The 56,517-nt window shown below is 71.6% G+C and carries 48 protein-coding genes, 4 tRNA genes, 1 other RNA gene and 3 pseudogenes (1 of these 56 only partly in view); 16 read left to right on the top strand and 40 right to left on the bottom strand.

Going from position 1 to position 56,517, the window contains the following annotated elements:
* Positions 1-115 carry the final stretch of a TetR/AcrR family transcriptional regulator gene (locus ABT342_RS05905; RefSeq protein ID WP_351567589.1) on the top strand. Its footprint begins 668 nt before the window's first position, so the window shows 115 of its 783 coding nt (coding positions 669-783); its start codon lies off the left edge, out of view; the stop codon is at positions 113-115.
* Between the two features lie 23 nt (positions 116-138).
* Here ABT342_RS05905 and ABT342_RS05900 read toward each other — a convergent pair whose 3' ends face one another.
* The 3 genes from ABT342_RS05900 to ABT342_RS05890 all read right to left on the bottom strand — a co-directional run bounded on the left by ABT342_RS05900 (position 139) and on the right by ABT342_RS05890 (position 3,918).
* Positions 139-948, bottom strand: coding sequence for a YceI family protein (locus ABT342_RS05900; protein ID WP_351567586.1), 810 nt, complete (start codon positions 946-948; stop codon positions 139-141).
* A gap of 101 nt (positions 949-1,049) precedes the next feature.
* On the bottom strand, positions 1,050-3,404 hold the full coding sequence (locus tag ABT342_RS05895) for an MFS transporter (protein WP_502965474.1): 2,355 nt from the start codon (positions 3,402-3,404) through the stop codon (positions 1,050-1,052).
* 28 nt (positions 3,405-3,432) lie between these two features.
* Positions 3,433-3,918 carry a MarR family winged helix-turn-helix transcriptional regulator gene (locus ABT342_RS05890; RefSeq protein ID WP_351567581.1) on the bottom strand — a complete coding sequence of 162 codons (486 nt, stop codon included), beginning with the start codon at positions 3,916-3,918 and terminating at the stop codon, positions 3,433-3,435.
* Between the two features lie 237 nt (positions 3,919-4,155).
* On the opposite strand from ABT342_RS05890, the gene ABT342_RS05885 reads away from it, so the two are divergent.
* Positions 4,156-4,371 (top strand): hypothetical protein, encoded by a 216-nt coding sequence (locus ABT342_RS05885; protein ID WP_351567578.1) that lies wholly within the window; start codon positions 4,156-4,158, stop codon positions 4,369-4,371.
* A gap of 4 nt (positions 4,372-4,375) precedes the next feature.
* Here ABT342_RS05885 and ABT342_RS05880 read toward each other — a convergent pair whose 3' ends face one another.
* The 8 genes from ABT342_RS05880 to ABT342_RS05845 form a co-directional block, all read right to left on the bottom strand.
* On the bottom strand, positions 4,376-5,125 hold the full coding sequence (locus ABT342_RS05880; RefSeq protein ID WP_351567575.1) for a hypothetical protein: 750 nt from the start codon (positions 5,123-5,125) through the stop codon (positions 4,376-4,378).
* Between the two features lie 744 nt (positions 5,126-5,869).
* Positions 5,870-6,829 carry an RNA polymerase sigma factor SigF gene (locus tag ABT342_RS05875; protein ID WP_351567572.1) on the bottom strand — a complete coding sequence of 320 codons (960 nt, stop codon included), beginning with the start codon at positions 6,827-6,829 and terminating at the stop codon, positions 5,870-5,872.
* A 234-nt stretch (positions 6,830-7,063) separates the two neighbouring features.
* A complete protein-coding gene (locus ABT342_RS05870; protein WP_502965470.1) occupies positions 7,064-7,915 on the bottom strand; it encodes an RNA polymerase sigma factor SigF in 852 nt (283 codons plus the stop codon).
* A 233-nt stretch (positions 7,916-8,148) separates the two neighbouring features.
* Entirely contained in the window at positions 8,149-8,313 is a 165-nt protein-coding gene (locus ABT342_RS05865; protein ID WP_351567566.1) for a hypothetical protein, read from the bottom strand.
* 100 nt (positions 8,314-8,413) lie between these two features.
* Positions 8,414-8,498, bottom strand: a tRNA-Ser gene (locus tag ABT342_RS05860).
* Between the two features lie 103 nt (positions 8,499-8,601).
* Entirely contained in the window at positions 8,602-9,030 is a 429-nt protein-coding gene (gene tadA, locus ABT342_RS05855; protein WP_351568124.1) for a tRNA adenosine(34) deaminase TadA, read from the bottom strand.
* A gap of 47 nt (positions 9,031-9,077) precedes the next feature.
* The gene (locus ABT342_RS05850; protein WP_351567563.1) at positions 9,078-9,620 is read right to left on the bottom strand and encodes a tRNA adenosine deaminase-associated protein; all 543 of its coding nucleotides are present in this window, start codon (positions 9,618-9,620) and stop codon (positions 9,078-9,080) included.
* Between the two features lie 134 nt (positions 9,621-9,754).
* Positions 9,755-9,976 (bottom strand): hypothetical protein, encoded by a 222-nt coding sequence (locus ABT342_RS05845; RefSeq protein ID WP_351567560.1) that lies wholly within the window; start codon positions 9,974-9,976, stop codon positions 9,755-9,757.
* A gap of 88 nt (positions 9,977-10,064) precedes the next feature.
* Here ABT342_RS05845 and upp point away from each other — a divergent pair, with 88 nt between their 5' ends.
* The gene (gene upp, locus ABT342_RS05840) at positions 10,065-10,700 is read left to right on the top strand and encodes a uracil phosphoribosyltransferase (protein WP_351567557.1); all 636 of its coding nucleotides are present in this window, start codon (positions 10,065-10,067) and stop codon (positions 10,698-10,700) included.
* Between the two features lie 194 nt (positions 10,701-10,894).
* Here upp and ABT342_RS05835 read toward each other — a convergent pair whose 3' ends face one another.
* Complete coding sequence (locus ABT342_RS05835) at positions 10,895-11,524, bottom strand: LytR C-terminal domain-containing protein (protein ID WP_351567554.1); 630 nt, start codon at positions 11,522-11,524, stop codon at positions 10,895-10,897.
* A gap of 104 nt (positions 11,525-11,628) precedes the next feature.
* Positions 11,629-11,925, bottom strand: coding sequence for a type II toxin-antitoxin system VapB family antitoxin (locus tag ABT342_RS05830; RefSeq protein ID WP_003999914.1), 297 nt, complete (start codon positions 11,923-11,925; stop codon positions 11,629-11,631).
* Between the two features lie 95 nt (positions 11,926-12,020).
* Between ABT342_RS05830 and ABT342_RS05825 the strand changes: the two genes are divergently transcribed.
* Complete coding sequence (locus ABT342_RS05825) at positions 12,021-13,589, top strand: helicase HerA-like domain-containing protein (protein ID WP_351567551.1); 1,569 nt, start codon at positions 12,021-12,023, stop codon at positions 13,587-13,589.
* A 318-nt stretch (positions 13,590-13,907) separates the two neighbouring features.
* Here the strand turns inward: ABT342_RS05825 and ABT342_RS05820 are convergent, their stop codons facing one another.
* Together ABT342_RS05820 and ABT342_RS05815 are read right to left on the bottom strand one after the other, a co-directional pair.
* Positions 13,908-15,443: a M28 family metallopeptidase gene (locus tag ABT342_RS05820; RefSeq protein ID WP_351568121.1), complete on the bottom strand. Its 1,536-nt coding sequence runs from the start codon at positions 15,441-15,443 to the stop codon at positions 13,908-13,910.
* 160 nt (positions 15,444-15,603) lie between these two features.
* Positions 15,604-16,194, bottom strand: a complete 591-nt coding sequence (locus ABT342_RS05815) for an HhH-GPD-type base excision DNA repair protein (protein WP_351567549.1) — start codon at positions 16,192-16,194, stop codon at positions 15,604-15,606.
* 206 nt (positions 16,195-16,400) lie between these two features.
* Here ABT342_RS05815 and ABT342_RS05810 point away from each other — a divergent pair, with 206 nt between their 5' ends.
* Entirely contained in the window at positions 16,401-17,261 is an 861-nt protein-coding gene (locus tag ABT342_RS05810; RefSeq protein ID WP_351567546.1) for an NAD(P)-dependent oxidoreductase, read from the top strand.
* Positions 17,262-17,279: 18 nt separating this feature from the next.
* On the opposite strand, the gene ABT342_RS05805 is transcribed toward ABT342_RS05810, so the two are convergent.
* The 3 genes and pseudogenes from ABT342_RS05805 to ABT342_RS05795 all read right to left on the bottom strand — a co-directional run.
* On the bottom strand, positions 17,280-18,041 hold the full coding sequence (locus tag ABT342_RS05805; RefSeq protein ID WP_351567543.1) for a class I SAM-dependent methyltransferase: 762 nt from the start codon (positions 18,039-18,041) through the stop codon (positions 17,280-17,282).
* Positions 18,042-18,190: 149 nt separating this feature from the next.
* Positions 18,191-19,432 carry a YncE family protein gene (locus ABT342_RS05800; RefSeq protein ID WP_351567540.1) on the bottom strand — a complete coding sequence of 414 codons (1,242 nt, stop codon included), beginning with the start codon at positions 19,430-19,432 and terminating at the stop codon, positions 18,191-18,193.
* Between the two features lie 285 nt (positions 19,433-19,717).
* Positions 19,718-19,861 (bottom strand): annotated as a pseudogene (locus ABT342_RS05795) (IS110 family transposase); the annotation flags it as partial.
* Positions 19,862-19,922: 61 nt separating this feature from the next.
* Here ABT342_RS05795 and ABT342_RS05790 point away from each other — a divergent pair.
* Positions 19,923-20,138 (top strand): annotated as a pseudogene (locus tag ABT342_RS05790) (IS110 family transposase); the annotation flags it as partial.
* Positions 20,139-20,217: 79 nt separating this feature from the next.
* On the opposite strand, the gene ABT342_RS05785 reads toward ABT342_RS05790, so the two are convergent.
* From ABT342_RS05785 to ABT342_RS05750, 8 genes are all read right to left on the bottom strand, one after another.
* On the bottom strand, positions 20,218-21,417 hold the full coding sequence (locus ABT342_RS05785) for an RNA-guided endonuclease InsQ/TnpB family protein (RefSeq protein ID WP_351567537.1): 1,200 nt from the start codon (positions 21,415-21,417) through the stop codon (positions 20,218-20,220).
* 382 nt (positions 21,418-21,799) lie between these two features.
* Positions 21,800-22,609 carry a CAP domain-containing protein gene (locus ABT342_RS05780; protein WP_351567535.1) on the bottom strand — a complete coding sequence of 270 codons (810 nt, stop codon included), beginning with the start codon at positions 22,607-22,609 and terminating at the stop codon, positions 21,800-21,802.
* 362 nt (positions 22,610-22,971) lie between these two features.
* Positions 22,972-23,727: a class I SAM-dependent methyltransferase gene (locus ABT342_RS05775; protein WP_351567532.1), complete on the bottom strand. Its 756-nt coding sequence runs from the start codon at positions 23,725-23,727 to the stop codon at positions 22,972-22,974.
* 63 nt (positions 23,728-23,790) lie between these two features.
* Entirely contained in the window at positions 23,791-24,990 is a 1,200-nt protein-coding gene (locus tag ABT342_RS05770) for an aminotransferase class V-fold PLP-dependent enzyme (RefSeq protein WP_351567529.1), read from the bottom strand.
* A 1-nt stretch (position 24,991) separates the two neighbouring features.
* On the bottom strand, positions 24,992-26,323 hold the full coding sequence (locus ABT342_RS05765; protein WP_351567526.1) for a pyridoxal-phosphate dependent enzyme: 1,332 nt from the start codon (positions 26,321-26,323) through the stop codon (positions 24,992-24,994).
* Positions 26,320-27,804, bottom strand: coding sequence for a type III PLP-dependent enzyme domain-containing protein (locus ABT342_RS05760; protein WP_351567523.1), 1,485 nt, complete (start codon positions 27,802-27,804; stop codon positions 26,320-26,322). The genes ABT342_RS05765 and ABT342_RS05760 overlap by 4 nt, the downstream gene beginning before the upstream one ends.
* Positions 27,805-27,895: 91 nt before the next feature.
* Positions 27,896-28,561, bottom strand: coding sequence for a GNAT family N-acetyltransferase (locus ABT342_RS05755; RefSeq protein ID WP_351567520.1), 666 nt, complete (start codon positions 28,559-28,561; stop codon positions 27,896-27,898).
* 51 nt (positions 28,562-28,612) lie between these two features.
* On the bottom strand, positions 28,613-29,386 hold the full coding sequence (locus ABT342_RS05750) for an SDR family oxidoreductase (RefSeq protein WP_351567518.1): 774 nt from the start codon (positions 29,384-29,386) through the stop codon (positions 28,613-28,615).
* Positions 29,387-29,504: 118 nt separating this feature from the next.
* Here ABT342_RS05750 and ABT342_RS05745 point away from each other — a divergent pair, with 118 nt between their 5' ends.
* Positions 29,505-33,020, top strand: a complete 3,516-nt coding sequence (locus ABT342_RS05745) for an AfsR/SARP family transcriptional regulator (protein ID WP_351567515.1) — start codon at positions 29,505-29,507, stop codon at positions 33,018-33,020.
* Here ABT342_RS05745 and ABT342_RS05740 read toward each other — a convergent pair.
* Positions 33,007-35,160: a serine/threonine-protein kinase gene (locus ABT342_RS05740; protein ID WP_351568118.1), complete on the bottom strand. Its 2,154-nt coding sequence runs from the start codon at positions 35,158-35,160 to the stop codon at positions 33,007-33,009. The two genes, ABT342_RS05745 and ABT342_RS05740, sit on opposite strands and share 14 nt — an antisense overlap.
* 148 nt (positions 35,161-35,308) lie before the next feature.
* Between ABT342_RS05740 and ABT342_RS05735 the strand changes: the two genes are divergently transcribed.
* The gene (locus tag ABT342_RS05735) at positions 35,309-36,001 is read left to right on the top strand and encodes a DUF6083 domain-containing protein (RefSeq protein ID WP_351567513.1); all 693 of its coding nucleotides are present in this window, start codon (positions 35,309-35,311) and stop codon (positions 35,999-36,001) included.
* Between the two features lie 33 nt (positions 36,002-36,034).
* On the opposite strand, the pseudogene ABT342_RS05730 reads toward ABT342_RS05735, so the two are convergent.
* Both ABT342_RS05730 and ABT342_RS05725 read right to left on the bottom strand, forming a co-directional pair.
* Positions 36,035-36,397 (bottom strand): annotated as a pseudogene (locus tag ABT342_RS05730) (LuxR C-terminal-related transcriptional regulator); the annotation flags it as partial.
* A 351-nt stretch (positions 36,398-36,748) separates the two neighbouring features.
* A complete protein-coding gene (locus ABT342_RS05725) occupies positions 36,749-37,993 on the bottom strand; it encodes a hypothetical protein (RefSeq protein ID WP_351567510.1) in 1,245 nt (414 codons plus the stop codon).
* A 637-nt stretch (positions 37,994-38,630) separates the two neighbouring features.
* On the opposite strand from ABT342_RS05725, the gene ABT342_RS05720 reads away from it, so the two are divergent.
* A complete protein-coding gene (locus ABT342_RS05720; RefSeq protein ID WP_351567507.1) occupies positions 38,631-38,825 on the top strand; it encodes a hypothetical protein in 195 nt (64 codons plus the stop codon).
* A 20-nt stretch (positions 38,826-38,845) separates the two neighbouring features.
* On the opposite strand, the gene ABT342_RS05715 is transcribed toward ABT342_RS05720, so the two are convergent.
* The 4 genes from ABT342_RS05715 to ABT342_RS05700 form a co-directional block, all read right to left on the bottom strand.
* Entirely contained in the window at positions 38,846-40,138 is a 1,293-nt protein-coding gene (locus ABT342_RS05715) for an adenosylmethionine--8-amino-7-oxononanoate transaminase (protein ID WP_351567504.1), read from the bottom strand.
* A 57-nt stretch (positions 40,139-40,195) separates the two neighbouring features.
* The gene (locus ABT342_RS05710) at positions 40,196-40,861 is read right to left on the bottom strand and encodes a TetR/AcrR family transcriptional regulator (RefSeq protein ID WP_351567501.1); all 666 of its coding nucleotides are present in this window, start codon (positions 40,859-40,861) and stop codon (positions 40,196-40,198) included.
* A gap of 309 nt (positions 40,862-41,170) precedes the next feature.
* Complete coding sequence (locus ABT342_RS05705; RefSeq protein ID WP_351567498.1) at positions 41,171-41,596, bottom strand: PIN domain-containing protein; 426 nt, start codon at positions 41,594-41,596, stop codon at positions 41,171-41,173.
* Positions 41,593-41,871, bottom strand: a complete 279-nt coding sequence (locus ABT342_RS05700) for a ribbon-helix-helix domain-containing protein (protein ID WP_351567495.1) — start codon at positions 41,869-41,871, stop codon at positions 41,593-41,595. Before ABT342_RS05700 ends, ABT342_RS05705 begins: the two co-directional genes overlap by 4 nt.
* Before the next feature lie 344 nt (positions 41,872-42,215).
* On the opposite strand from ABT342_RS05700, the gene ABT342_RS05695 reads away from it, so the two are divergent.
* On the top strand, positions 42,216-42,719 hold the full coding sequence (locus tag ABT342_RS05695) for a hypothetical protein (protein WP_351567492.1): 504 nt from the start codon (positions 42,216-42,218) through the stop codon (positions 42,717-42,719).
* 800 nt (positions 42,720-43,519) lie between these two features.
* Here the strand turns inward: ABT342_RS05695 and ABT342_RS05685 are convergent.
* Positions 43,520-43,607 (bottom strand) — tRNA-Ser (locus ABT342_RS05685).
* A 72-nt stretch (positions 43,608-43,679) separates the two neighbouring features.
* Between ABT342_RS05685 and ffs the strand changes: the two genes are divergently transcribed.
* From ffs to ABT342_RS05655, 6 genes are all read left to right on the top strand, one after another.
* An RNA gene (gene ffs, locus ABT342_RS05680) (signal recognition particle sRNA small type) lies at positions 43,680-43,778 on the top strand.
* Between the two features lie 159 nt (positions 43,779-43,937).
* Positions 43,938-46,154, top strand: coding sequence for a DNA polymerase III subunit gamma and tau (locus ABT342_RS05675; RefSeq protein WP_351567489.1), 2,217 nt, complete (start codon positions 43,938-43,940; stop codon positions 46,152-46,154).
* Positions 46,155-46,215: 61 nt separating this feature from the next.
* Positions 46,216-47,466, top strand: a complete 1,251-nt coding sequence (gene purD, locus ABT342_RS05670; protein ID WP_351567486.1) for a phosphoribosylamine--glycine ligase — start codon at positions 46,216-46,218, stop codon at positions 47,464-47,466.
* Between the two features lie 223 nt (positions 47,467-47,689).
* Positions 47,690-49,876: a hypothetical protein gene (locus tag ABT342_RS05665; RefSeq protein ID WP_351567484.1), complete on the top strand. Its 2,187-nt coding sequence runs from the start codon at positions 47,690-47,692 to the stop codon at positions 49,874-49,876.
* A 174-nt stretch (positions 49,877-50,050) separates the two neighbouring features.
* The gene (locus ABT342_RS05660; RefSeq protein ID WP_351567481.1) at positions 50,051-51,514 is read left to right on the top strand and encodes a N,N-dimethylformamidase beta subunit family domain-containing protein; all 1,464 of its coding nucleotides are present in this window, start codon (positions 50,051-50,053) and stop codon (positions 51,512-51,514) included.
* Between the two features lie 77 nt (positions 51,515-51,591).
* Complete coding sequence (locus ABT342_RS05655; protein ID WP_351567478.1) at positions 51,592-52,491, top strand: phosphoribosylaminoimidazolesuccinocarboxamide synthase; 900 nt, start codon at positions 51,592-51,594, stop codon at positions 52,489-52,491.
* Between the two features lie 49 nt (positions 52,492-52,540).
* Here ABT342_RS05655 and ABT342_RS05650 read toward each other — a convergent pair.
* From ABT342_RS05650 to ABT342_RS05625, 6 genes are all read right to left on the bottom strand, one after another.
* Positions 52,541-52,613: transfer RNA gene (locus tag ABT342_RS05650), tRNA-Gly, on the bottom strand.
* Between the two features lie 22 nt (positions 52,614-52,635).
* Positions 52,636-53,250, bottom strand: a complete 615-nt coding sequence (locus ABT342_RS05645; protein WP_351567475.1) for a response regulator — start codon at positions 53,248-53,250, stop codon at positions 52,636-52,638.
* The gene (locus ABT342_RS05640; protein ID WP_351567472.1) at positions 53,216-54,520 is read right to left on the bottom strand and encodes a sensor histidine kinase; all 1,305 of its coding nucleotides are present in this window, start codon (positions 54,518-54,520) and stop codon (positions 53,216-53,218) included. Before ABT342_RS05640 ends, ABT342_RS05645 begins: the two co-directional genes overlap by 35 nt.
* 11 nt (positions 54,521-54,531) lie before the next feature.
* Positions 54,532-55,293, bottom strand: a complete 762-nt coding sequence (locus tag ABT342_RS05635) for an ABC transporter permease (RefSeq protein WP_351567469.1) — start codon at positions 55,291-55,293, stop codon at positions 54,532-54,534.
* Entirely contained in the window at positions 55,293-56,204 is a 912-nt protein-coding gene (locus ABT342_RS05630; RefSeq protein ID WP_351567466.1) for an ABC transporter ATP-binding protein, read from the bottom strand. Before ABT342_RS05630 ends, ABT342_RS05635 begins: the two co-directional genes overlap by 1 nt.
* Positions 56,205-56,370: 166 nt before the next feature.
* Positions 56,371-56,443, bottom strand: a tRNA-Gly gene (locus ABT342_RS05625).
* Between the last annotated feature and the right edge of the window lie 74 nt (positions 56,444-56,517).

The following is a 56,517-nucleotide window of genomic DNA, read 5'->3' as shown; positions in this document are numbered from 1 at the left end:
GCTGGAGGCGCGCGGGGACAGCACGATGACGGAGATCTGGGACCACGACTTCAACCGTGCGCTCGATCTGCTGATCGCGGGTATCGAGGCGATGAAGGCGCGCGGGGCGACCTGACGGCCGGGCGCCATCTCCGCACCCTAGGGGATGTCGTCCTGGACGGCCTGGATCGCCAGCTCCACCTTCAGTGTCGTGCCGATGGCGGAGATGCCCGCCTGCACCACCTGGTTGTAGTTCATGGCGAAGTCCTCGCGGCGCAGCTCCGCCGTCGCGCTGAAGGCGGCCCGTACGCCACCCCACGGGTCGGGGCCGGTGCCCAGGTAGGACAGGGCGAGGTCGACCTGCCGCTCGATGCCGTGCAGGCGGAGCGTGCCGTGCACCGTCCAGCGGTCGGGGCCCGCGAGCGTGAGGCCGTGGCCGCGGTAGGCGATCTCGGGGAAGCGCTCGACGTCCAGGAAGTCCGCGGACTTCAGGTGCTTGTCCCGCAGGGCGTTGCCCGTGTCGATGGAGGCCGCGTCGATCACCGCGTCCACCCGGGAGGCGGCCAGGTCCGCGGCGATCTCGATCCGGCCGCCGAACTCCGTGAAGCGGCCGTGCACGCTGGAGATCCCCAGGTGCTGGGCCACCGCGCCCACGGACGAGTGCGCCGGGTCCAGGGACCAGACGCCTGGCGGCGGCATTTCGGTGCCGCCCTGGCGGGGCAGGACCACGGTGCCGATCTCGGCCCGTCCGCTCGCGGTGACCAGCGCGGTCGACGCGTACGGGGCGTAGCCGACGGCCGTGACGATCGCCGTGTACGGGCCGGGCACGAGTGCCTCGTCCGTGCGTACGACGCCGTCCGCGTCCGCCTCCGCCCGCAGCACCTGCGTGCCCGTCGTGTCGGTCAGGGTCACGACCGCGTGCTGGACCGCCCAGCCGTCCCGGGTCCTTACCTGTGCGCGAAGCCCCATGTTCTCTGCTCTCTCCTGTGGATCGCCGGGGGGCGGGCCGTCCCTGCCCGCCCCCCGGCCCCGGGCCGCGCCTCCGCTCGGAACGCCGCCCGGGGGTCTGGTCACTCGCCGGGGTGGGCGAGTTCGATGTCGTGGCCGTCGACGCCGCGGCCGGCCACCGTGAGGGCTCCGGCCACCGGCGGGTAACCGGTCGCGATGACCGTGTACTCGCCCGCGTCCAGGTCGGCGAAGGCGTACGCGCCGTCCTCGCCGGTCATCGCCGTGGCGACCACGTTCCCCGCGCCGTCCACGAGGGTCACCCGGGCGTCGGCCAGCGGGCGGCGGTCCGCCCCCGCCCGTACGACGCCCTGGAGCAGGGCCCCGGCGTACAGGGCGGCCTCGATCCGGGTCACGCCGTGGCCGCTGATCTCCACCGGCAGGGCCAGCGGCCGGTACCCGGCGGCGTTCACCGCGACGGTCACGGCGCCCGGCACCAGCTCGGCGAAGGCGAAGCCGCCGTCCTCGCCGGACTTCCCGGTGGCCAGCACGTCGCCCCGTACGTCGGTCACGATCACCATGGCGTCCGCCACCGGAGCCCCGCGGTCGGCGGCGACCACGACACCCGCGAGCCCGCTCGTGCCGGCGAGGAGGATGTCGTAGTCCAGCGGCTCGTCCCCGACGACCACCGTGCACGCCTGCGGCTGGAAGCCGTCGGCGGAGGCGATCAGGACGTACGATCCGGCGCCCGGGGCGTCCAGCGCGTACGAGCCGTCGACGTGGGCCATCGCACGGCCCAGCTGGCGCCCGCTCAGCGAGATCAGCGTGACGGCGGCCTGCCCGACCGGGGCGCCTTCGGAGCCGCGCACGACACCGCGCACGACGGTCCCGGTCGTGGCGGCGGCCGTCACGGGCTCAGCGGCCTCGACGGTCCCGACAGGCTCAGCGGCCTCAACGGGCTCGACGGTCTCAGCGGGAGCGGCGGAGCCCTTCAGGGCGACCTCCTTGATGAACAGCGTCACCAGGAACGCCAGCAGCGCGAACGGCGCCGACCACAGGAAGACGTCCGCGACGCCGTGTCCGTACGCGCTCTCCATGACCGTACGGACCGGAGCCGGCAACGCGTCCAGATCCGGGATGCCGCCGCCGCCCGTGCCGCCATGGCCCATCGCCGCGCCCTGCGGGCCGAGCTCGGCGAGCCCGTCCTTGACGTAGTGGGTGACCCGGTTGGCGAGCACGGCACCCAGCGCCGAGACGCCGATCGCACCGCCCAGCGAGCGGAAGAAGGTGATCACGGAGGAGGCCGAGCCGAGGTCCTCGGGCGCCACCTGGTTCTGCGTGCACAGCACCAGGTTCTGCATCATCATGCCGATGCCGAGTCCCATGACGGCCATGTAGACCGCGATGTGCCAGTACTCGGTGTCGTAGCGGATCGTGCCCAGCAGCCCGAGCCCGCCGGTCACCAGCACACCGCCGCTGACCAGCCAGGCCTTCCACCGGCCGGTCTTGGTGATGATCAGACCGCTGACCGTCGACGAGACGAACAGGCCCCCGATCATCGGGATGGTCATGACGCCCGACATCGTCGGCGACTTGTCCCGCGCCAGCTGGAAGTACTGGCTGAAGAAGACCGTGCCGGCGAACATCGCGACGCCCACGAAGAGCGAGGCGAGCGAGGCGAGCGTGATGGTGCGGTTGCGGAACAGCCGCAGCGGGACGATCGGCTCGCTCGCCTTCGCCTCGACGAGGAGGAAGAGCAGGCCGAGGACGAGCGCGCCGCCGGTCATCGCGTACGTCTGCCACGACAGCCACGCGTACTTGTCGCCCGCGAAGGTCACCCAGACCAGCAGCAGGGAGACGGCGGCGCTGATGAGGAAGGCGCCCGCCCAGTCGACCTTGACCTGACGCTTCACGACCGGCAGCTTCAGGGTCTTCTGGAGCACGACGAGCGCGATGAGCGCGAACGGGACGCCGACGTAGAAGCACCAGCGCCAGCCGAGCCACTCGGTGTCGGTGATGACGCCGCCGAGCAGCGGGCCGCCGACCGTTGCGACGGCGAACGTCGCGCCGAGGTAGCCGCTGTACCGGCCGCGCTCGCGCGGGGAGATCATCGCGGCCATGACGACCTGCGCGAGGGCGGTGAGACCGCCGACGCCGATGCCCTGGACGACGCGGCAGGCGATGAGCATGCCGGTGTTCTGGGAGAGACCGGCCACGACCGAGCCCGCCACGTAGATCAGCAGGGCTATCTGGACCAGCAGCTTCTTGGAGAAGAGGTCGGCGAGCTTGCCCCACAGCGGGGTGGTGGCGGTCATCGACAGCAGCGCGGCGGTCACGACCCAGGTGTAGGCGGACTGGCCGCCGCCGAGGTCGGTGATGATCTCCGGCAGGGCGTTGGAGACGATCGTCGAGGACAGGATCGCGACGAACATGCCGAGCAGCAGCCCGGACAGCGCCTCCATGATCTGCCGGTGCGTCATCGGCGCGCCACCGTCGTCACGCGTCGTGTCACGTGTCTTGGCGTGGCCGCCCCGCACACCTGTTGGTGTGGTCGTAGCCATGTACTTCCTTCTCTGTTACGCAGTCGCGGAGGCGGGCCAGCAGCGTGTTCAGCAGGCCTACGTCCTCGTCGGTCCAGTCCTTGAGCGTGCGGGCGAACATGTCCGTCGTCCGCCGCGCCATGTCGTCGAGCAGCTCCTCGCCCGCGGGCGTGATCCGCAGGATGCGGGAGCGCCGGTCGTCCGGGTCGGGGGAGCGCTCGATCCAGCCGCGGTCCACGACGTGGGCGACATGCCGACTGGTGACGGACATGTCCACGGCGAGGAGCTCGGCCAGGCGGCTCATCCGCATCTCCCCGTACCGGCCGACGAGCGCGAGCGCGGCGGCCGAACCGGAAGGGCACTGGGCGGGCAGGACGCGGGCGAGACCCCTCTTCACCGCACCGATGGCGCTGATCTGCCGGGCCAGCTCCTCGTACTGACTCCGATCGGCCATGGGCGCCCCCAGATCATCTTGTTGCTTAGGGCAACGATAGAACCGATTGGTTGCTACAGGCAAATGAAAAGGGGCGTCGGGCGGTAAAGGAACGCCAAAGGATTTGCATGTGCGAGGTCATGTCGCGGGGATATGCCGGGGATATGTCGCGGACATGCGGACATGTTGAGGGCGAGTGGCGAGGGCGCCGAGCCGGGGGTTGGGCCGGATCACCCGGGTTCGCTAGGGTCCTGGACCATGGCACACAACCCCCAAGCGCCGCAGGGTCCCGAGGGCAATTACGACCCCGCGGGCAGCACTCAGATGTTCCGCGCCTTCGTCGACGAGGGCGCGCCGCAGCGCGGCGGCCGGGCCGCCGCGCCCGCGCAGTCCGGTTCCCGGGCCGGGCTGATCGTCGGCGTCGTCGCGGCGATCGCGATCCTCGGCGCGGTGGCCTGGCTGGCGCTGGGCTGATCCGTCAGTTCCCCAGGGCGCTGACGTCCTGCGTCTCGACGTGCATCCCCAGCGGGACCCGCCAGGCGTCCACGCACACGGTGTACGTCTGCTTCCGCACGGCGCCGGCGGCGATGGGCGCGGGCAGCGGCTGAGCCGACTCGATCGTCGCCCAGTCGATGCCGAGCGCCCCGATGATGTGCGTCGCGAAGGTGACGGTGCCCGAACGGACGGGTGAGCCGCCGGTGTTGCGGAACTCCACGGTCACCTTCTCGCACCACCGCTTGTCCGCGGGTGCGCGCGTGTGTCCGGCGACCGACAGCACGGCCGGGCCGGGCGGCGACGGGGGCGGCGGAGCCGGCGGCGCGGGCGCCGGCCTGGACGGCAGCGCGGGGCTCCCGGGCGCCTGAGGGGCGGGCGGAGGCGCTGGGGTTCCTGGGGCCTCCGGGGCCTCCGGGGCCTCCGGGGCCTCCGGGGCCTGCGAGGTGCCCCCGCTCCCCGTACCCGGGCTGCCCGTCGTGTCCGGCGCCGATGGCGTACCGCCGCCCTCCGCCCGTGCGGAGCTTCCCGGTGGAGGCCCGCTGCTTCCGTCGCCCCCGCGGTCCAGCGGTACGAGCACGACCTCGCCCGACGGCGCCACGGCCGCCTTCCCCGTCTCCTCGGGCCCGGCCCCCGCGGCGCCGACCGCGACATAGCCGCCGTCACCGCTCCCGCTGCCACACGCGGTCAGGGCTCCACCGAGGCAGAGCGCGACCACTGCCAATCGCCGTCGCATCGCGCCAGTTTGTCTGACGCCCCGTCAATTAGAAACCCCTGGGCCCCGTGCCGATCCCTGGGGCGGCATGCTGCCCGGCACGGTATGCCGCTCGCCGCGGCGGTCGTCGCCCGGACGGGAGCGTCCACCGGTCATGGTCGTTGACCCCACCGGAGTGCGACACGAGCCGCGCCCGCGGTCACATGGCGCGGCGCGAAGCCGCCGCGCCCGGGGCCCCTGTCCGGTACCACCCGAGGCACGTGCCCGTCTGCGGGCCGGTGGGTGGTTTGTGCCCACCCGTTCCGCCCCGCGGAACGCATGCCCACAAACCACCAGGCCACCGGCCCACCCACCCACGGTCTGCAGGCGGCAGCGGTGTACGGGGTGGGGGCGTGGAGGGTCGGCCCCGCAGGCGTTGGCGGTAATGGCCGGTCAGCGACGTGGAGAGCGGTTTGCCGCCGACGCCGAGGAGTCGAGCCCGGAGGGACCCCGCCCCGCCACCCACCGGTGGCAGCCGGAGCCGGTGACCCCGACCCGGGGCAATCAAACCCGAGGGCCGCCCACCGGTGGCAGCCGGGGACGGTGACCCCGACCCGGGGCAATCAAACCCGAGGGCCGCCCACCGGTGGCAGCCGGGGGCGGTGACCTCGACCCGGGCCAATCAGCCCGAGGGCCGCCCACCGGTGGCAGCCGGGGATCGTGCCTCCGGCCCCAGCGACGGCAGCCGTGGGGGTGTGGGGGTGGCAGCCCCCACACCGCCCAGACTCACTCGCCGATCAGGCCCTCGCGCAGCTGGGACAGCGTCCGGGTCAGCAGTCGGGAGACGTGCATCTGGGAGATGCCGACCTCCTCGCCGATCTGCGACTGCGTCATGTTCGCGAAGAAGCGCAGCATGATGATCTGGCGCTCGCGCGGCGGCAGTTTGGCCAGCAGCGGCTTCAGCGACTCGCGGTACTCGACGCCCTCCAGCGCGCTGTCCTCGTAGCCGAGGCGGTCGGCGAGCGAACCCTCGCCGCCGTCGTCCTCCGGGGACGGCGAGTCCAGCGAGGAGGCGGTGTACGCGTTTCCGACGGCGAGGCCGTCGACCACGTCCTCCTCCGACACCCCGAGCGCCGCCGCGAGTTCGGGCACGGTCGGCGAGCGGTCGAGCTTCTGGGCCAGCTCGTCGCTGGCCTTCGTCAGGGCGAGCCGCAGCTCCTGGAGCCGGCGCGGCACCCGCACCGACCAACTCGTGTCCCGGAAGAAGCGCTTGATCTCCCCGACGACGGTCGGCATCGCGAACGTCGGGAATTCCACGCCCCGTTCGCAGTCGAACCGGTCGATCGCCTTGATCAGCCCGATCGTGCCGACCTGGACGATGTCCTCCATCGGCTCGTTGCGGCTGCGGAAGCGGGCCGCCGCGTACCGCACGAGCGGCAGGTTCAGCTCGATGAGCGTGTCGCGTACGTACGTACGCTCCGGGCTCTCCTGGTCCAGCGTGGCCAGCCGCAGGAAGAGGGAGCGCGAGAGCGTGCGGGTGTCGATCGCGCCCGTCGATTCCACGGACGGCAGGGGCTCCATGGAGCCGACGGACTCCATGGATTCCACGGACCCCGCGGACCCCACAGACCCCATGGGCTCCACCGGCTCGGGCGTCGTAAGCGCGGCGGTCGTGGTCGTGGTCGTGGGCGTGGGAGCGCTCGTCATGAGCGTAAGCACCTTCGAGCTGCCCTGTTCTGCGGACATGCCACCCCCTGGAGGTCGCGGACGGTCGCGTGGGCCGCGACCATCGGAGGAACGCAGCCTCCACCTGAATACCGGAGGCGGGGCCGCGGCAAACGCGGTTCCGGCAGAATGTCACATGTCGGCAACACGCTGTAGTGACTTGTCGACAACAGAGCGTCAAATCACCGCAGGAAAAAGGGGGTCTGCGCCATTTGCGCCACTCAAAGGAGGCCGAAAGGGGTCTACCCCTACTGGTTACGCCTCGATCCTGTTTGCGGATCTCAATCGCGCGAAGCTCCGGGCGAGGAGCCTTGACACATGCATCTGGGACACACCCAGCTCCGCACTGATCTGGGACTGTGTCAGATTGCTGTAGTACCGGAGCAGAAGGATCCGCTGTTCTCGTTCGGGCAGTTGTACGAGCAGATGGCGTACGAGATCACGGTGCTCGACCCCGGCGAGGGCCGGGTCCTCGTAGCCGAGCCGGTCCAGCAACCCCGGCAGCCCGTCGCCCTCCTGGGCGGCCTCCAGTGACGTCGCGTGGTACGAGCGCCCGGCCTCGATGCAGGCGAGGACCTCGTCCTCGGAGATCCTGAGCCGCTCGGCGATCTCGGCGGTCGTGGGGGACCGCCCGTGAGCCGTCGTCAGATCCTCCGTGGCGCCGTTGACCTGCACCCACAGCTCGTGCAGCCGGCGCGGCACGTGCACGGTCCGTACGTTGTCCCGGAAGTACCGCTTGATCTCGCCGACCACGGTCGGCATCGCGAACGTCGGGAACTGCACGCCCCGGTCCGGGTCGAACCGGTCGATCGCGTTGATCAGCCCGATCGTGCCGACCTGGACGACGTCCTCCATCGGCTCGTTGCGGCTGCGGAAGCGGGCGGCCGCGTACCGTACGAGCGGCAGATTCGCCTCGATCAGCGCCGCGCGCACCCGCGTGTGCTCGGGCCCGCCCGGCTCCAGGCCCTTGAGCTGACCGAACAGCACCTGGGTCAGCGCCCGGGTGTCCGCGCCCCGGCTCTGGGGTCTGGCGGCCGGGGCTTCGCCCGGCGTGCTCTCGCTGCTCTCGTTCTGGGGCGGCACTTGAGGCGCAGTACTGGCCGGCACGGTCACGCCACCCCTTCGGTCAACTCATCTCGGTCAACTCATCCGTCAAAAGCGGTCATAGCATCACAAGACATGCCCAGTGGTGCAAGCACCGTATAACGCCGTGTTGACGGCAAGTTGGGGCAATAGAACCCAAAAACCCCCCGCCGTTTCGGCGAGGGGGCAAGGAAGCCGGGGCCCGGAACTCGTGGTCGGCGATCACCCGCGTGGCGAACTCGCGCGACGGTCCTCAGCTAGTTGACGAGCTCCGTCATGAACTCTCCGACACCCTGGGCGGCACTCGATATGCCCTCGAAGCCCACCTGGACGAGGTCGGCGGCCCGGTCGGGGGAATTGATGATCGTGTACAGCACGAAGACCACGACTATGTAGAGAGCGATCTTCTTCGCCTGCACCATCGGTCCTGCCTCCCACGTGCCCTGTGAAGTCGCGTGAGTCTAACCGAGGCCCCTGAACTGGGAAGGGCCCCGACGCTGAACGCCGGGGCCCTTCCAAGAGCGGTAGCGGAGGGATTTGAACCCTCGGTGACTTGCGCCACACTCGCTTTCGAGGCGAGCTCCTTCGGCCGCTCGGACACGCTACCGGGAGAGAGCTTAGCCCAAGGAGGGCCGTGCTCTGAAATCGGATTCCGCCGGAGGGCCCGCGCGGCTCCGCCGGAGGGCCTGTGAGGCTCCGGCGGGCGGCCCTCAGCGGTCCCGGAAGAACCCCGTCAGCTGCTCCGCGCACTCGTCCTCCAGGACGCCGTGGATCACCTCGGGGCGGTGGTTGAGCCGCCGGTCCCGTACGACGTCCCAGAGCGACCCGGCCGCGCCCGCCTTCTCGTCCCGGGCGCCGTAGACCACCCGGTCCACCCGGGAGAGGACGATGGCGCCCGCGCACATCGTGCACGGTTCGAGCGTCACGACGAGCGTGCAGCCGGTCAGCCGCCACTCCCCGAGCTTCGCGGCAGCCCGGCGGACCGCCAGCACCTCGGCGTGTGCGGTCGGGTCGCCGGTCAGCTCGCGTTCGTTGTGGCCGGTGGCGAGCAGGGCCCCGTCCGGGCCGAGGACGACGGCGCCGACCGGTACGTCACCGGTCAGCGCCGCGCTCGCGGCCTCCTCCAGCGCGAGACGCATCGGCGCCTCCCACGGAGTGCGTACGGGGTCGGGCAGGGCGTCGGACACTAGCGGACGGCTTCCAGTACTTCGGCGGCGCCGAGCGCGTCCGCGATCTCCGGCAGCGCGTCCGTGCCGAGGGTCAGCAGGGTCTTAACGGACATGCCCAGGTCGGCGAGGATCTCCAGATCCCCGGCCGGCCCGGACGGAACGAACTCCGCCGACACGGCCTCGTCGTCGGCGTCGGTCTCCTCCTCGTTCTCCGCGACGGGCTCGCCGTCCTCGGTTCCGTCGAGGTCGAGGGAGTCCAGGTCGGCGTCGTCGTCGTCCTGGTCCCCGCCCAGCAGTTCAATCGTGAGGATCTCCCCGTACGAGGAGCGGGCGGCCGCGGCCGCGTCCGAGACGTAGATGCGAGGGTCCTCCTCGCCCTCCACGCGGACGACGCCGAACCACGCGCCCTCCTGCTCGATGAAGACGAGCACCGTGTCCTCGTCCACCGACGCTTCCCTGGCCAAGTCGGTCAGATCCGACAGGGTCTCCACATCGTCGAGCTCTGTGTCGCTCGCTTCCCACCCGTCTTCGGTGCGCGCGAGCAGTGCGGCGAAGTACACCGTGACTCTCCCACTGATCAGAGTTGTGACGACCGGCGGTGCTCTTCGTGCCCCGCCCATTCGGCATCGTGGCAGAAAGACGCGCTTCGCGAGAGGTCTTCCGGCGTTGCGTCGTGCACGCGTTCTCCACACGTTCACCAGCGGAAGGTTCGCATGCGCATCGCCTGGCGCATCCTGGCGGCGCGCGCACGGCGTGGCTGCACCCGGTCGCGCAGTGCTTTGGCCTCGTGAAGCTCGCGGAGGAAATGGGCGCGTCGCAGCCTGCGCTCCGCGTCGCTCTCCCGCTCGTCCGTCTTCTGCGGCTCTTCCTGCTCCTCCCGCCGCTCGTGCTGGTCCTGGGTCTCCCGGTCCGGCATCGGCCACACCACCTCAGCGCTGGAAGGGTACGTTCCACCTTCCCTCCGCAGGGGCTGCTGATGCCACCCCCCGGTTACTGTTGGGTCCATGCGGATCCACGTTGTCGACCACCCCCTGGTGGCGCACAAACTCACCACCCTGCGCGACCGGCGCACCGACTCCCCGACCTTCCGGCGCCTCGCCGACGAGCTGGTGACCCTGCTCGCGTACGAGGCCACCCGGGACGTGCGCACCGAGCAGATCGACATCGAGACCCCGGTGTCGCGGACCACGGGCGTCAAGCTGTCCCGCCCGCGCCCGCTCGTGGTGCCGATCCTGCGGGCCGGGCTCGGCATGCTCGACGGCATGGTGCGGCTGCTGCCGACCGCCGAGGTGGGCTTCCTCGGGATGATCCGCAACGAGGAGACCCTGGAGGCGTCGACGTACGCGACGCGCATGCCGGAGGACCTCTCGGGCCGCCAGGTGTACGTCCTCGACCCGATGCTGGCGACCGGCGGCACGCTGGTCGCGGCGATCCAGGAGCTGATCAAGCGCGGCGCGGACGACGTGACCGCGGTCGTGCTGCTGGCGGCGCCCGAGGGCGTCGAGGTGATGGAGCGCGAACTCGCGGGCGCGCCGGTCACCGTGGTCACGGCCTCGGTCGACGAGCGGCTCAACGAGCACGGCTACATCGTCCCCGGCCTGGGCGACGCGGGCGACCGGATGTACGGCTCGGCGGAATAGAGCCTCGCGGCGGCCCGGGGCCAGGGGCTCGGGGCCGTGGTTCAGCGGCCCGATGCTCAGGCGTCAGGGCCGCGGGTCAGCGGCTCGGGGCCGTGGTTCAGCGGCCCGATACCCAGGCGTCAGGGGCACGGGCCGGGCTCGGGTCGCATGCTCCGGCCTTCGGCCTCAGGGCCGCGGGTCAGCGGGTCAGCGGCTCAGCACTGGCCCGCCGCGGGCTTCGGCGGGGTGGCCAGCTCGGCCAGGGCCTTGTCCGACGCCGCCTTCACGGTCAGCGCCCGGAAGGCCGTACCCAGGATCAGATCGACGTCCGTGCTCGTGCGGGTGTCGGTCTTGATCTGGGCCCCGGCGAGCTGCGTGGAGAGCACCCGGAACGGACCTTCCTGCGCGCTCGGGGCGCCCAGCAGGATCCCGGGGCCGGGGACCTTCTTGTCGTACGCCGTCGGTGCGTTGCCCACCTTGCCGATGGCGAAGCCGCGCTTCTTGAGCTCGTCGGCGGTCGTCTTGGCGAGGCCCGAGCGCGGGGTGGCGTTGTAGACGTTCACCATGACCCGGCTGGGCTTGGGGGGCATCGGGGCGGCGGAGGCGATCGCCTGGGGCCGGCAGTCGGCCGCCTGGCCCTTGGTCGCGGTGCTGCCGCTCGGCCCGTCGCCTGTGAAGGCGTCGATGAGCTGCAGAGTCCCCCAGCCGACGAGGCCGAGGGTGGCCGCGCCCGCGACAGCCGCGAGCGCGATCCTGCGGCGGCGGTGAGGGCGGCGCATACGTGGATACGCGTTGCCCGTAATGCGGTACTTTCCGCCCATGCCTGGGGGAGTGAGCATGCTCATGGGCGCAGCGTAATGCGGTCCCGCGGCTCTGCCTACTTAACGATCATCGGACTGCGTCCGTACGGCTCCGAAACCGCACCCGAACGGGCCAGCGGGCCGGTGGGTCAGTCCAGCTCCAGGACGCGGGCGTGCAGCACCTGGCGCTGCTGGAGCGCGGCGCGCACCGCGCGATGCAGCCCGTCCTCCAGGTACAGATCGCCCTGCCACTTCACGACGTGCGCGAAGAGGTCGCCGTAGAACGTCGAGTCCTCGGCGAGCAGGGTTTCGAGATCGAGCTGGCCCTTGGTGGTCACGAGCTGATCGAGGCGGACCGGGCGCGGCGCGACATCCGCCCACTGTCGGGTGGATTCCCGGCCGTGGTCGGGATACGGCCGCCCGTTACCGATGCGCTTGAAGATCACACGGAAAGCCTACCGGGCAAGCGGCTGTCGGCGCAGCCACGCGGCCGCAGTGCAATGCTGGCCAAAACACCGCAAAACCGGAATTGGGGCCTGTGATGACCGACGCCGCGCAGCCACCGCCCGCCCTCGGCCCCGAAGCGACGAAGATCGCTGCCGGTTACGCCTTCTCCGGGCCCGCGCTCGACCTCGGCGCCCTGCTCTGGGACGGGCAGTGCCACCCCGGCGCGCAGATCCGGATTCCGCTCGGCATGCTCAACCGGCACGGTCTGGTCGCTGGGGCCACCGGCACCGGCAAGACCAAGACCCTCCAGCTGATCGCCGAACAGCTCTCCGCGAACGGCGTCCCGGTCTTCCTCGCCGACATCAAGGGCGACGTCTCGGGCATCTCGGCCCCCGGCGAGGGCGGCGGGAAGGCCCTTGAGCGGGCGGCGCAGGTGGGCCAGGAGTGGCAGGCCGCGGGCTTTCCGTGTGCGTTCTACGCGCTCGGCGGGATCGGCACCGGCATTCCGATCCGGGCCACGGTGACGGACTTCGGGCCCGTACTGCTGGCGAAGGTGCTGGAGCTGAACCAGACCCAGGAGCAGTCGCTCGGCCTGATCTTCCACTACGCCGACGCCAAGGGGCTGGAGCTGGTGGATCTGAAGGATCTGCGGGCGGTGGTGGCCTTCCTGGTGTCCGACACCGGAAAGCCGGAGCTCAAGAACATCGGCGGGCTGTCGACCGTCACGGCCGGGGTGATCCTGCGGGCCCTCACGGCGTTCGAGCAGCAGGGCGCGGGGGACTTCTTCGGCGAGCCCGAGTACGACACGAGCGAGCTGCTGCGTACGGCGCCGGACGGGCGCGGGCTCGTCTCCGTACTGGAGCTGCCCGCCGTGCAGGACAAGCCGCAGCTCTTCTCGACGTTCCTGATGTGGCTGCTCGCGGATCTCTACGGCGACCTGCCGGAGGTCGGGGACGTGGACAAACCGAAGCTGGTCTTCTTCTTCGACGAGGCGCACCTGCTGTTCAACGGAGCGTCGAAGGCGTTCCTGGAGGCGATCACCCAGACCGTACGGCTGATTCGCTCGAAGGGGGTCGGAGTCTTCTTCGTGACCCAGACCCCGAAGGACGTACCGGGCGATGTGCTGGCGCAGCTCGGCAACCGGGTGCAGCACGCGCTGCGGGCGTTCACGCCGGACGACGCGAAGGCGCTGAAGGCGACGGTGCGTACGTTTCCCCGGTCGGCGTACGACCTGGAGGAGGTGCTCACCTCGCTCGGCATCGGCGAGGCGGTCGTCACCGTCCTGAGCGAGACGGGCGCGCCGACGCCGGTGGCGGCGACCCGGCTGCGGGCGCCGCAGTCGCTGATGGGGCCGGTGGAGGGGGCGGCGCTGGAGGGGGCGGTGAAGGCGTCGCCGCTGTACGGGAGGTATGCGCGGGCGGTCGACCGCGAGTCGGCGTACGAGAAGCTGACGGCGGCGCGGGCCGAGCCCCGGGAGCCGGCCGCCGCGCCTGCGCCTGCGCCTGCCCCCGCGCCCGCCTCGCGACGGGACGATGACGAGTCGCTCGTCGCTCAGGTGGTGGGGAGCGGGCTCTTCAAGTCGCTGGCGCGGTCGGTGGGTACGCAGTTGGGGCGCGAGATCTCCCGCTCCCTGTTCGGCACGTCGTCCCGCCGGAGGCGGTAGGGGGGTAGGGGGCGCCTGCGGCGGGCTTTCTCCCCGCCCCGCCCCTTCCCGAAAACTGGGGGCGGCGCCCCCAGCCCCCCGGTACGGCCTTCGGCCGTGTCCTCAAACGCCGGACGGGCTCCAAAGGAGCCCCGCCGACGATTGAGGCGCGGGGTCTGGGGCGGAGCCCCAGTTCGGGAAGGGGCGGGGCGGGGCGGGGCGGGGAGAAAGCCCCGCGCAGCGGTCCCGCCCGACCCGGCACCCCCGCCCCGCGTACGCGACAGGGCGCCCCCTGGGACCAGCGGTCCCAGGGGGCGCCCCCGTGCGGAGCCGGAGAGGTTACTCCGTCAGCTCGTGGTCGTGGCCGTCGTGGAGGCCGCCGCCGCTGCCCGCGTCGCCGTCCGTCGGGACGGTGGTCACGGGCTTGGTCAGCGAGCTGAGGTCCTGCGCGTACGTGCCGACCGCGTTGGCGATGACGTCGATGTTGACGTCGAAGGCCGTCATGTCGATGTTGTTGATGTCGTCGCACTTCGCGTGGTAGCACGCGTCGTACGCGACCCCGGCCGTACCGCCGAACTTCTCCACCTGCGCCGCGGTCTTGATGCCCTCGGCGCCGGTGAACGTACCGCCGGACGGGATGCCCGCCTCGACGAACGGGCCGTAGTCGGAGCGGCCGGTGAAGTCCGTGCCCGCGTGCGGCTTGCCCTGCTGGTCGAGGAAGACGTTGATGTCGCGCTCGAGCTGGGCGGAACCGGCCGGGCCCGCCGGCGCGCCGACGCCGTCGGAGTCGTCGCCGTCGTAGACGAAGAGGCCGTAGTTGGGCGAGGCGATCATGTCGAAGTTCAGGTAGAGCTTGATCTCCTTCTTGCCCAGGTCGCTGAGGTTCGCGACGTAGTGCTCGGAGCCGAGCAGACCGTTCTCCTCGGCGCCCCACCAGGCGAAGCGCACCTTGTTGGCGGGCCGCTTGTGGGACTTGGCGAGCTCCAGGGCGACTTCGAGCAGACCGGCGGAGCCGGAGCCGTTGTCGTTGATGCCGGGGCCCTCGACCACGGAGTCGAGGTGGGAGCCGAGCATCACGGTGTTGGCGGCGTTGCCGTGCCGCGTCTCCGCGATGACGTTGTTGGTGGTGCGCTTCTGCTGGAGCTGGCGGATCTCGAAGGAGATGTTCACCGGCCCCTTGGCGAGGTCGGCGGCGAGCTTCTCGCCGTCGGCGAGCGTGATGCCGCCGGTCGGTATCTTCCCGGAGGCGGGGTCGCCGAGGGTTCCGGAGAGCTTGCCCTCGGTGTTGTTGTAGATCACCGCGCCGACCGCGCCCGCGGCCGCCGCGGCCGACTGCTTGTCGGCGAACGAGCAGCCACCGCGCTTGATCAGGGCGACCTTGCCGGTGAAGGTCCCGGAGGCGTAGTCCCCGGCCTCACAGCCGGTGGTGTCGTCCAGCGGCACCGCCACCAGGTCGGTCTGCACCCCGCCGACCGGGGTCGACTTGGTGTACGTCATCGCCGAGATGGTGACATCGCGCGGCGCGGGGGAGACGACCGAGAGCTTCTGGGCCTGGGTCTCGGTGTAGATGAAGTCGAAGGACTGGTACGAGACGTCGTACCCGGCCTTCTTCAGCTGCTGGTACACGTACGCGGCGGACGCGTCGTGGCCCAGCGTGCCGGCGGCGCGGTTGCCTCCGGCACTGTCGGCTATCTGCTGGAACTTCTGCAGATGCTTGTATGCGTCCTTGGCGGACGACTCGCGAACCAGCTTCTTGCTGAGCTTGGCTGCTTCCTTTGCCGCGTGCTTGGCAGGATCCTGCCGCTGAGCGGTGGCGGGGGAGGCGGATGCCAGCAGGAGCGGGGTCGCGAGTGCGGCTGCGGCCACGGTGGCCACTGCTCTGCGATGGGTTGCGTTCACAGAGGTCCTTCCCGGTGCGAACGAGGTTGAGGGGAAGTTAGCGATCTCTGAGGCCTCTGTGAACACATGTGTCACAACTCACGCGATATTTAACCGTATTGACAGCAACATGTACGTCTTCGGGCGTAGGTGTAGGTCATTTGGCGGCCTTCGCCGCGCGCTTCATCTCCTGCTTGTGCGCACGGACCTTGGCGAGCGACTCGGGTCCGGTGATGTCGGCCGCGGAGCGGTACGAGCCCGCCTCGCCGTACGACCCCGCCGCCTCGCGCCAGCCCTCGGGCGTGACGCCGAACTGCTTGCCCAGCAGCGCCAGGAAGATCTGCGACTTCTGCTTGCCGAAGCCGGGCAGCGCGTTCAGCCGTGCGAGCAGCTCCTTGCCGGTGGCCGCGTCCCGCCACAGGGCCGTCGCGTCGCCGTCGTACTCCTGTACGAGGTACTGGCACAGCTGCTGGATCCGCTTGGCCATCGACCCCGGGTAGCGGTGCACCGCGGGCTTCTCGGACAGCAGCGCGGCGAAGGCCTCGGGGTCGTGGGCGGCGATGTCGTGCGCGTCCAGGTCGTCGGTGCCGAGACGCTGGGCGATCGTGTACGGGCCGGCGAAGGCCCACTCCATCGGGACCTGCTGGTCGAGCAGCATGCCGACGAGCGCGGCGAGCGGGCTGCGGCCGAGGAGCTCGTCGGCCTCGGGCTGCTGGGCGAGGTGGATCGTAGGACTCTTGGGGCTCATGCCATCGATGATCTCTCCCGGGTGGCCGCCACGCACGCCGCGTCCGGGGCCTGGACGGCCCCCACGGGCGCCGCTTCCGCCGCTCCGGACGGCGCCACCACGGTCGCCGCGTCCACGGCCGCGGACGGCCGACAGCGTTTCGCCAGTGAACCGACAGCGGCCGGTCGCAGGGTGATCCCGAACCGACACCACGGAGGAGAACCCCCATGAGCAAGCAGCCCGTCACCGTCATCGGCCTCGGCAACCTCGGACACGTCGTCGCCGAGACCTTCCTCGCCCAGGGCCACCCCACCACCGTCTGGAACCGTTCCCCCGCCAAGGCCGACGCCCTCGTCGCCCGGGGCGCCGTCCGCGCGGACACCGTCGCCGAGGCGGTCGCGGCGGGCGAGCTGGTCGTCGTGGTCGTACTCGACCAGGACGTCGCTCGTGAGCTGCTCACCCCCGCGGCCGACGCCCTCAAGGGCAAGGCGCTCCTGAACGTCACCTCCGGTATCCCGGAGTCGGTCCGCGAGCTGGCCGACTGGGTGACCGGGCACGGGGCCGCGTATCTTGCCGGGGCGGTCTACGCCGTACCGCAGACCGTCGGCACGGACGAGGCGTTCGTGCTGCTCAGCGGCTCGCGCGAGACGTACGACAGCTACCTGCCGCAGCTGCGCCTGCTCGGCGACCCGGTCTACGTCGGCGAGGCCGCCGAGCTGGCGTCGGTGTACGACGTCGCCCTGCTCAGCGGGATGTACGGAATGTTCGCCGGGTTCTTCCAGGCCGTCGCGCTCGGCGGCTCCGCCGGGATCGAGGCGGCCCGGATCACCGGGCTGCTGGTGCGCTGGCTGAAGGAGGCGACGCCGATCCTGCCCGCGTTCGCCGAGGAGATCGACGCCGGGAACTACGCCACCGAGACCTCGAACCTCGACATCAACGCGACCGGCCTCGCCCACATCCTGACCGCGACCCGGCAGCAGGGGGTCGGCACCGAGCTGCTGGCGCCGCTCCAGGCGCTGTTCGACCAGCAGATCGCGGCCGGGCACGGCGGCGACAGCCTCTCCCGCACGATCGAGTCACTGCGCTGAGGTCACTCGCGGCCGGGCTCACCCGGGCTTGCGGGCCTCGATGAGGAAGCGGGTGGTGTGCGCGACGAACGGCCCGTCCGCCTGGATCCGGTCGTGCAGCTCGCGCAGCCGCCCCCGGTACCGGGCCACGGTGAAGCCGGGCACCATCCAGACGACCTTGCGCAGGAAGTAGATCACCGCGCCGATGTCGAAGAACTCGGTGCGCAGCCGCTCCGAGCGCAGGTCGGTGATCTCCAGCCCCGCGGCCTGCGCCGCCGCGCTCGCGTCGTCCGGATGGCGGGCGCGGCGTACGTCCTCGGGCTGCGGCCCGAGGAAGTACTCGACCAGCTCGAAGACGCTGGCCGGGCCGACCTGCTGGGAGAGGTACGTACCGCCAGGCCGCAGCACCCGGGCGATCTCCTCCCACCACACGGTCACCGGGTGCCGGCTCGTGACCAGGTCGAAGGCCTCGTCCCCGAACGGCAGCGGCGGCTCGTCCGCGTCCCTGACGACGACCGCGCCCAGGGGGTGGAGCAACCGGGTGGCTTTGGCGACGTTCGGCGGCCAGGACTCGGTGGCGACCATGAGCGGCGGCAGCTTCGGCGCCCCGGCGAGGACCTCCCCGCCGCCCGTCTGGATGTCGAGGGCGGCCGAGGCCCGCGCCAGCCGTTCGCTCATCAGCCGCTGGTAGCCCCAGGAGGGGCGCTGCTCGGTGGCACGTCCGTCGAGCCAGGAGAAGTCCCAGCCGGCCACGGACACGGATTCGGCCTCGGCCACCAGGTGGTCAAACGTGCGCGTCATGGTCCGATCGTCGCTCCCGGCCAGGACGTACGCCAATGGTTTCCGCGCTGGTCAGGAGGGTCGGTCAGGACGGTCGGTCAGGACGGTCGGTCGGGCCTGACGCGCCGGTCAGGACGTGCCGGTTACGGCGGTCGGTCCGGACGCGCCGGTCAGGACGACGGGCCCGACCAGTCGGCCGGCACATGGCCGAGCCGCACCCGCTGCGGATGGTCGCCGACCGGGACCGACGCCACCTTCCGCCCGGTCGCGAAGTCGATCGCGGTCACCCGGTCGGTGCCGCTCTCGGAGACGACGCAGGACTTCCCGTCACCGCTGACGGTCGCCCAGTACGGCTTCGACGCGGCGATCAGCGGCCCTTCCTGGAGGGTCGCCCGGTCGACGACGGCCGCGTAGTCGTCCATCGTCCCGGCGACGCACAGCTTGTCCCCCTTCGGGCTCATCGAGATCCCGTGGTGGCGGGAGTCGTTGACCCAGGTGGTCCGCTCCTCGCTGGTGTCCGGGTTCTTGGGGAGGACCTTCTGGCGGGTGATGCGGTCGCCGGCGACGTCGTACTCGAGGAAGCCGTTGAAGAAGGAAACCTGGAAGTAGAGCGTGGACTCGTCGGGCGTGAAGGCCACGGGCCGTACGGCATCGGACAGGTCGCCCCGGCCGAACGCGTCCAGCCGCTGCCGCATGTCGATGACCTTCACCGTTTCGTAGGTGTGCGCGTCCACGACGGTGAGCTTGCGGTCGCCCTTCGTCCAGTCGAACAGGGGTGCGTCGAGTGCGGTGTTGACCTCGCCGATCGCGCTGTTCCAGATCTGCTCGCCGTCCGCCGTGAAGACGTTCTCGTGGGGCTTGTCGCCGGTCTTGAACGAGCCGGTCTGGCGCCCGGTGCCGATGTCGAGGACGTGGACGGTGTTGGAGGTCGACGCCGATACGGCGACGCGCTTGCCGTCGGGGGAGACGGCCATGTGGTCGGAGCGGTAACCGGACACGGGGAAGCGCCAGTTGAGCCTGCCGGTCGCGACGTCGATCGAGACCACGTCGGCGAAGCTGGGGCGGGAGACGACGACCGCCGAGCCGTCGGGAGTGGAGTACATGTCGTCGACGTACTGGTCGTGGCCCTCGCCCACGCTCAGCCGGATCCCGAGGAAGTAGGCGAGCTTGACGGGGTTGAGGTGGATTTCCCGCAGCCGCTGGTCCTTGTCCGGGATGACGTTGATACGGCCGATTCTGGCGAGATCGCCGGAGGAGCGGAGCACGTCGGCCGTCCCCTCCCAGTTGTTGCCGACGAACAGCACCTCGCGCAGACCCCCGTCGGCGGCGGGCGGCGGGGGAGCGGGAGCGGGAGCGGCCGCGAGGGAGGCCGTGGTGAGGGCGGCGAGGGCGAGGGAGAGTGCTGTCTTCACGGCGGGCTCCTGGAGGCGTGGGGCAGGAGGGAGACAGGAACTTACTGGGCGGTAAGGTACTGATGGGTCAGATGAATGACCAGACTCCGTACCGGACTTCTGCCGAATGCGTCGCCTGCGGCCATACGGCGCACGCTGACACGGTGGGAGCCACCAATGTTCCACGAGCCGGCCTGGTCCGTCGCGAGGTCAACCCGGCTTAACGAGAAGCCCCCTCGCTTACGGGGGGGTGTCTCTATGTCTTTCGTCAAGGACGTGGTGCCTGGTGTGCGGTGTTTGGGGTGGTCATGCGGCGAGGGTGACGGCGGGCGTTCTGGACTCGTAGAAGGTGCCGTCTCGGAGCATGGCGAAGAGGACGCTGATGCGCTGGCGAGCGAGGCGGAGGAGGGCCTGGGTGTGGGCCTTTCCGCGGGCTCTTTGCCGGTACGTGGATGCGCGAGCACGGTGCCACCGCCATGGCCGGCACGGTCAACAACCCGGAAAGGGTGCGATGTTCGACATCGAAGGCGTGGGCGTCTTCCTCGGGATGGACGTCGGCAAGACCGCCCATCACGGTCACGGACTCACGCCGGCCGGGAAGAAGGTCTTCGACAAACCGATGCCCAACAGCGAACCCAAACTGCGGGGCGTCTTCGACAAGCTCAAGGCCAAGTTCGGCACCGTCACGCCTTGCTTCTCATGGCCTCGTAGCCGGCCTGCGAGCCCCTGGAGGACCAGGCCAGGACCACAGGAGGACCATCACCAGATACTTCTTGACTTCTCCCCCTCCTGAAGGTGGGGGATTCTCACGGCTCGCGCCGTGATGCTTTCTGCTTCGTCGCCGACTGCCCGTCCGGAGTTCTCCGTCGAGGTCTTACACCAGCTCCACAGACTGTCACCGCCAGTCCGGCGGCCAGCAGGTTCTTCGCCGCGTTCACGTCCCGGTCGTGGGTCGTGCCGCAGCCGTCACATGTCCAGGTGCGGACGTTGAGCGGCATCCTCTCGGCGAGGGTGCCGCAGTGGGAGCACAGCTTGGAGGAGGGGAACCAGCGGTCCACGACCACGAGGTTCCGCCCGTACCAGGCGGCCTTGTACTCCAGCATGGTGCGCATGTCGCGCCACCCGGCGTCCGAGATGGCTCGGGCCAGACTGTGGTTCTTGACCATGTTGCGCACCGTTAGGTCCTCGATCACGAGCGTTTGGTTTTCGCGCACGAGTCGAGTCGTCAGCTTGTGCAGGTGGTCGCGACGGCGATCGGCGATCCGGGCGTGGATCCTGGCGACCTTACGACGCGCCTTGACCCGGTTCGTTCCGTCGCCCTTCGCTTTCTTCGCCAGACGTCGCTGGGCCAGGGCGAGACGGGCGCGGTCCCGGCGTTCATGCCTGGGGTTGGCGATCTTCTCCCCAGTGGAGAGGGTCAGCAGGTGGTCCAGTCCGGCGTCGATCCCGATGGCCGTGTCCGTGGCGTGGAGCGGCTTCACGGCCCGGTCCTCACACAGCATCGACACGAACCAGCGCCCGGCCGGGTCCTGGGATACGGTCACCGTGGACGGCTGAGCGCCCTCTGGCAGGGGGCGGGACCACACGATGTCCAGCGGCTCCGCCATCTTCGCCAGCGTCAGCTTCCCGTCCCGAAACCGGAACCCCGACGTGGTGTACTCGGCGGACTTGCGGGACTTCTTCCGCGACTTGAAACGCGGGTACTTCGCCCGCTTCCCGAAGAAGTTGGTGAACGCCACCTGCAAGTGCCGCAGCGTCTGCTGGAGCGGAACCGACGACACCTCGGACAGATAGGCCAGTTCCTCGGTCTTCTTCCACGCCGTCAGCATTGCCGACGTGGCGTTGTAGTTGACCCGTTCCTGACGCGCCCACGCCTCGGTGCGGGCCGCGAGTGCCATGTTGTAGACCTTACGCACACACCCGAACGTGCGCGACAGCTCCGCTGCCTGCGCATCCGTCGGATAGAAGCGGTACTTGAACGCCCGCTTCACGTGGCTCGTGGTCACACTCGCAAACTAGTGGGCCTACTGGTCAAGGCCAAACCTGCGGGTCAGGGCACTGCGATCCGCCCAGAGGGCCGAATGCGGCCCGTTGCCCTGCTCCTCAGGAGTCCGGTCCTCCTCCGTAAGCGGGTGGTAACCCCTCCCCGGGCTGAAGCCAGGGGAGGGGTTCTCGACACCTTGCTCATACGAGATTTCGTACGAGACACCTTCGAGAGGCAGGGGGCGGTCAGCGGCAGGGTGGGGCGGCGGCACTTCCGCAGCACGACGACGGCCCGCACACCCCTGGGGGGTCGTGCGGGCTGTCGTCAGGCGGGTTCCCGGATTCACCACCAGCGTCCGCGTGGCGGTCCGGGCCTTTGCTCATGGAAGATCGCGAACAGCTCCCTTATCGGGCCGTTCCGAACTCCTGGCTCCAGTAATTGTTGGGCTGCGCGAGGGCGACGCCGATTTCCTTGAAGGAACAGTCAAGGATGTTGCGCTTGTGGCCGGGGCTGGACATCCAGGCCTGCATCACGCTCTCGGGAGTCTCGTAGCCGTAGGCGACATTCTCGCCGTAGCTGCTCCACTGGTAACCGGCGCGGGTGATCCGGTCGCCCGGATTCGATCCGTCCGAACCCGTGTGGGACATGTTCTTGTGCGCGGCCATGTCCTTGCTGTGGGCCTCGGCGGCCTTGGTCAGCTTCGCGTTGACGGTCAGCGGCGAGCACCCGACCTTGCCGCGCTCGCTGTTGACCAGCTGGACGACCTTGGCGACGGCGCCGGACGCCGGGGCGGTGGACGCCGGGGCGGTCGGCTTCGGCGCGGTGGCCTTGGGGGCGGTCGGCTTCGGGGCGGTGGCCTTGGGCGCGGTGGCCTCGGGCGCGGTGCGCTTCGGGGCGGTGGGCCGCTGCGCCGGAGCGCCCGGGTCCTCGGCGGGGGCCTCGACGGGAGCCTCTCCCTGACCCTCGACGGGTATCTCCATGAGGTCGTCGAGCGGCACCTCGTCGAAGGGCGCCCCGGTCAGGGGCTGCTCGCCCTGTCCGACGAGCTGTCCCGGCTCAAGGACGATCTCCTGGTTCCCGCGCGGGCCCCGAGAGTTCCCCTGCGGGTCGTCCGGGCAAACCGCCATGGCGGCGGAGGGAACACCCACGGCGCCGATGGCGATGACCGCGACGGCGATCTTCCGGTAGTGCGTCTTCCTGCGGTGCTTCCTCATGCGTGACCTCACTCGATTGGCGCCTTGCAGGCCGTCATTCTTAGAAACCCGGGAAGCGCGGGGCAATGCGATCAATTACTACCGGGATTCGTAGTGAAGGGCGCGTCTTGAAATGGGTCCATGGGCGTGCTGGCCGGTATCGGCGAATTGCCGGGAACTCTGTCACTCCGTCAGAAGCCGCTATATGCCGAAGGGGAGGGCAAATGGATCGAGGGGAGCGAATGGGGCACCGCGAAGCGGGGGCTATGTCGATGCCAAGATGGACAAAGTCGGATATGTCGCCGCGCCCGCCATCTACTATTCAGCTGGCGTAGTGCCCGAACCGGAGGTGACGGATGTCACGGAACCGCAGGGCAACCATCTCAACGGACGGCGACCAGCACATGGCTGTTGCCGAACTGCCACACGGCTCCGACGTGCTGGAACCCCGCCTCGCGCAGCAGCGCGACGTGCCCGGAGAGGGTCAGGTCGTTCCCCTCGCAGTGCGGATGCCGGTCCTGTCCGCGCCGCGAGAGCAGGGGCGCCAGCTCCGGATCGGCGGCCGCGCCCGACCACCAGGACTCCCAGTCCTCGTGGGTGAACGCCAGCTGGCGTTCCGCGTGGCGGCGCCCGATGTCGACGGCGAGTTCACGGATCCCCGCCGCGTCGGGACCGATGTGGTCGCCGTTGACGAGTACGCCGCCGGGGCGCAGCCGCCCGGCCAGTTCCCGGTAGACCCGCCGCAGGGTGTGCTCGCCGAGGTAGTGCAGGGCCGTCGTCGACACGGCCGCGTCGACCGGGCGGTCCAGGCCGAGCGCGTCGAGCCAGCCGGGCTCCCCGATCACCGCCTCGACGTAGCGCAGGGCCGGCCCGTAGTGGGCGCTCCCCAGCTCCAGCAGCAGCGGGTCCGCGTCGACGGCCAGCACCTCGGCGGCCGGCAGCCGGCCGGCCAGCCGGGCCGCCAGGGATCCCGGGCCGCTTCCCAGGTCCAGGACCAGCGGTGCGGGCCGGCCGAGCGTCATGTGCTCGACCACGTCCGCGATGACCGTGAATCTCTCCTCGCGGTCGACCGCGTACCGCTGCTGCTGGCACTCCCAGCGCTCCACCCATCGCGCGGCCGTCACCGTGCTCATGCCCATACCGCTCGTGCCGCCTCCGCCGACGTGACCCCCAGACCTCAGATCCCGGCCTGCTAATGGAAATCATTGCAGACTGGCGAGGGTGGTGACCAACTCGGCGATCTCTTCAGGTGTGTTGTGCACATGGAGGCTCACCCGTACGGATCCCTCCTTGTCCCCGGCGCCCGCCTGGCAGTGGCCGTCCGAGCGGACCATGAACCCGTGGCTGAAGAGGATGAAGCCGAGGTCCTGGGAGCCGATCGCGCGGTGCCGGAAGGTCACGATGCTCCTGCGCCGCTGCACCTCGGACCCGGCCGTCAGGCTGGTGCGGCAGCCGAGGACCTCGTAGGCGTCCATCCGGCTCAGCGCGTCGGTCAGCAGCGACGCCAGCGCGACCGTCCAGCGCTCGATCCGGTCCGTCCCCGCGGTGTCCAGCCAGTCGAGCGCCGCCGCCAGGCTCACGATGCCGGCCGTGTTGGGGGTGCCGCTCCACCCGCCGGGGACCAGCCGCGGCCCGCGCAGCCCCCGTGCCCAGACCGCGCCCGAGCCCGGCAGGGCCATGGTCTTGTGGCCGGAGAACACCACGAAGTCCACATCGAGCCCGGCCACGGACACCGGCAGGTGGCCGACGCTCTGCGCGGCGTCCAGGCAGATGGGCACGTCCGGGCCGACCACCCGGCGGACGCGGTGCACGTTCATGTCGACGCCGTAGACGTGGTGCACATGCGTGGCGGCCACGAAACGGGTGCGCGGGCCGACGCGTGCGGCGAGCTCCGCCGGGTCGTAGTCGCCGGAGCTCGCCTGGTACGGCAGCTCCCGGACCAGGATCCGCACCCCCTGGCGGGCCAGCAGCTCCCGTACCTCCAGCCACGGCGACAGGTTCGCCTGGTGGTCGGCGAACGGGACGACGATCTCGTCCCCGTCGGTGAGGACGCCGGGCAGCCAGTCCAGCGCGACGGTCCGCAGACCTTGCGTCGCCCCGCTGGTGAAGTGCACGGAGGACCGCCCCGGATCGGGATCGCCCAGGAACCGCTTGACCCGGTCCCGGGCGCCCTCCACCAGCGCGGTCGTGGTGTTGGCCCAGGGGTAGGAGCCTCGGCCCGCGTTCGCGTTCGAGGTGGTCAGATACGTGTGGACGGCGTCCAGGACGGCCTGCGGCTTCTGCGAGGTGGCGGCGCTGTCCAGATACGCCGGCCCCGGACGGCCGGCGAGGATCGGGAACTGGGCGCGCAGCGGACGCTGCCACGGCCGCAACTCGTCGATGACGTCCTCGGGTCCCGCCACCTCAGTCACGCACCAGCGGCGCGCCCGCGTCCCGCCAGGCGATGATCCCGCCGGCCAGACTCCGTACGTCGGGGTGGCCCATACGGGTCAGCAGGGCCGCGTAACGGGCGGACTTCTCACCGACCGGACAGGCCAGCAGCACCGGCTGCCGCTTGCTGAAGGGCAGGCCGCCGCGCACGAGTTCGTCGAAGAGCTCGTCCACGATGTTGACCGAGCCGTCGATGTGGAGCGCGGCGTACGCGAACGGCCCGCGCAGGTCGATCACGAGCGGCCGCTCCGCCGCGATCCACTTGCGCGCGTCCGCGATGTCGATGACGGACGCCGTGCCCGCCTCGGCGTCGGTGAGCGTGGCCACCGAGTTCTTCGCGGGGGGCCGCCCCAGCAGCTCAGGGCGACGCCTGCGGACGTAGTCGAGATAGCTCTCGACGCGGTCGCAGACGATGAACACGGCCGTCCTGCGCCCGGCCGACCCGCCGGCCAGCTCCGCGTCGACCGTACGGAGATGACGTACGGCTCCGAAATAGGCGGCCCCGCCCGTGGGCCCGGCGAGCATGCCGCAGCGGCGCAGCAGCGTCAGCATCCCGTCGATGGCCTCGTCGGCGCTCACCGGCTCGATCGTGTCGTACGTGGCCGGGTCGAAGATCCCGACCTCCTGCACCTCGTCCACCGTGCGGATGCCGGGGATGAAGTCCGACTTCTCGCCGACCAGCCCGACGACGCGTACGGCCGGGTCGTGCGCGCGCAGGGCCCTGGCCACGCCGGTGGACGAACCGGCCGTGCCCACACAGGCGATGAACCAGTCGGGGGCGCGGCCGTCCAGGTCCGCGATGATCTCGGGTCCCGTGCCGTGCGCGTGCGCCTCGGTGTTGCGGGCGTTGAAGTACTGGTCCGTGTGGAGATGGGCGCTGCCGGGTCGGTTCAGCTGCTGGTGGAAGAGGGTCAGCGGATCGTCGGTGTTGGTCGGGTCCAGGCATTCGGACTGGCCCGGCAGTTCCTCGATCTCGGCGCCCAGCAGCAGGAGCAGGTCCTTGATCTCGGGAATCCGCATGCGGTTGGTGACGCTCTTGAACGGCAGCCCGTGCAGGCCGGCGATGAGGGCCAGCGCCTTGGCGGTGTTCCCGCTGGACAGCTCCACGATCGTCTCGCCGCGCTCCTTGGCGCCGGGCAGACCGTCCCGGGCCATGTTCCACGCGGCCCGGTCCTTGAGGGAGCCGAACGGGTTGAGCATCTCCAGCTTGGCGTAGAGGTCGATGTGGCGCAGGCCGTGCACGGCCGGGTCGATGCGCACCAGCGGGGTGTTGCCGATGGCCTCGGTGATGCTGTCGTACCTCATGCCTGTCCCCCCGTACTCGTGTCGGCGATCGGCCAGTACTGCTCGTCGAGACGCCAGTGCCAGGAACCGGCCTCCTCGTGGACGGCGACCTTGCGTGCGACGGGCTGCCGCTGGCCCTGGGTGGCGGTGAAGTCCATGCAGTACCCGGCGGTGTTGGCGAAGGCGAGGAGATCGCCGGGGCGGGGCAGCCGGGGCAGGTGGACCGTTCTGCGGGTGATCAGATCGGCCTCCAGGCAGAGGTTGCCCATCAGATGTACGGCCACGGGGCCTTCCCCGGTCGCGGGGGCGCCCGCGCGGGGGAGGAGAACGGGGTCCATGAGGACGCCGTGGTCCTCCAGGCCGACGTCGCCGGCGTTCAGCGCGAGACGTACGAGGTGCTCGCCCGTGTCCGTACGCCGTACCTCCAGCACCCTGCCGAGGGTCAGCCCGCACTGGTCCGCGAGGGCGCGCCCCGGCTCGGCGTACAGGTCGCAGAGGCTCTCCAGCAGCAGGGTGCCGAGCGGGCGGCCCAGGCCGGGCGCGGGGCGGGAGAGCAGCTCGTCCAGATAGGCGGCGCCGGCGACCGGGCGATGGGCGGGGTACAGGCCGAGCGAGCCCTTGACCGTGCCGTTCTCCACGCGCAGGCCGTAGCCGTGCCCGCCCCAGGTCATGGGCGGGCGTCTGCCCATGACCGCGTTGGTGAGCTCGGTCGTGTAGCGCTCCCACTGGGCGGCGTGGGCCAGATAGCTGACGCCGAAGCCGCCGCCCACGTCGACGGCGCGCGGAGCGAATCCCCGGAGCCGTAACTCCTCCACCGCCCGCAGGCACCCTTCGAGCGCCGTCGCCTTCTCGTCCAGGCTGGTGGTGTCGAGGTGGTAGCCGACGCCGATCGGGTCGAGGCTGTCCTGGTGGCGTTCGAGGATGTCGAGCAGCCCGGCGAGGGCCTTCACGGAGGTGCCGAAGCGGCTCCTGCGGGAGAGCGTTCTGGCCCCCGACGTCTCGAAGTCGGACAGCCGCAGGACGATCCGCAGGCGCGGCAGGCCGTACGCGCGGACGAGACGGGCAGCGTCCTCCACCTCCGCGGGGCCGTCGGCGTTGACGGTCACCCCGGAGCGGGCCGCGAGCCACAGGAACTCCGGGTCCTTGGGGCCGGTCGCCATGATCCGGGGGCCGGTGAACCCCGAGCCGAGCACGTGCCGTAACTCGCCGATCGATGCGGCGTCGACGGCGGCGTCCGTCGCGGCGAGCCGCCGGACCAGGGCGCTGGAGCGGTTCGCCTTGTGCGCGAAGAAGACCTGACCGCTCAGCTGATGGCGGCGCAGGACGGAGCGGAAGCCCGCCACGTTCTCGGCGATCTGCTCCGGCAGTACGACGTTGAGAGGGGACCCCAGCGCGTCCACGAGGGTGTGGAGGAGGGCGGCCGACTTCAGCAGGGACGCCGGTCGTGGCGCCAGCCGAGGTTCCAGATACAGCGGTTCCGGAGGTAAGGAGGCGTTGCTCATCGCAGCGGTTCCTCCCCGGCGAGAGGCGTCGGCCATCACTCGATCGATCGATCGGTCATAGGAACCTATCCACCGTCGGGCTCTTTATGCCTCATCCTCGTGCCTTTGGGCGCCTCCCGGGGTGTCCCGGGCCGGGGGCCGATCGCTCCGGGACGTGGTGCGGATGCTCCGGGCCGGGGGCCGATCGCTCCGGGCCGGGGGCCGGGAGCGTGAGGATCATGAGGATCTCGTCGCGGTCGTCGCCGGGGGCGACCCGCAGTGCGCGCGGACACCGGCCGATCTCCACCCAGCCCAGCTTCGCGTAGAAGTCCTCAAGGCCGACCCCTCCCCGCGCCGCGAGCTCCAGCTGTTCCAGGCCCATCTCCGCGCGGGCGACGTCCGAGGCCCGGCGCATCAGTGCCGCGCCGACCCCGTGGCCGCGGACGCGGGGGTGTGTCATGACGTGGTTGACCACGCCGCGGTGGGCGACCAGAGGGTGCGGCTCGCGCCGGACGATGAGCCAGCCCGCGACGGCCTCCCGGACGGTGGCGACGATCATCCTGCCCCGCTCGGGGTCGAGTTCCCCGGCGAGCCGGTCCACCTCGGGGCCGACGTGCCGGGCGCTCACCGGCGGCATCGGGAAGCTGCGCGCGATCACCGCGCCGCCGGTGTTGGCCACGGCCGCCCAGCAGTCGATCAGCTGCCGTCTGAGGTCCGGGGTGACCTCCCCGGGACGGGTGATCTGTACGAACTCGGGTGCCTCATGCGCCGCGGCCATGAGCGGCAGCCTGCCAGACCGGCAGGCTGCCCGGCCGCTCTTCGTGGGCGGTCACGACTCCTCGTGGGCGGCGGCGACGAGGCCCTGGCCCCAGCCGCCGTCGACGGGGAGTTCGACCCCGGTGGTGCAGGTGGCGTCGAAGGCCAGGAACAGCGCGGCCCTCGCGACCTCCTCCACGGTGCCGTTGCGGCGCAGGGGCGTGCTCTGTTCGCCCTGCTTCAGGAAGTCGGCCCGCTGCTGGTCGGTCAGGCCCACGACGCCCATGGTCGGGGTCTCGATGAATCCGGGCGCCAGCGCGTTGACCCGGATCCGGCGGGGCAGCAACTCGGCGGCGAGCACCTGCGAGATCGCCCGCAGCGCCTCCTTCGCCCCCGAATAGGCGCTCAGCCCCGGGAAGATCACGTCGTTGGAGACGGTGGTGAAGAGGATCGAACCGCCGTCCGGGATCAGCGGGGCCAGGCGCTGCACGGTGAAGAAGGCGCCCTTGGTGTTGATGGCGAACTGCCGGTCGAAGGATTCCTCGGTGGCCTCCGCCAGGGTCTGGAACTCCGCCGTTCCGTGATTGACGAAGAGGGCGTCGACGCGGCCCAGCGTCTCGGCGGCGAGGGTGCCGAGCGCGTCGATGTCGGCCATGCTCGTGGCGTCGGAGCGGACGACGTGCGCCGGGCGTCTGTTGAGTTCGGTCCGCGCCTCTTCGAGCGTCTTCTCGTTGCGGCCGGTGAGGACGACCTCGGCGCCCCCGTCGAGCAGCGCCTCGACGATCGCCAGTCCCATGCCGTGCGTGCCGCCGGTGACGACGGCCTTCTTGCCCGCGAATGCGTTCATGGTGCGGTTCCTGTTCCGTTCTGAGTTCTGCGGTGTGGTCGGTCAGGGCCTCAGGCTGTCCGTGACCGCTGCCGGTCCTCTGCCGGTCCGCTTGCGACGGCCGCGTTAGGCTCGCCGTATGCGTTTCGGGGTGCTGGGGCCGCTGGCCGTGTGGACGGACGACGGCGAGCCGGTGGCGGTACCGGAACGGAAGGTCCGGGCGCTGCTGGCCGAGCTGTTGACCGACCCGGGACGCGTGGTGCCCGCCGACACCCTCCTGGAGGACCTGTGGGGCGCCCGCCCGCCCGGCGACCCCGTGGGTGCGGTTCAGACCCGGGTCTCCCGGCTGCGCGGCGCGCTGGCGGCGGGCGGTGGCGGTCGGGATCTGGTGGAGTTCCGGGCGCCCGGATACGTCCTGCGGGTGGCCGCCGAAGCGGTGGACGCGGGCCGGTTCGCCTCCCTGACCACGCGCGCCCGGACCACCGACGACCTGGCCGCGAAGGCCGCCCTGCTGTCCGAGGCCCTGGGCCTGTGGCGGGGGCCCGCGTTCGCGGACTTCCGCGACGAGCCCTTCGTACGGGAGACCGTCACGCGGCTGGAGGAGCAGCGGCTGACGGCCCTGGAGGAACAGGCCGACGTACGCCTGGAGTTGGGCGAACACGGCGCCGTCGCGGCCGACCTGGCGGGCCCGGTGGCCCGTCACCCGCTGCGCGAGCGCCTGCGGGCCGCCCACATGCGAGCCCTGTACCGGGCGGGCCGCTCCAGCGAGGCGCTGGAGTCCTACCACGCCCTGCGCCGCCTGCTCGCCGACGAGACGGGCCTGGACCCGGGCCCCGAACTGACGGCCCTGTACGAGGAGATGCTGCGCCACGGTCCGGCACTGCGGGCGGCTGCTGCTGCGGCGGCGGCCTCGGGCGGGGCCGTCTCGGGCGGCGCCGGGCGTGCGGGGGCCGTGTCGGCCGACGGGCGGGACGACGCCGCCCCGGTCGAGGCCGGGCGGGACCGGCAGGGCCGGGCCACCCGGGGCGCCTGGCCGGATGGGGCTGCCCCGTCGGGCGTGTGGGCCGATCGGGAGGGTGACAGGCCCGCCGGGGGTTCGTCGAGTGGCGGGCAGGACCGGCCGGATGGGGCTGCCTCGATCGGCGCTGGGCGGGTACGGGGCGCTTCACGTGACGGGCTTTCCTCACCCGGCGGGCGTAACCGGGCGGACCGGGCCGCCTCGCCCGGTGCGCGGACCGATCGAGAGGGCGGCGACCACCTCGGCCGTGGCCGGCCGGAGCGGGGCGGGCGGCGGGCGTGGACGAATGTGGTGGCGCCGCCGACCGAGCTCGTCGGGCGGGACGCGGCGGTCGCGGAGGTCGGCGACCTGCTGGCGGCCGGGCGGCTGGTGACCCTGACCGGGCCCGGTGGGGTGGGCAAGACGCGGCTGGCGGTGGAGACCGCGTTGCGTGACGGTTCCGCCGACGGTGCCTGGCTGGTCGAACTGGCCGGGCGGGGGCGGGCCGAGGGGGCCGCCCCGCCGTGCACGGACGGCGAGCTGGCGGAGACGGTCGCCGCGGCCCTGGGGCTGCGGGACGACACCGGCGTACCCGGCGCGGACGCGACCGAGCGGCTGACCGAGGCGCTGCGCGACAAGCAGCTCTTGCTCGTCCTGGACAACTGCGAGCACATCATCGAGCCCGCCGCGCGCCTCGCCGAGGCGCTGCTGCGCGGCACGGCGGGCACGCGCATCCTGACCACCAGCCGGCAGCCGCTGGGCATCGCGGGCGAGCGGCTGTGGGTGGTCGAGCCGCTCGACGAGCCGAGCGCCGTCCGGCTGTTCGCGGCCAGGGCCGCCGCCGTGTCCCCCGGTTTCGCCGTCACCGACGACAACGCCGACGCCGTCGTCGCGATCTGCCGCCGCCTGGACGGCATTCCGCTCGCGCTCGAACTGGCCGCCGGCCGGATCAGGGTTCTGGGTGCCGAGCAGCTGTCCGAACGCCTCGACGACCGGTTCCTTCTGCTGACCGCGGGCCGCCGCGACGCCCCGGCCCGCCAGCAGACGCTGCGCGCCGTGATCGACTGGAGCTGGGAACTGCTGACCGCGGCCGAGCGCATCGTCCTGCGCAGACTGGCCGTGCACGCCGAGGGCTGCACGCTCCCGGCCGCCGAAACGGTGTGCGCGGGCGACGGCGTGAAGCCCGCGGAGGTACTCGACCTGCTCGCCCGGCTGGTCGACCGCTCCCTCGTCGTCGTCACCCACGGCGAGACCGGGCCGCGCTATCGCCTGTTGGAGTCGGTGACGGCGTACTGCCTCGAAAGGCTCGACGAGGCGGCCGAGTCGGCGGCGGTCCGGCTCGCCCACGCCCGCTTCTACCGGGAGCTGGCCGAGAACGCCCAGGGCGGGCTGCGGGGCGGCGAGCAGCGCGAGTGGCTGCGCCGACTCGACGCCGACACGGCCAACTTCCGGGTCGCGCTGGAGCATTGCGTACGGTACGGGCAGTCGGCCGAGGCGCTGCGGCTGACCTGCGCGCTGTCCTGGTACTGGTTCCTACGCGGCCGGCTCGGCGAGGCGGTCCGCTCGCTGACCTCCGCCCTCGCCGTTCCGGCGGAGGAGGGGGCCGGGCGATCCGTGCGCGCGGCGGCCGAGGCGTGGCTCGCCGGCTTCGGCATGCTGACCGGCGAGCGGGGCTCCGGCGCGGGCTTCGGGGCCGTCGCGGACGCCATCGACGATCCGGACGAGCGGGCGCGGGCGCTGTGGTTCCTCGGCTTCGCCGCCTGCCGGCTCGGCGACCCGGCGGAGAGCGAGCAGCTTCTCACCCGTGCCCTGACGGCCTTCACGGACTGCGACGGAGACTGGGGCATCGCCGCGGCGCTCAGCACGCGCGCCGTACTGCGGCACGTCTGCGGGGACCTGGCCGGGGCGCGCGCCGACGGCGAGCGGTCACTGAGCCTCTTCCGGGAGCTGGGGGACGGCTGGGGCCAGGTACAGGCCACGGCCGTGCTCGGGACGCTCGCCGAGATCGCCGGGGACTATCACCGGGCGGTTCCGCACCAGCGTGAGGGGCTGCGGCTGAGCGAAGGCCTCGGCCTGTGGACGGAAGCCGCCCGGCGGCTCGTCGAACTGGGTCGGATCGCCCTGCTGACGGGCGACCACGAGCAGGCCGCGGAGTTCCATGAGCGAGCCCGCGCACTCGCGCTGCGGCAGGGCGACCGCCCGGCCCAGGAGATCGCCGAGGTCGGGCTCGGACTGGTGGCGCGGCGGCGCGGCCGGCTCGATGAGGCCGAGGCGTATCTGCGCCCGTGGCTGGAGTGGAACCGGCGGCTGGACACCCACCACGGAACCGCGCTGATCCTGGCCGAACTGGGCTTCGTCGCCGAACTGCGCGGCGACGCGCCCACCGCGCTCGCCCTGCACCGCGACGGCCTGTCCGCCGCACGGCGCACCGGCGACCCCCGGGCCGTGGCCCTGGCCCTGGAGGGCCTGGCGGGCGCCCGCGTCGTGGCGGGCCACCACCGCGGCGCGGCCCGGCTGCTCCGCGCGGCCACCGAGGCCAGGGCCCGGCTCGGCGCGCCGCTGCCGCAGGCCGAGCGGGGGGACGTCGACCGGATCGGCGCGGCGATCGGCACGGCGTTCGACGAGGCGCCGGCCGCCGGGCTGCTCAGCTCGGGCTGAACGTGCTCAGTACGGAATCGAAGACCTGCTTGCCCGCCGGCCAGTCGGACTCCGGGACGCCGAGGTAGATCAGGTACTCCTTCCCGTTCGGGGCGATGAAGGCCTGGTCGATGCCGTGCCGGGGCTCGCCGTCGGACCAGGTGAACTCCCACAGCGCCCCCGGGCGGCCCTGGTAGGTGTTCGCCACGAGCGCGACGCGTTCGTAGCCGGGCAGTTGGATGTTCTCCTCCAGTTCGAGGAGGTGCTCGGACGGAACCACACCGCCGCCGGGGTGCACGGCGAAGCGCAGCAGATGTACGCCGCCGTCCGGGGAGTAATCGACCTGCTCGCCCTTCACACTGCGGGTCCACCCCTCGGGCACCGCGACACGGAACCCGGCCGGGTCGTCGACCCAGCGGTAACCGGCGGGCGCCGGAGCCTCGGGCGGTGGCTGGGTCGTGGGTGGCGGTGGCGGTGGCTGGGGCCGGGGCTGCGGGGCGGGTGGCTGCTCCTTGGGAGGCGGGGGCTGGGTCTGGGGCTCTGGGGCGGGCGGTTGCTCCTGGGGAGGCGGCGGCTGGGCCTTGGGTGGTGGCTCGGGCTCGGGCTTCGCCGGTGGCGGGGTGGGCTTCGCGGGCTCGTCCGGTACGGCCACGGGGGGCGGCCGCGTGGGCGTCGTGCTCTCGCCCGGGACATGGCCGAACATCACGTACGCCATCCCGGCGGTCACCAGGAGCGGTATCAGGACCGCCGCCACGGCGGCCCTGGGCAGTCCGCCCTTGTGCAGCAGGAACCCCATACAGCCGGCTGCCAGCAGCCCGAGCGCCCCCGCGAGCGCGATCGGCAGCGGCCCGGCGCCCTTGAACCACGCGTACACCGCTCCCCCCGCCGCGAGCAGCAGCCCCACCAGGGCGACGGCGGCCCGGTCCTGGCCGTATGTGTGGAGCGCGTAGAGCAGTCCGGCAGCCGCCGCGATCAGCGCGATCCACGCGAGGCCGGCCGGCAGCGGCCCGGCGAGCCGGAGCGTCGCGTACAAAAGTCCGGCCGCGGCCAGCAGCAGCACGACGACGGCTGTCGTGACCATGGCCGCGGAGGGCCGCCGGCGCTCGCCCTCCGGTGTCGTCGCGGCGAGCGGAGCAGGCGGATGGGGCGGATGGGGCGGATGGGGCGGACCAGGGGGAGCGGGCGGAGCGGGCGGAGCGGGCGGAACCCGCTGAGCCGCTGGAGCCGCTGGCGTCGTCTGCGTCGGCAGGCTGCCCCGTTCCTCCCCGGCCAGGGCCACCTGCGTCGCCGGGTGGTCGGCTCCCGCGGCCCCCACGGCCTCCAGCAGGCGCCGCGCCCCCTCGGCCGTCGGCCGGGCCTCCGGGTCCTTCCGCAGCAGCGCCTCGAGGGCCGGGCGGAGCGCTCCCGCCCGGACCGGTTCGGGCAACGGATCGCTGACCACGGCGTGCAGCGTGCTCGCGGCCGTCGGACGGCCGAAGGGCGACCGGCCCTCCACCGCCGTGTAGAGCGTGGCGCCCAGCGACCACAGGTCGGCCGCCGGCCCCGCACGCCCGTCGCTGATCTGCTCGGGGGCCAGATAGTCCGGTGAGCCCACGATGACACCGGCCCGGGTGTACCGGGCAGAGCCTTCGAGCGCCGCGATGCCGAAATCGGTGAGCACGACCCTCCCCCAGCCTCCGGCCGGGGGGACCCCCATCTCGCTTCGCTCGCCGGGCTCCAGCAGGACATTGGCGGGCTTGACGTCCCGGTGGATCACCCCCGCCTGGTGCGCCCGCTCCAGGGCGGACAGCAGCTGTACGCCGATCCGGGCGGCCTCCCGCGGCGGCAGGGGGCCCTCCGACGCGATCAGATCGGCGAGCGACCGGCCGTCGATCAGCTCCATGACGATCCAGGGCCGGCCCTCCTGGCGAAGCACGTCATGGACCGTGACGACGGACGGGTGCTTGACGCGGGCGGCCGCTCGGGCCTCCTGTTCCATCCGGGACTCCAGGACCTGGAGCTCGTCCTCCGGCAGCCCGCCGACGCTCACTTCCTTCACGGCCACCTCGCGGTCGAGGACCTGGTCGTGGGCCCGCCACACCCTGCCCATCCCGCCGCGCCCGAGCAGGTCCTCAAGGACGTACCGACCGCCCAGGAGCCGTTGATCGGGGCCGTTGCGCATGCTCACGGTCACCCCCTGACCTGTGCCCCCGACCTCCAGTCTCCCGCCGATACGGGAGCACCTCCAGCCGCGCCCACCGCTGTCCGGGCGCGGTCGGCCGCGTACGGGGCGAAACCGGCGGGCGGGCCGGGGACCCGTCGCGGACGGCATGGCTGTCAGTGGTGGGTGGAAGGATCGATCGTGTCGGTTGTCGGTTGTCGGTAGGCGTCACTGGGGCGGGGACATGGTCACGGGATATCGGTGCGGCGAATGCGGTTCGACCGGGACGGCCCGCCCGCGCGGGGGGAACGTGTATCTCGTCGTCTGCGACGACTGTCTGCCGGCCGGGAGGGGGCACCCGGACCGCGAGCCCGTACTGCTGCGGGACGTCCTGGCGGCCACCGCCGACACCCTGGCCTTCGCGGGCCGTACGGGCAGGGCGGTGCCGGACGTCCGGCACTCGACTTCGAGCCCGAGCGCGAGTCCGAGTGCGGGCCCGAGTGCGGGCCCGAGTGCGGGCCCGAGTGCGGGCCCGCGTCCGAGTCCGAGTGCGGGCCTGCGTCCGAGTCCGAGCCGGCGTCCGAGTCCGACGACGTGCGACGTGTGCGGCGCGCAGGCCGAGTGGCGGCGCACGTTACGGGGCCGCTGGATCATGATGGCGTCGGGTGACTGGCCGGTCCGTGCCATCCCGGCCGGGAGGCGCTGGCGGATCGCGAGTGACGGCACCGCGGTGCACCTCGGAGCCTCTTCGCCCACCGGCACGTGCCGCATCAGCCACTTCGACGTGTGCCCGAGGCATCCGGCGCCCACCGATTCCCCGCTCCTGCTGGCGATGTGGCGGCGGAACGCACTGCGTGGGTGACCGGCGTGCGCGTCGGGGCCCTCTGGACGGTCCTCAGCGTTTGAGATACGCCAGCACCGCCAGCACCCTGCGGTTGTCGTCCGGCGACGGCGCGATCCGGAGCTTGGCGAAGATGCCCGCGGTGTGCTTCGCGACGGCGCTCTCGCTGATGTGCAGACCGCTCGCGATGGCCGCGTTCGACCTGTCTTCGGCCATCAGCTCCAGGACAGCGCGCTCGCGCTCCGTCAGGGCTCCGGTCGTGCCCCGCGCGTCACCACGCGACAGCAGCCTGGCGACGACGTGGGGGTCCATCACCGTGCCCCCGGCGGCCACCTGGCGGACCCCGTCCACGAACTGCCTGGTGTCCGTGACCCGGTCCTTGAGCAGATAGCCGACGGCGCCCTCGCCCCCGGCCAGTCATCCGCGCGCGCCGACGATTCGTTTCCGTACGTCTTGTTTCCGTACGTGTCGTTTCCATACGACGACGATGCCGCCGGCCGGATTCCCCTCCCATGCACCTGGCACCCGAGCAGGGTGTACGTAGATCCACCCCAGATGCACACCCGCTGAACTCCCATCCGTAACTGACGGGTTGTTAGTGTCGTGGCAACGACGGGCGGCAGCCCCAGCACGGGTCGCCGCGCACGAACGGGGGCGACGGGGAACATGGCTTGGGAAGAATGGGAGAGGTCCAAGGCCGCGGCGCTGGAGGGCCGGAACACGGGCTCGATGCAGCTGAATCAGGCCGGGCCGGGCAGCGCCGGAGCCTTAAAGTCCGGCGAAGCCCGCTGGCAGGGCGTCAACGCCAGTGTGACCAGGGAGTTCGTGGGCAAGACGGCCAAGGAGTTCACGGACCTCCACATGGAGGCCGAGAGCATCGCCAACGTCCTCACCGACGCGCATGCCGAGCTGGAGCGGTACCAGAGGCAGGCGAAGACCCTCACCGACTCGGCGAACAAGGGCGACCCGTCCCACAACCCGCCGGACCCCGGGCTCCTCGTCTCCGACGGGCAGGGCGGCGCGGTCCGCGTCATCGAGGCGATGTGGACCCCGGAGGGCACGAGCCAGCGCACCAAGGACCGCATCCGGTGGTACACGGACACGCTCACCGGAATCGTCCAGCACGCCGCCGAGGTCGACGCGCAGGCGGCACGCGCGCTGCAGAAGAGCCACGGCAACGGCCCGCAGAACGCCGGCCACGCCGAGTACACGTCCCTCGACGAGGAACAGATCCCGCGAGCGAAGGAGCTGGCCGCGCTCGGCAAGGACGCGAACCCGAAGCAGCAGGCCGAACTGCGGCGTCTGTGGGAGTCCCTGAGCCCCGAGGCGCGGGCGCGGCTCTGGCTGGCGCAGAAGGACGATCTGATGGCGGCGGGCATTCTGAGCCCGACCATGCCGCAGGTCGCGGCGGACGCGGGCGCGGGGAAGTACGACTCCCAGTCGCCGGGCTTCGACCAATGGATCACCAAGCAGAAGATGCAGCTGCTGACGGAGGGCGCCGACTGGAAGGGCATGACGGACGCGTCCCGCCACATGGCGCACTACCTGGGAAACAGTGGCAAGCCCATGGACCTGCCCGTGGACAAGATGATGTCGGACGTCCCCAGCTTCAAGTCGTACGTCGACGACACCATCCGGATGAGCCAGGACGAGTGGCGCAAGCAGGCCCTCGAGGAGTTCAAGAAGAACGGCGGGAAGCCGGTCGCCTTCCCGGTCGAGGCCAAGCAGCCCGAGGGCTTCTATTTCACCCAGAGCCTCAACGAGAACTGGTTCTACGCGGTGGGCGGCGCCAACAGCAACGTCACCGGTGTGGTGACCGCCGTTCCGGACGCGAACGGCAACCCCAAGGTGAGTATCGACTACCAGGCGAACGTCTGGGACCGCTACAACTGGGACGAGGGCAAGGGCGTCGACGTCGGCCCGCTGAAGATCCCTGACGGCGAGATGGCCAAGCTGCACCGGGTGGGCTACGCCCAGGAGTTCGACATGTCGGGCAGCAGCAGCGTCAAGCACTACGATCTCGGTTCCTCGCAGCCCAACGGCGACCCGCTGCCGGGACCCGGGGAGAGCAGGCAGGGACGGACGTACGGACCCCGGCCGGGAGCAGCAGCAGGACCGCACCACGCACAGGCCGCCGGGAAGGACGGGCGTTCGATGACGGACGTCTACGCGCCCCCCTCCGGCGACGGCGACGGCGGCGGCCGGAGGGGTCGCCGCCGGTGGCTCGTCGCGGGGGCCGCCCTCGGCGTGCTGGCCCTCGCGGGCGCCGTGACCGCGGCGGGGTGGCGCCTCGTCGGCCAGGGCGGGAGCCAGGGCGACGGCCGGGGCGGCAAGCAGGGCGGCGACCGCGTGCTGGACCGGGCGGCGGACGGGGGGTGGGTCGAGGGGATCACGCCGGAGTGGATGGGCGGGCATATGGGGCTCGACGTCCCGAGGACGGCGCAGTCCCCGCGCGCCGCGTACGAGGTCACCTCTCGCTTCGACACCGGCCTGCTCACCTTCACGCTCACGCGCGCCGAGGCGGAGACCTACTTGAAGGAGTACCCCCCCGGCCGGCAAATGGCTGGAGCCCACAGCCGCGCAGCCCGACCTCAAGCCCCACGACTTCGCGCACCTCGGGCTCCCGGAACCGGAGACGTTCAAGGACGGCATGCGCTACGGCTACGTCTGCCCCGCGAAGGCCCCCGGCGCCTCCGACGCGTACGACACCTCCGACGAGCGCTGCGTCCGCCTGTACGCACACGCGTACTCACCGCAGCGCACCCGCATCTACCTCCGCGCCCACTTCGAACCGGGCATCAGCCCTCTTCCCACCACCCCGTCCCCACCGGCATCGGCGGACTGAGGAAGAGGGCGCCGTCCCTCTCAGGAGACGCGGGCGGCGGCGGTGATGGCCTCGCCGATGGTGGCGAGGTCGTCGCCGGTCGATACGTAGGGCGGCATGGTGTAGATCATGTCGCGGAACGGGCGGATCCATACCCCGTGCCGCAGGGCGGCGTCGGTGGCCACCGGGATGTCGACCTGGTGGTCGAGCTGGACGACGCCGATGGCACCCAGGACGCGGACGTCCTTGACCCCGGGAAGATCCTGGGCCGGCGCGAGCGCCTTCGTGAGCGTGGCCGCGATGCGGGTGACGTTCGCCTGCCAGTCATGGCCGCGCAGGAGGTCGAGCGAGGCGCAGGCGACGGCGGAGGCGAGCGGGTTGCCCATGAAGGTCGGCCCGTGCGCGAGGACGGGGAACTCACCGCGTCCGATGCCGTCGGCGATCTCGCTCGCGCACAGGGTGGCGGCCATGGAGAGGTAGCCGCCGGTGAGGGCCTTGCCCACGCACATCACGTCCGGGCTGACGCCGGCGTGGTCGGCGGCGAACATCGCGCCCGTACGGCCGAAGCCGGTGGCGATCTCGTCGAAGATGAGCAGCACGTTGTTGGCCCGGGTCACCTCCCGCAGCACCTGGAGGTAGCCCGGGTCGTGGAACCGCATCCCTCCGGTGCCCTGGCACACCGGCTCCACGATGACCGCGGCGAGTTCGCCGGCGTGCTGCTCGACGACCTCCGCGAGGTGTTGTGCGTAGCGCTCGTCGATCCCGGCCTCGAATCCGGCCGGCGGGCGGTCCATGAACACCTGCGGCTTGAGGACGCTGCCCCACATCCTGTGCATGCCGCCCTCGGGGTCGCACACTCCCATCGGCGTGAACGTGTCGCCGTGGTAGCCGCCGCGCCAGGTCGCCAGCTTGGTCTTCTCGGGCTTGCCGGTGGAGCGCCAGTACTGCAGGCACATCTTGACGGCGACCTCCACCGCGACCGAGCCGGAGTCACAGAGGAACACGTGCTGAAGCGGGTCGGGAGTGATCTCGACCAGTTTCGTGACGAGGTCGACGGCAGGTGCGTGGGTGAGCCCGCCGAACATGACGTGGCTCATCCTGTCGAGCTGACGGCGCACGGCGTCATCGAGCACGGGGTTCCGGTAGCCGTGGATCGCCGCCCACCAGGACGACATTCCGTCGATCACTTCCTCCACCCCCTGGTAGGGAGCGGCCAGACGGAGCCGGACACCCTGCGCCGAATCGACGACGAGCGGACGCTCGGTGGCGGGCATGGCGGCGTAAGGGTGCCAGACGTGACGCATATCGCGATCGATGAGGTTCTCGACGGACACAGGACGGCCTCTTTCGTGTGGGGGAGACAGGTACGGGCCCTGGCGCGGGTGTGCGGGTCACGCGCCCGCAGGGCCGAGATGGGCGTCCAGAGCAGCTGAGACGAGCCGGTCCAGAGCGGTCCTGTCGGGCGCGCCGTCCGACGGCGGCACGTCTGCCGGCGGGGCCACCAATGCGTCGAGGGCGAGCTGGAGACTGCCCCAGGTCCACAGCTGCGCGATGCCGTGCAGGTTCGTCCAGAGCGCGGCGGCCGTCACGGCGTCGCCGGGCAGCTGCGAGCGCCGGATGTCGTCCTGCTCTGTCCGACAGCGCCCCACCAGGTCGATCACGGCCTCGAACAGGGGAAGGGTCGCGGTCCGGAGCCCCGGTCCTTCCGGTTCGAGCCCCGCGCTGTCGAGCAGGTCGTGCCGCCACATCAGCTCGAACATGCCGCGGTACTCGAGCGCGTACCCGACGTACGCCCGCCCGATGGCCTCCAACTGGCCACGAGCCGACGCGCTCGTGCCGGCCGCCTCGGTGAACCGGCCCTTGAGCTCCTCGAATCCCCGGCGGGCGATCGCGGAGAGCAGCGAGTGATGGGTGGGGAAGTGCCGCCGCGGCGCTCCGTGCGACACCCCGGCCCGGCGGGCGATCTCACGCAACCCGAGGGCGCCGGGCCCCTCCGTCTTCACGAGATCCACCCCGACGTCGACCAACCGCTCCCTGAGAACGCCTTGATGATCCATGGGAGGCTGTCTACCAGACGGGGTAGACAGTGTCTACCTTCGAGGTCTCGGCCCTCAGGTTTCCCGGGGAACGCGAGAAGCCCCGCTGCGAGCAGCGGGGCTTCTCGACATCGTGCCCGGTGAGGCACTGGCGGAGGATGCGAGATTCGAACTCGTGAGGGGTTGCCCCCAACACGCTTTCCACATGTTCGTACGGGGTTCGGCAGTGCTCGGAGACGTCCTGACCTGCGGCGGAGTGGGGTGCCGGGCGGGTGGTGGACGGTGTTGGACGGGGATGAATGAGACCACAACTGAGACCAGGGCGCCGGGTCATACCTTCTTGACGACGATGGTGTCCGGGAGGAGCTTCTCCAGGTCGTCCACGTCCGAGGTGAAGACGGTGACCTGCCCCTTCTGCCGGCGTGCGATGACAGCGAGCACGGCATCGATCGCGTACTTGTGACCGTGGAGCTTGGCGTCAGACAGGAGGCGCCGGGCCTGCCGGGCCTCGTCCTTCCCGATGTCGGTGACTTTGAGCCGCGAGAGCACCCAGTCCCAGCGCTGCTCGGTGGTTCTACCGTCGTACGCCTCGACCAGCGTCATGGGAGACGTGACCACCTCGGCTTCGCCCCGGGCCGCGAGGTCGAGCCAGGCGATCATCTTCCGGTCGCCACGCACGGCCAGGGACAAGGCCTCGCAGTCGAGTACGAAGACGCGCAGTGGCCGCTGGCTGTGCTCACCGGCACGCTTCCTCACGCGGCCTCTCCGGCGTTGTGTCCTCCGGCGGTGCGGCGGCGCTCGTGTTCGGCGTCGAGATCTTCCAGTTCCGCGAGTACAGCCACGCGCTCGTCCTCGGTGACCGGGCCGTGTTCCTCCTGTAGCCAGTCGACCAGCTCCAGCAGCCGGTCCCGGTCGCGCTTGAATCGCAGTGCATCGGCTACATACGCCGAAAGTCCCCGCTCAGCCGCCTCGGCGCGGATCTCGTCCAGGAGATCCTCGGGGATCGTCACTGTTACTTTCTTGGTCGCCATACAAGCGACCATACTCTTGGTGTAAACGCCCCTACCAGGGGGTGCTGAGATCAGTCGGACCCAGGAAGCAGATGGTCAATCCATAAGCCTTTCCCGCACATGGTTGCCGGATCATGCCACTTCACTCGGTCATCCCGTGCCGTTCACTCGTACCGGCGCATGTGCCGACGGATACGGATGGCTGCCCTTCGCCGCGGCGAGCCTCCTGTCATTCGTGGAAGGACAGGAGGAGCGTCCATGTCCTTGCACCTTCGGCAGACGTCTTCAGGTCGGTTGAGCCAAAAGTTCCGCAGTTGCTCAGTGGACAGCTGGTCTGTCCGCATGCGCCTGGGGATAGATGTTCGGTGGGTGAGCACCTCACGCTCTCGGAAGCGAAGGAAGCGGCGGCACGCGATGCCGCTGATGCTGCTCTGCGGGATGCATTGTGGCGGTGTGTGGGGCGAGATGCCCGCAGCGACGTCCCGAACTTGGCTCAGCGCAGCCAGTTGCTCGCTCTGTACTTCGTCATCCCCTACCTGCGGAAGTCGGCCGCGAGAGTATCGAGGAGGCTCTGCGTCGACGTTGCGGAGGTGAGGTCGGCCATGGTGTTCGGTGCGTTGTACGGGCTGGCTCTGGCCGCCGAAGGTGACGACGTTCGTGACGAGGTCGTCCGAGCCGCCAATGCCGCTGGCTGGGCGGTGGAGCGGGCTGATCCGGCCGAGCGCACAACAGATCCGCACGGCGTTGTCGACCGCGCGCGCCGATTTGATGACGGCTACTCGCCCATCCGGAACGAGTCGGGCATCCAGGCGGTCGACGAGGTGGACCCTTCGTCGGAGTCGACGCATCGAAGGCGTCTGGACTGGTGAGGGCGGAGCGCTTCCCCTGCCGTGTCACGAAGGTGAAGGGAAGGGACGTAGTCTTTGCCGCCGATGTGATGGCGGCCATGGGTATCGATGATCCGATCGTGCGGACCAGCGACCTGCTGGCCGGAGCTGAGTTCGCCAGGCGATGGGGCTGAGGACCGGTGGCCGGAGGCTGAGTCCAACAGCAGAGGGCCGCGCAACCGGCCCGGCCCTGTGGGCTGGCGTGCGACAGGGAACGGGCTGGTCGGCCGGACATGGATGGTCAGTGCACTGCTGATCCGTCCAGCGGCTCTGCGTTGGCAGCTGCGGCCGCACGGAAGTAGAACGCTCCGGCGGCACGGCAGACGGCGTCCAACAGGAACGTCTTGCCCGGGCGGCGGTGTCCGGCGACCACTCCGAAGGTCGTACCCGGCTGCGGAGCTTACAGCTGCTTCCAGAGACACGTCCTGCGATGTGGTTCGAGCGCTACCTCACCTGATGCTGATCTCGGCTGCCGGCCTTCAGCCCCGTCGCCTTCGTTCTTCGGGGTGCCGCAACCCGAATGGGGCGAGGCTGCCCCCTGCTCTGACGCGGAGCATGGGTCGGCCGTGTCCGCGAAGGCGGTGGGAAGCATGAAGAGGGCGGAGGATCTCAGTGGCGTGCAAGTCGGCGAACGAAGCCTTGGACGGCACCGCCGCCGTCGCCGCCTGGGGAGCCCCGGAAACACCCGCTGTGGACAAAGACCAGGACAACGAGGTCTGAGGAACGTCGAAGGGCCCCACCGCGAACGGTGGGGCCCTTCGACATCGTGCCCGGTGAGGCACTGGCGGAGGATACGAGATTCGAACTCGTGAGGGGTTGCCCCCAACACGCTTTCCAAGCGTGCGCCCTAGGCCTCTAGGCGAATCCTCCGCGGCAAACAATACAAGACGTTGAGGAGTGCTCGCGAACTCGTTCCGACCCGGCTCCATCAGGTACTCTGTGCGGAGCCCCTCACGTGGCGCTATCTGACTGAACTCCCCCAGGGCCGGAAGGCAGCAAGGGTAGGTCGGCTCTGGCGGGTGCGTGGGGGGCGCTTACGTTCCCCGGCGTCTTCTCCGTGGTCTCCCGTGGCCCTCCATGGTCTTTCGGCGTCTTCCCGCGCCTTCGTGGCCGCGCCCCTGGGGGGGACGGGGGCCTCCCCGGGCGTCGTGGAATCGGCGGCGGCCCTGTTTGTCAGCGCGCCCCGATAACCTCGTATGCGTGTCGTCCCTTGCGCTGTACCGCCGCTACCGCCCCGAGTCGTTCGCCGAGGTCATCGGGCAGGAGCATGTCACCGACCCGCTGCAGCAGGCGCTGCGGAACAACCGGGTCAATCATGCGTACCTGTTCAGCGGGCCGCGCGGCTGTGGCAAGACGACCAGTGCGCGCATCCTCGCGCGGTGTCTGAACTGTGAGCAGGGGCCCACGCCCACCCCGTGCGGGGAGTGCCAGTCCTGTCGGGACCTCGCGCGGAACGGGCCGGGGTCGATCGACGTCATCGAGATCGACGCCGCGTCGCACGGTGGTGTGGACGATGCGCGTGACCTGCGGGAGAAGGCGTTCTTCGGGCCCGCGTCGAGCCGGTACAAGATCTACATCATCGACGAGGCGCACATGGTCACCCCGCAGGGCTTCAACGCTCTGCTGAAGGTGGTCGAGGAGCCCCCGGAGCACCTCAAGTTCATCTTCGCGACGACCGAGCCCGAGAAGGTCATCGGGACGATTCGCTCCCGGACCCACCACTACCCGTTCCGGCTGGTCCCGCCGGGGACGCTCAGGGAGTACCTGGCGGAGGTGTGCGGCCGCGAGGGCATTCCCGTCGAGGACGGGGTGCTGCCGCTGGTCGTGCGGGCCGGGGCGGGGTCGGTGCGTGACTCGATGTCCGTGATGGACCAGCTGCTCGCGGGCGCCGCCGACGACGGTGTGACGTACGCCATGGCGACGGCTCTGCTCGGTTATACGGACGGGTCGCTGCTGGACTCGGTCGTGGACGCGTTCGCGGCGGGGGACGGGGCCGCGGCGTTCGAGGTCGTGGACCGGGTGATCGAGGGCGGGAACGACCCGCGGCGCTTCGTCGCCGACCTGCTGGAGCGGCTGCGGGACCTGGTGATCCTCGCGGCGGTGCCGGACGCGGCGGAGAAGGGGCTGATCGACGCCCCCGTGGACGTGGTCGAGCGGATGCAGGCGCAGGCGCAGGTGTTCGGCGCGGCCGAGCTCAGCAGAGCGGCGGACCTGGTCAACACGGGGCTCACGGAGATGCGCGGGGCGACCTCGCCGCGGCTGCAGCTGGAGCTGATCTGTGCGCGGGTGCTGCTGCCCGCGGCCTTCGACGACGAGCGTTCGCTTCAGGCGCGGCTCGACCGGCTGGAGCGGGGCGCCGCCTTCTCGCCGGGCGGGCAGGGGCCCGCCACGGGGCCCGCCATGGGGTACGTACCGGCTACGGACGCCCACATGCCGCCGGGGCCGCACGGTCCTGTCGGCGGGCCCGCGGCCGCGCGCGCCGCCGCCGTAGGGGGCGGGGGAGCCGTTCCGGAGCAGGAGGCGCCGCAGCCTGTTCAGGCTCCTCAGCCCGTGCAGGCCCCGCAGCCCGTTCAGACGGGGCCGGCCGCGCCCGCTCCGGAGCCCGCCCCTGAGGCCCCGGCGCAGCGACCCGGAGCCTGGCCCGGGGCCGCGCCCCCCGCAGCCCCGGCGGCCCAGCGGCCCGGGGCCTGGCCCTCCGCCGCCGCCCCCGGTCAGGGCAGTCGTCCGGAGCCGGTCGCGCAGGCCCCCGCGCCCGCCGCCCCGCCCGCCGTCGGACAGCCCGCGCCGCAGTCCGTCGCCCCCGTCGCCGCCCAGGGCGCGGCGCAGGTGCGGAACATGTGGCCGGGCATCCTGGACGCGGTCAAGAACCGCCGCCGCTTCACCTGGATCCTGCTCAGTCAGAACGCCCAGGTCGCGGGCTTCGACGGCACCACCCTCCAGCTCGGCTTCATCAACGCCGGCGCCCGCGACAACTTCGCGAGCAGCGGCAGTGAGGACGTGCTGAAGCAGGCGCTGGCCGAGCAGTTCAACGTCCAGTGGAAGATCGAGGCGATCATCGACCCCTCGGGCGGGGCCGGACAGCCCCCCGCCGGTGGCGGCGGTGGCGGCTACGGCGGCCGCGCGGCCCCCGCCCCCGCGCCCATGCAGCCCCCCGCGCGCCCCGTGCAGCAGGCCCCTCAGGCCCCTGCCGCCGCGCCCGCCCCTCCGCAGGCGCCCGCCCCCGAGCCCCCGCGCGCCGCGAGCGCGCCGCCCATGCCCCCGGCCGCGCCCGCCGACCGGCAGCCGCAGCCCGTCGCGCCCGAGGACGACACCCCGGAGGAGGACGATCCGGACCTCGTGGACTCCGCGCTCTCCGGCCACGACCTGATCGTGCGGGAGCTCGGCGCCACCGTCGTGGAGGAATACACGAACGAGTAGGGGCGGCCGCTTCGGTGGCCCGCACAAGGTCACCGGCGCCGCGCGGGCTACTCTGGCTGGCGTGAAGGTCCTCGTCATCGGCGGCGGCGCCCGCGAACACGCCCTGTGCCGCTCTCTCTCCCTCGACCCCGACGTCACCGCTCTGCACTGCGCGCCCGGCAACGCCGGAATCGCCGAGGTCGCCGAGCTGCACCCGGTGGACGCCCTCGACGGCGCCGCCGTGGCCGCGCTCGCCCGCGAGCTGACGGCCGACCTGGTCGTCGTCGGCCCCGAGGCACCTCTCGTGGCCGGCGTGGCCGACGCCGTACGGGCCGCGGGCATCCCCTGCTTCGGCCCGTCCCGTGAGGCGGCCCAGCTGGAGGGCTCGAAGGCCTTCGCCAAGGAGGTCATGGCCGCGGCGAACGTCCCCACCGCACGCTCGTATGTCTGTACGACTCCGGAGGAGATCGACGAGGCCCTCGACGCCTTCGGCGCGCCGTACGTCGTCAAGGACGACGGCCTCGCCGCGGGCAAGGGCGTCGTCGTGACCCATGACCTGGGCGAGGCCCGTGAGCACGCGCTCGCGTGCGGCCGCGTCGTCATCGAGGAGTACCTGGACGGCCCCGAGGTCTCCCTCTTCGCCATCACCGACGGCGAGACCGTGCTCCCCCTCCAGCCCGCCCAGGACTTCAAGCGCGCCCTCGACGGCGACGAGGGCCCCAACACCGGCGGCATGGGTGCGTACTCCCCGCTCCCGTGGGCGGACCCCAAGCTGGTCGACGAGGTCATGGACACCGTCCTCCAGCCCACCGTGAACGAGCTGCGCCGCCGCGGCACCCCCTTCTCCGGACTCCTGTACGCGGGACTCGCGATCACGAGCCGTGGCGTACGGGTCATCGAGTTCAACGCCCGTTTCGGTGACCCCGAGACCCAGGTGGTACTGGCCCGAATGAAGACCCCGCTCGCCGGTGTCCTGCTGGCCGCGGCGCGCGGCACGCTCGCCGACGAGCCCCCGCTGAACTGGCGCGACGACGCCGCCGTCACCGTGGTCATCGCCTCGCACAACTACCCCGGTACGCCCCGCACCGGCGACCCGATCGAGGGACTGGACGAGGTCGCGGCACAGGACGCCCCGTACGCGTACGTCCTCCACGCCGGGACCAGGCACGACGGCGGCGCCGTCGTCAGCGCGGGTGGCCGGGTGCTGTCGGTCACCGCGACCGGTGAGGATCTGACGCAGGCCCGCGAGCGCGCGTACGCGGCAGTCGGACGTATCCGGCTGGACGGCGCGCAGCACCGTACGGACATCGCACGCACGGCCGCCGGGGGCTGAACCCGGCGAAGGCGCGATGCGTTCCCACCTTTGCCCAAAGCCATTCCATCGAGTGATGGCTGCCCCATCCGGATGACGGCCGCCGACGCCCCAACTAGGGTGCGGCGCAAGCGTTCCGGCACTTGGCCCACCGGCGTCGCGACGGCGGTTGCGATGTCAGTGGGGGGTGCCACAGTGGGGGAGTGAGCAACACCGCCGCAGGGCAGAGGGGGTGAGTCCGGCCGTGTCCGGAACCGGTATCGGGGTGGAGGTGGGCGCGCTGGCCGCGCGCTCCCGGGCCCTCGCCGTGCTGCGCGTCCGCAGCAGGGCGCTGGCTGTCGCGCTGCTGCCCGCGGCCGTCGCCGTGGTGCTGCTCGTCGGCGGCGCCACGGGGCGCATCACGGGCGGAAGTTGGGACGGGGCCCGCTGGGTAGTGACCTCCGTCGCCGTCGTCGTGCTGCTCGTCGCCGCGGCCGTCGCCGCCGTGATCGCGCGGGCCAGGCCCGCGGTCAGCCCGACGGTGGAGCTGGCGGCGACCGCCGCCCCCGATCTGTACCGGCTGGTGGAGGATCTGGCCGAGCGGCTGGAGGTCCCCGCCCCCTCCGCGATAGCCCTCACCCCGGACTGCGACAGCTGGCTTGAGGACCGTACGCACCCGGCGCACGCGCGCCGGGGCGCCCACCCCGGGGACCCGCCCGTCCTGGTCATCGGCTCCCCCTTCCTGTGGTGGATGCGGGTGGCCGAGCTCCGGGCCGTGCTCGCGCCGGTCGTCGCGGGTACGGGGCCATCGGCGCACCCCGACATAGCCGAGGCCCGCCGCTTCGTGCGCGGGCTCGACGCGGCGGTCGGCGCGGCCGCCGGGCCCGGCCTCGGGCCGATACGCAGGCTCGGCCTCGACCTGCCAGGCCGGGTCGCCCGGCTGCTGCTGCGCAGTTGCCGGGGCCACGCCGCCGAGATGGAACGTGGGGTCGCGGCCGCCGCGTCCGAGCGTGCACAGGCTGTGGACTACGGACTGAGGATCGTCGCCCAGGAGCAGGTCGGCCTCGCCTACGCCGGCTGGGACCGGCTGCTGACCCGGGTCGCACTGCCCGCCTGGCGGATGGGCCGGTGGCCCTCCCGCCTCGACGCCGGAGTCGTCGCCGCCCTGACCGAGCTGTCCCGTCGCGACCGGCTGGCGGAAGGCTTCGCCTCCCGGCTGGGCGAGCGCCCCGCCTGCGATCTCCTGGAGGAGCCCGGCGCGGTGGACGAGGCCGCATCCCTCCTGGCGGCCCGCCTCTTCCACGGCGGCCCGGCCGAGGGCGGGCCCGACTGGTCCCCGGTGGACTGGCAGCAGTACCCGGAAGAGGTCGTCGACCGTAAATGGCGCACGGAAGCGGCCCGTCTGCACCGCGTCCTCGACGCGATGGGCGTCCGCCCCGTAACCGGGCCGTCCGGCCCGACCCTGGCCCGAGTGGTGGATCACCTCACCGCCGACGCGGCCCGCGCTGCCGGCCCCGTCGACGACCGCATCGACCCCGCCGCAGGCACGTCCCTGGACGGCGGCTTCGCGGGACAGGCCCCCGGAGCCCTCCGCGAACCCGGGGAGGCTGTGGAAGCCACCGCGGGGGGAGGCCTGCCCGTAGCCGTATCCGGATCCGCACCGGCATACGACGGAGCCCCTTCGGCGGGAGCCCCGGGCCCCCTGCCGGGGATCGCGGGTCCGGACGGGCTCGGGTCTGCTCCGGGCGACCTGTCAGGGGCCGCCGGTCCGGGCCGGGAAATCGCCCCTGGGGCCGCCCCGGGACCGGGATCGGGACCAGTTGCGGGACCCGGATCGGGGCCGGGTGGTCCCGGCTCTGCAGAGGAAACCGCTCCCGACGGTGTCCGGGATGACGCCCTGGACGGCTTTCCGGCCGAGGCCCTCGGAGATGTCCCCGGCTCCGCCGGAGAAACCGCTCCCGACGGCCTCCCGGATGACGCCCTGGACACCTTCCCCGAGTTCCCCGACTTCCCCGATGACGACGCCCCGCCCCACACCCCCCGACGCGTCCCCGGAGAGAGCCTCGCCGCCGGGATCTGCGCCGAGGTCGAGCGGGAGGAGGCCGCGCGGGAGCGGTCGGTCATGCCGTTGGCCGTCGACTCCGGCGGGGGCGGCGCCGTGGCCTGGGGGACCGATCCGCTGCCGCTGCTCCCGTTGCAGCCGCCCCGCACGGCGCGCGAACTGCTCGCGGACCACGTCACCGCGATGGTGTGCTGCGCCGCCGTCGACACCGCGGGCGCCGCGCCGGGGCTCGACTGGCTCGACGGGCCCGCGCTGCTGATCGACGGCGAGCGCACCGTGGACCTGGGCGGCCGGGTGATGAGCCTGGTCGAGGACGGGGACCCGGGGCCCCTGCGCGACTGGCTCACCACGACCGGGATCCGGGCCGAGAAGCCCGTCCGCCTCGTCTGAAACATCTCCGCCGGGCGCCCCCGCCAACCGGAGAGATTCCTTCCGTTCACGCCAATTAGCGACGAACGGTGACGGAGTGCATGCGTTATGTGATGTGCTGGGACCGGCGCTGACAGTCGGCGCACCACTACCGGACTCGACCGGACTCGGGGGAACCATAGGGAGGGGCGCAGGATGGGGGCGGAGCAGATCCGGCGATGGGAATCGGGCGCCCTCGCCCACGCCGTCTCGGACCCCTTCGGCCAGGGCCCGCTGCCCTGGCTGCGCGGCAGCGAGCACTATCTCGACGACGCCGGCCATGTCGTCCCCTGGTACGCGGACCCCGACTGCGGCAGGAGCGGCGCGCCCCGCGGCCCCCGCACCGCCGACGACGTACACCGCCAGATCAAGGGCTTCGCGTCCACCGGCGCCGTCGCCCCCGGCGAGGCGATCGACTTCCACGTCACCGTGGACCCGCCGCAGCAGTTCTCGGTCGACGTCTACCGCATCGGCCACTACGGCGGAGACGGTGCCGCCAAGATCACCACCAGTCCCCGTCTCTCCGGCATCGTCCAGCCGGCCCCCCTCACCGCCGACCGCACGGTCTCCTGCCACCACTGGTGGCTCTCCTGGCGGTTGCAGGTCCCCTCCTACTGGTCGATCGGGGCGTACGTCGCCGTCCTCACCACCGCCGACGGCTACCGCTCCCACATCCCCTTCACCGTGCGCGACAGCCACCCCGCCGATCTCCTCCTCCTGCTCCCCGACATCACCTGGCAGGCCTACAACCTGTACCCGGAGGACGGCCGCACCGGCGCCAGCCTCTACCACGCCTGGGACGAGCACGGCCGGCTCCTCGGCGAGGAGGACGCCGCGACCACGGTCTCCTTCGACCGCCCGTACGCGGGCGCCGGCCTCCCCCTCCACGTCGGCCACGCGTACGACTTCATCCGCTGGGCCGAGCGCTACGGCTACGACCTCGCCTACGCCGACGCCCGCGATCTGCACGCCGGCCGCGTCGACCCCAGCCGTTACCGGGGCCTGGTCTTCCCGGGCCACGACGAGTACTGGTCGGCGCCCATGCGCCGCACCGTCGAGCTCGCCCGCGACCACGGCACCTCGCTCGTCTTCCTCTCCGCCAACACCATGTACTGGCAGGTGGAGCTCAGCCCCTCCCCCTCCGGCGTCGCCGACCGCCTCCTCACCTGCCGCAAGCGCCGCGGCCCCGGCCGCCCCGCCCTCTGGCGCGAGGTCGACCGCGCGGAACAGCAACTGCTCGGCATCCAGTACGCGGGCCGCGTCCCCGAGCCGCGCCCCCTGGTCGTACGCAACGCGGAGCACTGGCTCTGGGAGGCGACCGGAGCGGGCGACGGCGACGAGATCCCCGGCCTGGTCGCGGGCGAGGCCGACCGCTACTACCCGCGCACCGCGCTCCCCGAGCACGAGGGCCGCATCCTGCTCGCCCACTCGCCCTACCAGGACGGCGAAGGCGCACGCCGCCACCAGGAGACCTCCCTCTACCGGGCCCCCTCCGGCGCGCTCGTCTTCGCCTCCGGCACCTTCGCCTGGTCCCCGGCGCTCGACCGCCCCGGCCACGTGGACATCCGCGTCCAGCGCGCCACCGCCAACCTCCTCGACCGCATCTGCAAACGCGACTGATCCCGACCCCGTGCGAGCCGGTCCGCGAGGCGTACGGGAGAATCGACGTGGATTGGACAGAACCACAGGGAGAAACCGTGTCCGGATTCGTCGAAAAGCCCGAGCCGTTGCACGTGCCGGGCCTGGTGCACCTGCACACCGGCAAGGTGCGCGACCTGTACCGGAACGAGGCCGGGGACCTCGTGATGGTCGCCAGCGACCGCATGTCCGCCTACGACTGGGTGCTGCCCACAGAGATCCCGGACAAGGGGCGGGTGCTCACCCAGCTCTCCCTGTGGTGGTTCGACCGCCTTGCGGACCTGGCCCCCAACCATGTCCTGTCCACCGAGGTCCCGGCCGGCGCCCCCGCCGACTGGGCGGGCCGCACCCTCATCTGCAAGTCGCTGGAGATGGTGCCGGTCGAGTGTGTCGCCCGCGGTTACCTCACCGGCTCCGGTCTCGCCGAGTACGAGGAGAGCCGCACGGTCTGCGGCCTCGCCCTCCCCGAGGGGCTCGTGGACGGCTCCGAGCTGCCCGCCCCGATCTTCACCCCCGCGACCAAGGCGGCCGTCGGCGACCACGACGAGAACGTGTCGTACGAGCAGGTCGTCCACCAGATCGGGGCCGAGACGGCGGCCCGACTCCGGCAGCTGACGCTCGCGGTCTACGGCCGGGCCCGGGACATCGCCCGCGAGCGCGGGATCATCCTCGCGGACACGAAGTTCGAGTTCGGTTTCGCCGGTGAGGAGCTCGTTCTCGCCGACGAGGTGCTGACCCCGGACTCCTCGCGCTTCTGGCCCGCCGCCCAGTGGGAGCCGGGGCGCCCCCAGCCCTCGTACGACAAGCAGTACGTACGCGACTGGCTGACCTCGCCGGCCTCCGGCTGGGACCGCAGGAGTGAGGAGCCGCCGCCCGCGCTGCCGCAGGAGGTCGTGGAGGCGACCCGGGCCAAGTACGTGGAGGCGTACGAGCTGCTGACCGGCAAGAGCTGGGCGTAGCGCGCACGACGAAGGCCCCGATCGTGATGATCGGGGCCTTCGTTCTCTGAGCGGACGACGAGATTCGAACTCGCGACCCTCACCTTGGCAAGGTGATGCTCTACCAACTGAGCCACGTCCGCATGCGCCGTAGCGCGGGAACCACTATACCCAACCTCGCTCGCGCGCGAGACGAACCGCGGCGTGCCGGTTCTCGGCGCCGAGCTTCATGGCCGCCGAGGAGAGGTAATTGCGGACCGTCCCCTGCGACAGCGAGGCCCGCGCGGCGATCTCCGCGATGGGCGCGCCGTCCGCGGCCAGCTCCAGCACCTCGGCCTCGCGTGCGGTCAGCGGGGAGTCCCCGGCGGAGATCGCGTCGGCGGCCAACTCCGGGTCGACGTAACGGTTTCCGGCGTGGACGGTGCGGATGATCTCGGCGAGCCGCTGCGCGCTGACGGTCTTCGGCACGAAGGCGCGCACACCGGCCGCGAGGGCCCGCTTGAGGTGCCCGGGGCGGCCGTGACTCGTCACGATCATGGTCCGGCACTCGGGCGCCTCGGCCCGTAGCGATGTGGCCACACTCACACCGTCGGCGCCCGGCATCTGCAGATCCAGCACCACCACGTCGGGCCGGTGCGCCCGTGCCATCGCGAGTGCCTCCGGACCGGTCGCCGCCTCCGCGACGACGACGAGATCGTCCTCGAGCGCGAGCAGCGCGGCGAGTGCGCCACGGATGAGGTGCTCGTCATCGGCGAGCAGTACGCGTACGGCGACGCTCACGCTTGTCCTCTCCCTCGTTCTCCTCGCGCCGGGGCCCCGCGTCGAGCGGCACCTCGGCCGTGACCCGGAACCGCCCGCCCGGGGCCGCCCCGGCGTCGATCGTTCCGCCCACCCCGGCCAGCCGCTCCCGCAGCCCGGCGAGCCCGGACCCCCGTGCCCCGGACGGAGGCGGCGCCGGTTCGGCCCGTACGCCGTCGTTCTCGACGACCAGGACCGCCCTGCCGTGCGACACCATCAGGCGGACTTCGCAGGTGCGCGGGTCCCCGTGGCGCAGGACGTTCGTCGTCGCCTCGCGCACGACCCACCCCAGGGCCGACTGGACCTCGGCCGGGAGGTCCGCGTCGGACGGAGACGGGGACGTGATGGCGCACCCGATACCGGCGGCCGTCAACACTCCCCGCGCCCCTTCCAGTTCCGCGTGCAGATCCGCCTCGCGGTAGCCGCGTACGACATCCCGTACCTCCCGCTGGGACTCGCGGGCGATGCGCTGCACCTCGGTCATCTGGTCCACGGCCTCCGGGCGGCCGCGCTGGGCCAGCTGGACGGCCAGCTCGCTCTTGAGCGCGATCACCGCGAGGTTCCGGCCCATCACGTCGTGCAGATCGCGGCCGAACCGCAGCCGCTCCTCCGCGACGGCGAGCCGCGCCTGGACGTCGCGGGCCTCCCGCAGCTCCCACATCACGGCGAGGGACCACATCGACACGCGGGACGTGACCGCCATCCACCCGACCGCCAGACCGGCCGCCCCGGCCATGAACCCCACCTCCGGCGCGGTGGCGCCGGCGGTCAGCGGGAGCAGGGCGCAGACCACGGCGAGCGCCCCGCCCTGGACCAGGACCGTGGTCCGGATCGGTACGACCAGACAGTGGGCGACGGTGAACGGCACCAGCGCCTCCGCGATCATCATCGGCAGCAGCTCGTCCAGCTCGGTGGTCACCGCCGACGCCGCCAGGACGGCCCCGGCCGCCCCGGCCGTCGCGGCCGCCGCCCAGGCGGTCAGCCGCCCCGGGAGCTCGCCCTGCCCCAGGTAGGCGTCCATCGCGCGCCGCGCCATCCGCGCGCAGGCCAGCCCCATCGCGAGGGCGACCGGCGGCCCGGCCACGACCAGGGGCAGCGGCCCGTCCTCGCGCACCGGCTCGGTCAGCAGGAGCGCCGCCAGACTGACCGCCGAGGCCCAGACGAGCATGTAGACGGTGCTGCGTGTGTAGAAGTCCACCTTGCCGAGCTGACTGCGGCTGCTCCAGCGCTTCACCTGATCAAGCCCCCCCATATCCCCCGAGGTCAGCGACGCGGCTCCCACCGGAACCACCGTCGCACAGCGAACACCGAGATCACGGTCCAGGCCAGCGCGTTCAGCGCCGCACCCAGCAGGTCCCAAGCCGGCGTGCCGCCGAGCCAGCCCGCCCGTACGAGCGTCATCACCCCGGTCATCGGCAGCAGTTCGCACACCGACGCCATCTTCTCCGGCATCAGCTCCAGCGGTACGAACAGTCCGGAGCCCGCCATCGACACCAGGAACAGCGGCATGGTCGTGATCTGCGCGCTGTCCACGGTACGGGTCACCGAGGAGGTCGCGGCGGCGACGGCCGTCAGCAGCACCACGCCCAGCACCACACCCCCGAGGAGGAGTTCGGGTCGCGCCGGCGCCCTCAGGTCCAGCAGGAGCATGCCCGCCGCCACCATCACGGCGGACTGCGCGAGCGTCAGCGCGGCGGCCGGCAGCGCGATCCCCGTCAGTACGTCGAGGTCCGAAGGCTCGCCCGTACGCAGCCGCTTGAGCACCAGCGCCTCGCGCCGGGCCACGTACGCCGAGACGAGGTTGGAGTGGACGACCATCAGCAGGACCATCCCTATCCCGCCGGTCAGCGACACCTCCGCGACGCCCATCCCGGCCGCGCCGAGATCGAGTTCGTGGAGCGAGGACCTCATCGCGACCACCACCGCGACAGGCACGAGGAGCGCCACGAACAGCGCGGTCCGGTTGCGCATGAGGAGTGTCAGTTCGGCGCGTCCGAGCGCCTTCAGCACCGTCGGTGTCGTCATCACGTGCCCGCCATTTCCGCAGCCTGTGCGATCTCGAGGAACGCTTCTTCGAGCGAGGCCGAGCGCGCGTCCAGCCGCTCCAGCCGTACGCCGGACTCCTCGGCCCAGCGCAGCAGTTCGCCGAGCGCGTGTTGCAGCTCGTGGGTACGGATCTCGATCCGCTGCCCCTCGGCAGCGGCCTTCAGCGTGAGCGGCACCCGCGCGGCCGTTATCCCCTCGGGAAGGACGCAGCGGATCCGGGACGGCCGCGAGGCGGTCACCTCCGCCGGGGTCCCCGACACCACGATCCGCCCCTGGTGCATGATCGCCAGCCGGTCGGCCAGCGACTCCGCCTCCTCCAGGTAGTGGGTGGTCAGCAGCACGGTCGTACCGCCCTCGCGCAGCTCACGGACCAACTCCCAGGTGTCCCGACGCCCTTCCGCGTCGAGGCCCGTCGTCGGCTCGTCGAGGAAGAGGACCTCGGGCCGGCCGAGCAGCGCCAGCCCCAGATCGAGCCGGCGCCGCTCGCCCCCGGAGAGCTGCTTCACGCGTACGCGGGCGCGGCCGCCGAGCCCGACCAGCTCCAGCACCTCTCCCGTGGGCCGGGCGCCACTCGTGCACCCCGCCCACATCCGCATGGTCTCGGCGACGGTCAGATCGGAGGGGAACCCGCCCTCCTGGAGCATCACGCCGATCCGGGGCCGTACGGCTGCGCGTTCGCGGTAGGGGTCATGGCCGAGCACCCGTACGCTGCCGCCGCTCGGCCGGGCCAGTCCCTCCAGCAGCTCGACCGTGGAGGTCTTGCCCGCCCCGTTCGTCCCGAGCAGCGCGAACAGCTCGCCCCGTGCCACGGAGAAGGTGACCCCGCTCACGGCCTCGAATCCCCCGGCGTAACTGCGGCGCAGCTCACCGGCCTCGATCACGTAGTCCATGCCCTCCAGGTTTCCGCCGGACCGGGGCCCGGGGCAGTGCGCGCTGTCATCGGCGCACATGACAAATGTCAGGAGGCCCTGTGCGACGAAAGGCCGCGCGGCGAAGGATGCCCGAGGGAAACACAACGAAGGCCCCGATCGTGATGATCGGGGCCTTCGTACTCTGAGCGGACGACGAGATTCGAACTCGCGACCCTCACCTTGGCAAGGTGATGCTCTACCAACTGAGCCACGTCCGCATTGCTGCCGCTCAGCTCTCACTGGGCGGTGCGTTCACCACTGTACCTGATCCACCGGAGTGGTCGGTAAAGCG

It is taken from the genome of Streptomyces sp. NPDC000410, from assembly GCF_040300305.1.
Taxonomy (GTDB): domain Bacteria; phylum Actinomycetota; class Actinomycetes; order Streptomycetales; family Streptomycetaceae; genus Streptomyces.
This window is presented reverse-complemented; position numbering and strand designations above follow the sequence as displayed.

Coding starts and splice junctions, on each gene's coding strand:
- ABT342_RS05900 (WP_351567586.1), bottom strand. CDS start 948: ATGGGGCTTCGCGCACAGGTAAGGACCCGGGACGGCTGGGCGGTCCAG.
- ABT342_RS05895 (WP_502965474.1), bottom strand. CDS start 3,404: ATGACGCACCGGCAGATCATGGAGGCGCTGTCCGGGCTGCTGCTCGGC.
- ABT342_RS05890 (WP_351567581.1), bottom strand. CDS start 3,918: ATGGCCGATCGGAGTCAGTACGAGGAGCTGGCCCGGCAGATCAGCGCC.
- ABT342_RS05885 (WP_351567578.1), top strand. CDS start 4,156: ATGGCACACAACCCCCAAGCGCCGCAGGGTCCCGAGGGCAATTACGAC.
- ABT342_RS05880 (WP_351567575.1), bottom strand. CDS start 5,125: ATGCGACGGCGATTGGCAGTGGTCGCGCTCTGCCTCGGTGGAGCCCTG.
- ABT342_RS05875 (WP_351567572.1), bottom strand. CDS start 6,829: ATGTCCGCAGAACAGGGCAGCTCGAAGGTGCTTACGCTCATGACGAGC.
- ABT342_RS05865 (WP_351567566.1), bottom strand. CDS start 8,313: ATGGTGCAGGCGAAGAAGATCGCTCTCTACATAGTCGTGGTCTTCGTG.
- tadA (WP_351568124.1), bottom strand. CDS start 9,030: ATGCGTCTCGCGCTGGAGGAGGCCGCGAGCGCGGCGCTGACCGGTGAC.
- ABT342_RS05845 (WP_351567560.1), bottom strand. CDS start 9,976: ATGCCGGACCGGGAGACCCAGGACCAGCACGAGCGGCGGGAGGAGCAG.
- upp (WP_351567557.1), top strand. CDS start 10,065: ATGCGGATCCACGTTGTCGACCACCCCCTGGTGGCGCACAAACTCACC.
- ABT342_RS05835 (WP_351567554.1), bottom strand. CDS start 11,524: ATGAGCATGCTCACTCCCCCAGGCATGGGCGGAAAGTACCGCATTACG.
- ABT342_RS05825 (WP_351567551.1), top strand. CDS start 12,021: ATGACCGACGCCGCGCAGCCACCGCCCGCCCTCGGCCCCGAAGCGACG.
- ABT342_RS05815 (WP_351567549.1), bottom strand. CDS start 16,194: ATGAGCCCCAAGAGTCCTACGATCCACCTCGCCCAGCAGCCCGAGGCC.
- ABT342_RS05810 (WP_351567546.1), top strand. CDS start 16,401: ATGAGCAAGCAGCCCGTCACCGTCATCGGCCTCGGCAACCTCGGACAC.
- ABT342_RS05805 (WP_351567543.1), bottom strand. CDS start 18,041: ATGACGCGCACGTTTGACCACCTGGTGGCCGAGGCCGAATCCGTGTCC.
- ABT342_RS05780 (WP_351567535.1), bottom strand. CDS start 22,609: ATGAGGAAGCACCGCAGGAAGACGCACTACCGGAAGATCGCCGTCGCG.
- ABT342_RS05775 (WP_351567532.1), bottom strand. CDS start 23,727: ATGGGCATGAGCACGGTGACGGCCGCGCGATGGGTGGAGCGCTGGGAG.
- ABT342_RS05765 (WP_351567526.1), bottom strand. CDS start 26,323: ATGAGGTACGACAGCATCACCGAGGCCATCGGCAACACCCCGCTGGTG.
- ABT342_RS05760 (WP_351567523.1), bottom strand. CDS start 27,804: ATGAGCAACGCCTCCTTACCTCCGGAACCGCTGTATCTGGAACCTCGG.
- ABT342_RS05755 (WP_351567520.1), bottom strand. CDS start 28,561: ATGGCCGCGGCGCATGAGGCACCCGAGTTCGTACAGATCACCCGTCCC.
- ABT342_RS05750 (WP_351567518.1), bottom strand. CDS start 29,386: ATGAACGCATTCGCGGGCAAGAAGGCCGTCGTCACCGGCGGCACGCAC.
- ABT342_RS05745 (WP_351567515.1), top strand. CDS start 29,505: ATGCGTTTCGGGGTGCTGGGGCCGCTGGCCGTGTGGACGGACGACGGC.
- ABT342_RS05740 (WP_351568118.1), bottom strand. CDS start 35,160: ATGCGCAACGGCCCCGATCAACGGCTCCTGGGCGGTCGGTACGTCCTT.
- ABT342_RS05735 (WP_351567513.1), top strand. CDS start 35,309: ATGGCTGTCAGTGGTGGGTGGAAGGATCGATCGTGTCGGTTGTCGGTT.
- ABT342_RS05720 (WP_351567507.1), top strand. CDS start 38,631: ATGCGCTACGGCTACGTCTGCCCCGCGAAGGCCCCCGGCGCCTCCGAC.
- ABT342_RS05710 (WP_351567501.1), bottom strand. CDS start 40,861: ATGGATCATCAAGGCGTTCTCAGGGAGCGGTTGGTCGACGTCGGGGTG.
- ABT342_RS05700 (WP_351567495.1), bottom strand. CDS start 41,871: ATGGCGACCAAGAAAGTAACAGTGACGATCCCCGAGGATCTCCTGGAC.
- ABT342_RS05660 (WP_351567481.1), top strand. CDS start 50,051: ATGGGGGCGGAGCAGATCCGGCGATGGGAATCGGGCGCCCTCGCCCAC.
- ABT342_RS05640 (WP_351567472.1), bottom strand. CDS start 54,520: ATGGGGGGGCTTGATCAGGTGAAGCGCTGGAGCAGCCGCAGTCAGCTC.
- ABT342_RS05635 (WP_351567469.1), bottom strand. CDS start 55,293: ATGACGACACCGACGGTGCTGAAGGCGCTCGGACGCGCCGAACTGACA.
- ABT342_RS05630 (WP_351567466.1), bottom strand. CDS start 56,204: ATGGACTACGTGATCGAGGCCGGTGAGCTGCGCCGCAGTTACGCCGGG.